Genomic DNA, 57,394 nt, shown 5'->3' on the forward strand with positions numbered 1-57,394 from the left:
ACTGCGTCAGCGGCGAGACGGTCGGCACGCTCCTCGACCAGCGCGCGGAAGTGCGGGGACCCGGACTCCTCCTCGCCCTCGATCAGCAGCTTCAGATGCACCGCGGGGGCGGTGCGGCCGGTGGCGGCGAGGTGGGCGCGGACGCCGAGGGTGTGGAAGAAGACCTGGCCCTTGTCGTCGGCCGCCCCGCGCGCGTGGAGGCGGTTGTCGCGGACGACCGGCTCGAAGGGGTCGCTGTCCCAGCCGTCCTCGCGGGCGGCGGGCTGTACGTCGTGGTGGCCGTAGACGAGGACCGTGGGTGCGGCGGGGTCCTCGGCGGGCCAGTCGGCGAAGACGGCGGGCGCGCCCGGGGTCTCCCAGACCTCGGTCGTGGGGAAGCCGGTCTCCTGGAGCTTGGCGGCGAGCCAGTCGGCGCTGCGGCGTACATCGGGTCCGTGGTCGGGCTGGGCCGAGACGGACGGGATGCGCAGCCATTCGGCGAGGTCGTCGAGGAAGGCGGCGCGGTGCTGCTCGATGTACGTACGGACGGCGCTGTCCGGGGTCTGGCTCATGGTCATGAGCCTATCGGCCCGCACCGACATCCTCGGTGGGCGGTTCCTCACAGTCCGCTTGCGCGGAACCGTTCGAATGTCCTCCCCCTTCCTGGGTCAGCAGCCGTTCCAGGGCGGCCCGGTCCGGCAGGTTCCTGGGGCGCACGACGTCTCCGGTGCGGACGTACAGGAACGCCGCCGTGACCGATTCCACAGGCACGCCCTGCCGCTCGGCCCAGGCCAGCCGGTACATGGCGAGCTGGAGGGGGTCGGCGGTGCGGGTGCGGCTGGTCTTCCAGTCGACGATCTCGTACGTCGTGGTGTCCCCGTCGCTCTGCCGGTACACGGCGTCGATACGGCCCCGGATCACGCGGCCCGCGATGGCGAGCTGGAACGGCGTCTCGAGGCGGTAGGGGGTGCGGTGGGCGTACTCGGTGCGTTCGAAGGCGTCCTTGAGGGCTTCGAGGTCGCGCTCGTCGGCGATCTCGGCGTCGCTGCCGGGCAGGTCGTCCGGCTCCAGCATGGGCAGGGTCAGGGCTTCGAAGCGGGCCTCGACCCAGGCGTGGAAACGGGTGCCCTGACGTGCGGCGGGTTGCGGGGGGCGCGGCATGGGGCGCGCGAGCTCCTGCGCGAGCCCGTCGGGGTCCGCGGCCAGGCGGAGCACCTGGGTCGCGGTGAGCGAGGCGGGCAGGGGTACGTCGGTGACGGCCTGCCGCGCGCGCAGGAGTTCGCCGGTGAGGGCGTCGAGGTCGCGGTCCCAGGAGGCGATGGCGCGGGCTTCCTCGGGGGTGAGGGGTTCTGGTTCCGGGGGGTGGGGGCGTGCCTGTGCGGTGGACGTCTCCGGGGCCGTGGCCTGGTGCGGGACTGCCGGACGGTCTGCCGTGAACTCGTCCCAGTCGTCGGAGACGTCTGCCCCGGCGGTCTCGTCGTCGAAGGGGGGCTCTTCGTCGTACGGCGGTTCTTCGTCGTACGGCGGTTCTTCGTCGTCTTCGTCGTCCGGCGGAGGGGGCCAGTCCGGGTCGTCGTAGGTGTCCGGGTCGTGTACGGCCGCGGGGTGGGTGTCCGTGTGGGCGGCGAGGTTTTCCAGGTGGTCCAGGACCGTCCGGGCGGCGGCCCGGCGTCGGGCGAGCGCCCTGTCGTCCAGGGGCAGGGGCCAGACCTGGTCCTCGGTCCGGCTGTTCAGTGCGGGGTTCTCCTCGTCCTCGGCGGGCTCGTCGGCCCAGGCCTCGATCTCACCGTGACCGGCCGCGCAGTGGTCGTGCAGGGCCTGGAGGAAGTCGGACGGTCCCCGGGGCTTCTTCTGTGTGGGCCCCCACCAGTGGCCGGAGCCGAGGAGGAGGGAGCGGGGGCGGGTGAAGGTGACGTAGCCGAGGCGGAGTTCCTCGGTGTGCTGGTGGTCCTTCATGGCCTCGTGGAAGGCCTTCATGCCGCGCGCGTCCCAGGAGGTGATGTCGGGGAGGGTGTCGGTGTCGCCGCGCAGCGCGTGCGGCAGCACCTTGCTCTGGGCGGTCCACTTCTCGCGGCCCTGGCTGCTCGGGAACGTCCCGGTGACCAGGCCGGGGACGGCGACGACGTCCCACTCCAGGCCCTTGGACTTGTGCGCGGTGAGCACCTTGACGGTGTTCTCGCCGCCCGGGAGGGCGTTGTCGAGGCCCTTCTCGTACTGGGCGGCGGTGCGCAGGAAGCCGAGGAAGGCGAGGAGGCTCGCCTCGTTGTCCCCGGCCGCGAACGATGCGGCGATGTCGAGGAAGTTGGACAGGGTCTCGCGGCGGCGGGCGGCCAGCGCGTGCGGGGACGCCGAGAGTTCGACCTCCAGGCCGGTGACGGCGAGGACGCGGTGCAGGACGTCCATCAGGGGGTCGGCGAGCGAGCGGCGCAGGTCGCGCAGTTCGGCGGCCAGGCGCGCGAACCGCACGCGGGCGTCCGGTGAGAAGGGCAGCCCGTCGTCGTCCTCGTCGTCGCTGTAGAGGGGCGTCTCCAGGAAGGTCTCCAGGGCGTCGGCGAGCGATATCACCTCGGCCGGGTCGACCCCCTCGACGGCCTCGGCGAGCCGGCGGTCGGGGTCGTCGTCGCCGCCCACGCGCGCGTGGGACACCAGACGCCGGGCGCGCCTTCCGAGGAGGGCGAGGTCGCGGGGGCCGATGCGCCAGCGCGGGCCGGTCAGCAGGCGGACCAGGGAGGCGTTGGCGCCGGGGTCCTGGAGGACCTCGCAGACCGAGACCAGGTCGGCGACCTCCGGCAGGTGCAGCAGGCCCGAGAGGCCGACCACCTCCACCGGGATGTCCCGTGCGACGAGGGCGCCCTGGATCTCGGCGAAGTCGGTGGCGGTGCGGCACAGGACGGCGATCTCACCGGGCTCCTTCCCGGTCCGTACGAGGTGGGCGATGGAGTCCGCGAGCCAGTCGATCTCCTCGGCGTGGGTGGGCAGGAGGGCGCAGCGCACCATGCCGTCGCGTTCTGCGCCGGGAGCCGGGCGGAGGGCCTCCACGCCCGCGTGCATGGCGCGCAGGGGTTCGGCGAGGCCGTTGGCGAGGTCGAGGAGGCGGCCGCCGCTGCGGCGGTTCTCGCTGAGGGACTGGCGGGTGGCGGGACGGCCGTCGGGGTGGGCGAAGTGCTCGGGGAAGTCGTCGAGGTTGGCGACGGAGGCGCCGCGCCAGCCGTAGATGGCCTGGCAGGGGTCGCCGACGGCGGTGACCGGATGGCCGGTGCCGTCGCCGAACAGGCCTGCCAGCAGGACGCGCTGGGCGACCGAGGTGTCCTGGTACTCGTCGAGCAGCACCACCCGGAACTCGTCGCGCAGGACACGGCCTACCTCCGGGATATCCGCGAGGCGTGCGGACAGGGCGATCTGGTCGCCGAAGTCGAGCAGGTCGCGTTCGCGTTTGGCGGCACGGTAGCGGACGACCAGGTCGGCGAGTTCGCGGCGGGCCGCGGCCGCCTCGGGGACCTTGCGCAGGGCGTCGTTGGTGAGTTTGGCGCCCTGGAGCGTCAGCAGCAGCTCGGCGTCGTGGGCCCGCACCTGTTCGGGGCGGACCAGGTGCTCGGCGAGTTCGGCGTCGAGGGTGAGGAGATCGCTGACCAGGTCGGCGAAGGAGCGGGTCAGGGCCGGGTAGGGGCCCGGGGCCTCGCGCAGCACGCGCGCGGCGAGCTGGAAGCGGGTGGCGTCGGCGAGCAGCCTGGAGGTCGGCTCCAGGCCGATGCGCAGGCCGTGGTCGGTCAGCAGGCGGCCCGCGAAGGCGTGATAGGTGGAGATCACGGGCTCGCCCGGCGGGTTGTCCGGGTCGATGACGTCGGGGTCGGTGACGCCCGCCTTGATGAGTGCTTTGCGGACACGCTCGGCGAGTTCTCCGGCGGCCTTGTTGGTGAAGGTGAGGCCGAGCACCTGTTCGGGGGCGACCTGGCCGGTGCCGACCAGCCAGACCACGCGGGCCGCCATCACCGTCGTCTTGCCCGAGCCGGCGCCGGCCACGATCACCTGCGGGGCGGGCGGCGCGGTGATGCAGGCCGTCTGCTCCGGGGTGAACGGGATGCCGAGGAGCTCCTTGAGCTGATCGGGATCGGTGATACAGGCGGGCATGTCGCAGAGGCTAGCGGCGCGCACTGACAACCGAGGACGGATCGCCCCTCGGGCTGGAAGAAGCGCAGGTCAGCACGCGTGGTGCGACTGATCACACCGGCATGCTTCACACCATGTGCTGCCCTCACTCCACGACGTGCCGTCCCTCCGGCTGGACGCTGCACGAGGCCCGGAAGGCGCAGTGCGAGCAGTGCTGACCGGCGTTCGGCGTGAACCGTTCGTCGAGGACCTTGCCGGCCGCCGTGGCTAGCAGGTCGCCGACCCACTCCCCCTCCAGTGGCTCCTGCGCCTGCACCTTGGGGAGGGTCTCGCCGCCGTCCCGCTTGGGGGCGCCCTGGCGCAGCTGGACGAGTTCGGCGCCGCCGGGCTCGGGCCGTACGCCGTCGAAGGCATCGTCGACGGCGCCCTCTCGGACGGCGAGCTGGTAGACGGCGAGCTGGGGGTGGCGTTCCACTTCGGCGGAACTCACGGGCTGTTTGCCGGTCTTGAAGTCGACCACGTACGCGCGTCCCTCGCCGTCGGCCTCCACGCGATCCATCTGGCCGCGGATGCGTACCTCGACCTCGCCCGCTTCGAGGGTGACGTCGAAGTCGTGCTCGCTGGCCACCGGGGTGCGGCCGGTGCGGTCCATGACATGCCACTTCAGGAAGCGTTCGAGCGCCACGCGCGCGTTCTCCTTCTCCTGCGCCGACTTCCAGGGCGCGTCGAAGGCGAGCGCGTTCCACACGGAGTCGAGACGCTCCATGAGGACGTCGAGGTCGGCCGGGGTGTGCCCGGAGGCGACCTCGTCGGCGAGGACGTGCACGACGTTGCCGAAGCCCTGGGCGACGGTCGCGGGCGCGTCGGCCTTCACCTCGCGGCCCAGGAACCACTGGAGGGCGCAGGTGTTGGCGAGCTGGTCGAGGGCACTGCCGGAGAGCACGACGGGCTGGTCGCGGTTGCGCAACGGCACCTTGGACTCGGTCGGCTCGAACATGCCCCACCAGCGGTAGGGGTGGGCCGAGGGCACGAGCGGGCGGCCGTCCTCGTCGGCGAGGGCGGCGAGCCGGGCGAGGCGGCGGGCGGCGGCCTCCCTGAGGGTGTCGGAGACGCGCGGGTCGACGGTGGTGGCGCGGAGCTCCGCGACCAGGGCGGCGACCGACAGGGGCCGGCGGGGGCGGCCGGTGACGTCCTTGGGCTCGACGCCGAGTTCGGTCAGGAAGCGGGAGGGCTGGTCCCCGTCGTCGGCCGGTGCCTTCACCGCCGTGACGACGAGTCGCTCACGCGCACGCGTGGCGGCCACGTAGAACAGGCGGCGCTCCTCGGCGAGCAGGGCGCCCGGGGTGAGCGGTTCGGCCAGTCCATCGCGGCCGATGCGGTCGGCCTCCAGCAGGGAGCCGCGGCGGCGCAGGTCGGGCCACAGGCCCTCCTGGACGCCGGCGACGACGACCAGGCGCCACTCCAGGCCTTTGGAGCGGTGCGCGGTCATGAGGCGGACGGCTTCGGGGCGTACGACGCGCCGGGTGAGGGTGTCGGCGGCGATGTCCTCGGCGTCGATCTCCTCCAGGAAGTTCAGGGCGCCGCGGCCTCCGGTGCGCTCCTCCGCGCGCGCGGCGGTCGCGAACAGCGCGCACACGGCGTCGAGGTCACGGTCCGCGTTGCGTCCCGCCGCGCCGCCGCGCCGGGCGGCCCGCTCCAGACGCCCGGGCCACGGCGTGCCCTCCCACAGGTCCCACAGCGCCTCCTCGGCACTGCCGCCGTTCGCGAGGCGCTGCCGGGCCTTGCCGAGCAGCGCGCCGAGCCGCTGGGCTCCGCGCGCGTACGCGGGGTCGTGCACGGCCAGGCGTTCGGGCTCGGCGAGGGCCCGCGCGAGCAGCACGTCGGAGGGGGGCGGCAGGGCGTTTCCCGCGGCCCGCTCCTCGTCCCGCAGGGCGCGTCCCAGGCGGCGAAGGTCCGCGGCGTCCATGCCGGCGAGGGGGGAGGTGAGGAGGGTGAGGGCGGTCTCGGTGTCGAGCCAGGAGGTGTCCGACGGCGGTTCCCCGGGGGCGGGTTGTGGCTCGCCGTCGGCATCTGGCTGGGGCTCGTCGGCCACGTCCGGCCGCGGCTCGCCGTCCACGTCCGGCCGCGGCTCGCCGTCCGAGTCCGGCCGCGTCTCGTCGGCCACGTCCAGCTGCGTCTCTCCGTCCAAGTCCTGCGGCTCGTCGGCCACCGGCTGCGGCTCACCGCCAGAGACCCGCCGCGGCCCCTCGCCAAAGACCTGCCGCGACCCGTCGTCGTCCAAGTCCGGCCGCGCCTCGTCGGCCACCGACTGCGGCTCACCGCCAAGGACCTGCCGCGCCTCCTCGCCGGACACCTGCTGCGATCCGCCGCCAGAGACCTGCTGCGCCTCCTCACCGGACACCCGCTGAGGCCCGTCCGAAACGGCGCCCTCCGCGAGCGGTACGACGCCCTCCGCCGCCTCCGCCGTCGCCACCGCCCGCAGCGCCGTCAGGAGTGGCGCCACCGCCGGTTCGTGTCGCAGCGCCAGGTCGTCGCCGTCGATCTCCAGGGGGACCCCGGCCGCCGTGAGAGCGCGCCGGACCGTCGGGATCGTGCGGGACCCCGCGCGCACCAGGACCGCCATCTCACCCCAGGGGACGCCGTCCTCCAGGTGTGCCCGGCGCAGGATGTCCGCGATGTTGTCCAGTTCGGTGCCGGACGTCGGGTACGTGTACACCTCCACGCGCCCCCCGTCCCGGACCGGGGCGAGTTCGCGGTGGGCGCGGACCTTCTCCGCCGGCAGCCGGGTCAGGGGCATGCGCTGGGTCACCAGGCGGGTCGCGGACAGCAGGGCGGCGCCGGAGCGGCGGGAGGTGCGCAGGACCTCGACGGGGGCCGTCCGGCCGTCCGCGCGCGGGAAGTCGTGGGGGAAGTCGAGGATGCCGTTCACGTCCGCGCCCCGGAACGCGTAGATCGACTGGTCGGGGTCGCCGAAGGCGACGAGGGTGCGGCCGCCGCCGGCGAGGGCGTGCAGCAGCCGTACCTGGGCGGGGTCGGTGTCCTGGTACTCGTCGACGAACACGGCGTCGTACTGGGCGGCGAGCCGTTCGGCGACCTCGGGGCGGCGGGCCAGGAGCACCGCGCGGTGGACGAGTTCGGCGTAGTCGAGCACGCCTTGGAGGTCGAGGACGTCCAGGTACTCGGCGAGGAAGGCGGCCGCGGCCCGCCAGTCGGGGCGGCCGATACGGCGGGCGAAGGCGTCCAGGGCGCCCGGACCGAGGCCCAGCTCGCGGCTGCGGGCGAGGACCGCGCGGACCTCGTCGGCGAAGCCGCGGGTGGTCAGACAGGAGCGCAGTTCGTCCGGCCAGCGCACGTGCGAGAGGCCGAGCCGCTCCAGGTCGGGCTGGCCGGCGAGCAGTTCGCGGACGGTCACGTCCTGCTCGGGTCCCGACAGCAGCCGCAGGGGTTCCACGAACAGGTCGCTGTCCTGGTGGGCGCGGACCAGGGCGTAGCAGAACGAGTGGAAGGTGGTCGCCTGCGGGGCGCGCGCCGCTCCTATGCGCAGCGCCATGCGGTCGCGCAGCTCGACGGCGGCCTTGCGGCTGAACGTCAGCACGAGCACGCGCGCGGGGTCCCCTCCACGGGCGATTCGCGAGGCCACCGACTCGACGAGCGTGGTGGTCTTCCCGGTGCCCGGACCTGCGAGAACGAGCAAAGGACCGCTGCCGTGCTCAACCACGGCACGCTGTGCGGCGTCCAGACGAGGGGGATCCACGCGGGCCGGTGGGGTACGCACCAGTCGGTAAGCGCCACGGCTCCCCTGTCGCACCTGGGAGTGCGACAGACGCCTGGTGGAGGAAGAGGAGCTCACGTGGTTCGCCGGTCCTGGTGGGTGTGCTGTTGGGCGGCCCGCCGCGCGTGGAGGGCGGTGGACGGGGGGTGAGGGGGACGCGTGCCGCCGACGCTACGCCGACGAGTGGAGCGGAAGCAGGGCTTCCCCTTCTTCCCTCGCACCACTCACGGCACCGCCGACCCGTACGTCCCTCACCTCACGAACGTACGCCATGCCTCGGACGTCCCCCGGTTCGCCTGTTTCCCCCGTACGGGTCTCAGGGGGCCCCAAGGCCCGCACGATGGCGGAAGCTGTCAGGTGTGACCCTCCGCGCGTCCGTCGCCGTCCCAGCGCGCCCGTTTCATGTCAAGGCGCGGCAGATGGCCCTCCGCGGCTCTGCTCGCTCCCTTCAGAGGCGTGCCCTCCGCGCGGTAGTGGCCGAGTGCCTCGAGCTCGTGGCCGGGCAGCAGGACCCCGTCCGCCCGCACGACACGCCACCACGGCACGGGCGAGCCGTACAGGGCCATGACCCGGCCCACCTGGCGGGGGCCGCCCTCCTCCAGCCACTCGGCGACGTCGCCGTACGTCATGACGCGCCCGGGCGGAATGCGTTCGGCGACGTCGAGGACCCGCTCGGCGTACTCCGGCAGCGCGTCCGCGTACTCCAGGTGGGCGTCCGGAGGAAGGCTCTGCTCGCTCATCCGCCCCATCCTGCCCCACCCCACCGACAATGTGACGGGCTCGCGACCGTGCGTATCCCTCGCCCAGGGACGGCGCTTCGGGCAGACTGTGCGCCCCCGCATATGCACCCTGACACCCCCGTGTGTCGGTGGGGCATGCCACCATCGTGCGGGCGGTGACTGGTGATACGAGATCAAGAAGAGACGATGAAGCCACAGGGTGTGCACCCGGAGGACGCCGAGAGCACCTCTGACGCTTCGTCGCGCCCGGACACCGCCGACACCGAAGAGGTGCACGCCGACGCGGTCGAGAGCGACGAACCGCTGCTTCCCGCGCGCGTGCACCGGCCCTCCGACCTGATGCGGCTGCTGGTCGGCGTGCTGGCCGTCGTGGTGCTGCTGGCGATCGCCGCGTTCGCGCACGGCACCACCTCGGGGCTCGAACAGGACATCAACAAGGGCACCGGACAGGCGCCCGACCTGCTCATCAAGATCGCCGGCCTGGCCTCCAGCATCGCGATCCTCCTGGTCCCGGTCGCGTTCGCGATCGAACGGCTGATCAAGCGCGACGGACTGCGGATCGCCGACGGCGTGCTCGCCGCTGTCCTCGCCCACGGTGTGACGCTGGCCACCGACCTGTGGGTCGCCAAGACCGCCCCGGGCTCGATCCAGGAGGCGCTCACCCAGCCCTCCCCCGGCGACATCCACGCCCTCACCGACCCGGTGCACGGCTACCTCGCGCCCGTCATCGCCTATATGACGGCCGTCGGCATGTCCCGCAGACCGCGCTGGCGGGCGGTGCTGTGGATGGTGCTGATGCTCGACGCGTTCTCGATGCTCGTCACCGGCTACACCACACCGTTCTCGATCATCCTGACGGTGCTGATCGGCTGGACGGTCGCCTACGGCACGCTGTACGCCGTCGGCTCGCCCAACGTCCGGCCCACCGGGCAGACGCTGATCGCGGGCCTGAGGACCGTCGGCTTCCACCCGGTCAGCGCGGCCCGCGAGGAGGTCTCGGAGACCGCGGAGAACAGCGACCGCGGCCGGCGCTACTTCGTCACCCTGGAGGACGGCCCGCCCCTGGACGTGACGGTCGTCGACCGGGAGCAGCAGGCGCAGGGCTTCTTCTACCGCGTGTGGCGCAACCTCACCCTGCGCGGCTTCGCCACCCGCAGCAGCCTCCAGTCGCTGAGACAGGCGCTGGAACAGGAGGCGCTGCTCGCCTACGCGGCGATCGCGGCCGGTGCCAACGCTCCCAAGCTGATCGCCACCTCCGAGCTCGGCCCCGACGCCGTGATGCTCGTCTACGAGCACACCGGCGGGCGCACGCTGGAGTCGCTGGCCGAGGACGAGATCACGGACGAGCTGCTGCGCAACACCTGGCGTCAGGTGCAGGCGCTGCAGTCGCGGCGCATCGCGCACCGCAGGCTCGCGGGTGACGCGATCCTGGTGGATCGTTCCGGCGCGGTGATCCTCACCGATCTGCGCGGCGGCGAGATCGCGGCCAGCACCCTGCTGCTGCGCATGGACGTCGCCCAGCTGGTGACGACCCTGGGGCTGCTGGCGGGCGCGGAACGCGCGGTGGCGTCGGCGGTCAGCATCCTCGGCCCCGACGCCGTGGCCGACTGTCTGCCGATGCTCCAGCCCATCGCGTTGACGCGTTCCACGCGCGCGACGCTGCGCCGGCTGGCCCGGGAGCGGGCCCAGCGTGAGCGCGACGCAGTCCTGGAGGCGTCCCAGCAGGCCAAGCAGGCCCGTCTGGAGGAGGCGCCGGACGAGGCCAGGCCCGTACTCGAGAAGCCCGACAAGAAGGCCGTCAAGGCGGAGGCACGGGCCGAGAAGCGGGCCATCGACGAGGCCATCGAGGAGGCGCGTGAGGAGGACCTGCTGACGCAGATCCGCCACCAGGTGCTCCTGATCCGGCCGCAGGCGCCGGTCGAACCGGCCCGCCTGGAGCGAGTGAAACCGCGCACGCTGATCAGCTTCATCGCGGGTGCCATCGGCGCGTACTTCCTGCTGACGCAGCTCACCCACATCGAGTTCGGGCCGCTCATCGAGAACGCCGAGTGGGGCTGGGTCGCGGCGGCCGTGCTGTTCTCGGCGTGCAGCTACTTCGCCGCCGCCATGGCCCTGCTGGGCTTCGTGCCCGAGCGGGTGGGGTTCCTGCGGACGGTCGCGGCCCAGGTCGCCGGTTCGTTCGTGAAGATCGTCGCGCCGGCCGCGGTGGGCGGTGTGGCGCTCAACACGCGCTTCCTGCAACGCCAGGGGGTGCGGCCAGGGCTCGCGGTGGCGAGTGTCGGTGCCTCTCAGCTGTTCGGGCTCGGCTGCCACATCCTGATGCTGCTGTCCTTCGGCTATCTGACCGGTACCGAGAAGACGCCGTCGCTGTCGCCGTCCCGGACCGTCATCGCCGGTCTGCTGACGGTGGCGGTGCTCGTGCTCGTGGTCACCTCGGTGCCGTTCCTCAGGAAGTTCGTCGTCACGCGCGTGAGGTCGCTGTTCGCGGGTGTCGTGCCGCGCATGCTGGACGTGCTCCAGCGGCCGCAGAAGCTGATCACCGGCATCGGCGGCATGCTGCTGCTGACGGCCTGCTTCGTGATGTGCCTGGACGCCTCCATCCGCGCCTTCGGCAGCGAGGGCACCTCGCTCAGCATCGCCAGCGTCGCCGTCGTCTTCCTCGCCGGCAACGCGCTCGGTTCGGCGGCCCCGACACCGGGCGGTGTGGGCGCCGTGGAGGCCACCCTGACGGTCGGTCTGATCGCCGTGGGGCTGCCCAAGGAGGTCGCCGCTCCGGCTGTTCTGCTGTTCCGTCTGCTGACGCTCTGGCTGCCGGTGCTGCCGGGCTGGCTGGCCTTCAACCAGCTGTCCCGCAAGGGCGCGCTGTAGCCCGTTCCGCCCCGGCCGGAACAGGTACCCCTTACGGCTCGCGTCCCGCGCGTCACCGCGCGCGCGAGCGCAGGATGGGGTCATGCCGAAACCCCCTCGCCCGCGCGTCGCCGCCCTGACCGCCACCGCCCTTCTGCTGGCCACCGCGCTGACGGGCTGTGGCGACGGCTCCCACGACGAGGACCTGTCGGCCCAGAAGCTGAGCTGGAAGGACTGCCCGGCACCCTCCCGGGCGGAGGGCGGCGGCGACTCCCCCTCACCGCTGCCGGGTGGCGCCGCATGGCAGTGCGCCACCCTCAAGGCCCCTCTCGACTGGGCCCAGCCCAAGGGCGACACGATCGGCCTCGCGCTGATCCGGGCCAAGGCCAGCGGTCCCGCGAACAAGCGCATCGGCTCGCTCGTCTTCAACTTCGGCGGCCCCGGCGGCTCGGGCGTCACCACGCTGCCCGCCTTCGGCCCGGACTACGCGAAACTGCGCACCCGCTACGACCTGGTGAGCTTCGACCCGCGCGGGGTCGGCCGCAGCGCGCCGGTGGAATGCCTCAACGACCTCCAGCTCGACGTGTACTTCGAGCAGGACGGGACGCCGGACGACGCGGCCGAACGCGCCAAGCTGCTGGACAACACCAAGGAGTTCAACGCGGCATGCGAGGAGAACTCCAAGAAGATCCTGGCGCATGTGCGCACGACCGACGCGGCCCGCGACATGGACCTGATGCGCCAGGTCCTCGGCGACGGCAAACTGCACTACTTCGGCATCTCGTACGGCACCGAACTCGGCGGCGTCTACGCCCACCTGTTCCCGAAGCACGTGGGGCGCGCGGTGTTCGACGCGGTCGTCGACCCCACGCAGACCAGCGAGCAGGGTTCGCTCGGTCAGGCCGAGGGTTTCCAGCTCGCGCTCGACAACTTCGCCGAGTACTGCACCTCGCAGCCCACGGACTGCCCCGTCGGCGACACCGCCCAGGACGTCAGGAACCGCATCGCGAAACTGCTGGCGGACCTGGACAGGAAGCCGATCCCGGGCATCGGGCAGCGGCTGCTGACCCAGACCGCCGCGACCAACGGCATCGCGCAGGCCCTGTACTCGAAGGACTTCTGGGAGTACCTCACCGAGGGCCTGGAGCAGGCGTACGACGGTGACGGCAGGGTCCTGATGCTGCTGTCCGACTCGATGAACGGGCGCAGCGAGAACGGCGAGTACAGCAACATCGCCGCGGCCAACATCTCCATCAACTGCGCCGACGACAAGTCCCGGTACACCCCCGCCGAGGTCGAGCGGAAGCTGCCCGAGTTCCGTGCGGCGTCCCCGCTGTTCGGCGACTTTCTGGCCTGGTCGATGGTGACCTGCACCGACTGGGCCGTGGCGGGGGCCGCCGACCATCCCGACGTGCACGCCACGGGCTCGGCACCGATCCTGGTCGTGGGCAACACCGGGGACCCGGCGACCCCGTACGAGGGCGCCCGGAAGATGGTGGAGGCCCTCGGAAAGGGCGTCGGGGTCGAGCTGACGTACAAGGGACAGGGGCACGGGGCCTACGACAGCAGGAACAAGTGCGTCCAGGACGCGGTGAACGGCTACCTCCTCAGCGGGAAGGTACCGGCGGCGGGGACCGTCTGCTCGTAGGCCGCGACCCTCTGCTCGTAGGCCGGGACCGTCCGCACGTGACGCACGCCCCTCCCGACAGGCCCCGCCCAACCTTCCTCAAACCTGCTGGTCAGAGGGTTATCCACAGGCCCGGACGGGCTTCACGGGATCGGCCTACCATGGCCGGACCGACGTTCGTGGCTCGACGCGGACGGCTTGGGAGGGGGACTGGAATGGGGCGTTTCGTACGGTGGGCGGCTGTGACCGCGGCGGCGGCGCTGCTGGCGGCCGGCTGCAGCGGGGGCTCGTCGAAAGGCGGCGCGTCCGGGGGCGACGGGGGCGAGCGGTCGGGCGGCGCGAGGCCCACCGCGACGGGAGCGAAAGCCCTGCCCTCCACGCTGACCTCGCAGAAGCCCGGCTGGGAGCGCTGCAAGGCCACCGCGGACTCCTCCGCGCCCGGCCGGGACTGGCAGTGCGCGACGCTGAAGGTGCCGCTCGACTGGTCGAGGCCGGACGGCGAGACGATCGACCTCGCGCTGATCCGCTCCAGGGCCCGCGGCGGTGAGCGCATCGGCTCGCTCCTGTTCAACTTCGGCGGGCCCGGCGCGTCGGGGGTCGCCGGACTGCCCGGGTACGCGGCCACCGTCTCCCTGCTGCGCGAGCGCTACGACCTGGTGAGCTGGGACCCGCGCGGGGTCGGAGCCAGCGAGGGCGTCCGCTGCCGCAGCGACAAGCAGACCCAGGCCGCCGAGGCGGTGGACCCCACCCCGGACACACCGGCCGAGGAACAGGCGTTTCTGCGGGACGCCACCGACTTCGCCCGGGGGTGCGAGAAGGACAAGGGAAAGCTGCTGGCCCATGTCTCGACCACCGACACCGCGCGGGACATGGACCTGATGCGCCAGGTCCTCGGCGACGACAAACTGCACTACTTCGGCATCTCGTACGGCACCGAACTCGGCGGCGTCTACGCCCACCTGTTCCCGGAGCACGTCGGGCGGCTGGTACTGGACGCGGTCGTCGACCCCGGCGCCGACATGGTGGCCCACCGGAAGAACCAGGCCCGGGGCTTCCAGCGCGCCCTCGACAACTACCTCACGTCCACCGGCCAGGACCCCGGACGGGGCACCCGGAAGATCGCGGACCTGCTGGACCGGATCGACACGGATCCGCTGGACACGTACTCCGGGCGGAAGCTGACCCAGCTGCTCGCGTTCACCGGCATCGTGTGGCCGTTGTACCGCCAGGACAGCTGGCCCTCGCTGACCAGCGCTCTGGACACCGCCGAGCGGGGGGACGGCTCCGAACTGCTGGCGCTCGCCGACGGCTACAACGAGCGCGACTCCTCGGGGCACTACGGCATGGTCCCGCAGTCGCAACGGGTCATATCGTGCTTGGACGACAAGCAGCGGCCCACGCTCGCACAGGCGAAGAAGCTGCTGCCGGAGTTCGAGAGGATCTCGCCCGTGTTCGGCCCCTTCCTCGGCTGGGACGCGGCCGGCTGGTGCCACGACTGGCCGGTGCCCGGGCAGTACGAGACCCCGGAGGTGAGCGCGCCCGGTGCGGCTCCGGTGCTGCTGATCGGCAACACGGGCGACCCGGCGACGCCCTACGAGGGCGCCCGGAGGATGGCGGACGAGCTGGGCGAGGGAGTCGGCGTGGAGCTCACCTGGAAGGGCGAGGGACACGGGGCGTACGGGAACGGGAGCGACTGTGTGGACGCCACGGTGAACGCGTATCTGCTGAAGGGCACGGTGCCGAAGGACGGCAAGGTCTGCGCCGCGCGCGAATGACGGAAAGGGGCCCGGCACCCGTGGTGCCGAGCCCCTCCCGGGAAGGCGCGGGTCTAGTAGACCGGCTTGTGCGGCTCGATCTGGTTGACCCAGCCGATCACGCCGCCGCCGACGTGCACGGCGTCGGAGAAGCCCGCGGACTTCAGGACCGCGAGGACTTCCGCACTGCGGACACCCGTCTTGCAGTGCAGGACGATCTTCTTGTCCTGCGGGAGACCCTCGAGGGCGGTGCCCATCAGGAACTCGTTCTTGGGGATCAGCTTGGCGCCCGGGATGGAGACGATCTCGTACTCGTTGATCTCCCGGACGTCGATGATCTCGATGTTCTCGCCGTCGTCGATCCACTCCTTGAGCTGCTTGGGAGTGATCGTCGCGCCGGCGGCCGCCTCCTGGGCCTCCTCGGAGACGACGCCGCAGAAGGCCTCGTAGTCGATGAGCTCGGTGACGGTCGGGTTCTCGCCGCAGACCGCGCAGTTCGGGTCCTTGCGGACCTTGACCTGGCGATACTGCATCTCCAGGGCGTCGTAGATCATCAGGCGGCCGACGAGAGGCTCGCCGGTGCCGGTGAGGACCTTGATGGCCTCGGTGACCTGGATGGAGCCGATGGACGCGCACAGCACGCCCAGGACACCGCCCTCGGCGCAGGAGGGGACCATGCCGGGCGGCGGGGGCTCCGGGTACAGGCAGCGGTAGCAGGGGCCGTGCTCGGACCAGAACACGGACGCCTGGCCGTCGAAGCGGTAGATCGAGCCCCAGACGTACGGCTTGTTGAGCAGCACGCACGCGTCGTTGACCAGGTAGCGGGTCGCGAAGTTGTCGGTGCCGTCGACGATCAGGTCGTACTGGCTGAAGATGTCCATCACGTTGTCGGCCTCGAGCCGCTCCTCGTGAAGGATCACGTTCACGTACGGGTTGATGCCGAGGACGGAGTCGCGCGCGGACTCGGCCTTCGACCGGCCGATGTCGGCCTGGCTGTGGATGATCTGGCGCTGCAGGTTCGACTCGTCGACCTCGTCGAACTCCACGATGCCGAGCGTGCCGACGCCCGCGGCGGCCAGGTACATCAGCGCCGGCGAGCCGAGGCCGCCGGCGCCCACACAGAGCACCTTGGCGTTCTTCAGCCGCTTCTGCCCGTCCATCCCGACATCGGGGATGATCAGGTGGCGGGAGTACCTGCGGACCTCGTCTACGGTGAGCTCGCCGGCGGGCTCGACCAGGGGTGGCAGCGACACGGGGACTCCGTTGGTCGGTCAATCACTACAGTTATTCTCCCTGTAACACTGCCATGGGCTTCTTCATTCCGAGACACCCGTTCCGATCCGCGAGACGATTTCGTCCCAGTAGCCGGGCATGGCCTCCCAGGGGTCCACGCGGCCGCCGCGGTCCGTGCGATCGGTGAACCAGATCGTGGCGGCGCCCTGCCAGCGGGCGATCCGCAGGGCCTCCTCCAGGTGCGGGCCGGGCACTCCGTGCACGAAGTGGCAGAAGCGGTCGGGCGGGTAGTCGGTGGTCCACTCGGCCACCTGCGACCAGCGGTAGTCGCTCCACCGGCCGGAGAAGGTCACCAGCTGGTCGGCGTTCTCGGCGTAGCCGGGGTGGGGGTGGGTGCCGTGGCCGAGCACGATGTGGGCATCGTCACGGATCGCGCGGAGTGTGGTGACGGTGCGGCGGACCTCGGGCAGGGCGTCGCGTTCGGTCGGGCAGCGGTCCAGGAGGAAGCCGTCGACCTGGTACCAGTCGACGTACCGGTGAGCCCCGGTGACGATCTCGCCGTGGGCGTGGGCCCCGTGCGTGGTGTCGAGGCGGCCCAGGACGCGGACGCCGGCGTTGCGCAGCCGGCCGGCCGTTTCCAGGCAGTGCGGGTCGGGGCGGGTGCCGGGGCCGTCGGCGACGTCGAGGACGGCCCAGTGCAGCGGGGTTCCGGGCCGGGTGAGCTCGGCCCATTCGGCGGCGGCGACCAACGGGTGGGCGAGGCCGGGGACGCCGAGGCCGGTGCGCAGTTCGGTGCTCGACGTGCCCGTCTTCGTGCTGGTCAGATGCGGCATGCCGCCTCCATCCAGATGTCGGCGAGGGACTCTTCGAGGTTGATGCGGGGGCGCCAGCCGAGGCGGTCGCGCGCGGTGCGCACGTCGGCCTGCTGCCAGCTGCCGCAGCCGTCGGGGTACGGGTACGCGACCGGCGCCGCGTGGTCGGACTCCGAGCGTGGGTGGCCGATGGACGCCCTCAGCGGGCCGGGAGGTCCGTCGAGTTCGTGGAGGGCGCCGCCGTATCCGGCGACCCGGGCCAGGACGGCGGCGGCGTCGCGGAGGCGGACGGCACGGCCCGAGCCGATGTTGATGACGCCCTGGGCGGCGGAGAGCGAGGCCGCGTGGACGGCGCGGGCCACGTCCCGGACGTCGACGAAGTCGCGCTGGGCGCCGAGGCCACCGAGTTTGAGTTCGCCGTCGCCGGACTGCATGGCGCGGCGCATGGCCTCGGCGAGACGGCCGAGCGGGGAGCCCGCGGGGGTGCCGGGTCCTGCCGGTGAGAAGACGCGCAGGACGACCGCGTCCAGACCGGAGCCGAGGACCAGTTCGGTGGCGGCGAGTTTGCTGACGCCGTACGGGCCGCCGGGGCGGGGGACGGCGTCCTCGGCCGTGGAGGAGCCGGGCTGGCTGGGGCCGTACTCGGCACCGCAGCCGATCTGCACCAGACGGGCCCCGCAGCCGCTGCGCCGCAGGGCCTCGCAGACGGTGGCGACGGCGACCGTGTTGTGGCGGGTGAGTTCGCGGGCACCGCCGCGGGTGGCACCGGCGCAGTTGACGACGACGCCAGGGTGGACCGCGTCGAGGAAGCGGGTGAGGGCGCCGGGGCTGCCCGACGCGAGGTCGAAGCGGACGTCGGCGTCGTCGCCGCGGCCGAGGGCGGTGAGCTGGACGGCGGGGTCGGCGAGCAGACGGTCGGCGACGAAGCGGCCGAGGTAGCCGTTGGCTCCGATCAGCAGGACTCTCATCGGGCTGCTCCCGGGGCCTTGGCGGGTCGGGAGGTGGTCATTGCGGGTTCTCCTTCGGGAGGGGCTGGGCTGGTGAGTCGGCTCCGGCGGTGGGGCCGGGGAGCCTGCGGCGGTGTGTGCCGGGCGGCAGCGGGGCGGGGTCGCCCACGGCGGGCGAGTGGACCTGCCCGTGATGGGCGGACGGTCGAGCCCACGGCGGGCGGGTGGACCTGCCCGTGGTGGGCGGACGGTCGCGCCCACGGCGAGTGGACAGTCGCGCGCCCACGGGGACGGCCGCGCCCGCACGGCGGTGGGCGGTCACGGCTGGTGCGCGGCCGCGCCTACGGCGGGTGTGTGGCTCGGGACCGGGTCAGCACGGGGTCTCCGTCCGGGCGTGGGCCGACGCCCTCGTCAGCTTGCGGGTTCCGTGGATCAGCAGGGCCAGGGCGCCGAGCCCGCAGGAGAGGGTCTGGATGCCGCCCGGGCCCCAGAGGTCCACGAGTGCTTCCACCGGTGCGGCCAGGAGGCCGCAGCCCGGCAGGCGGGCGCCGAAGGCCGTGGCCAGGGCCGCCGCCTGGGCTGCCGTGGCGGCGGTGAGGACCACCGTGGGGGCGTGGGTGAAGCCGTGGACGGTGAGGAGACGGGCGAGGAAGAGGAGGGCGCCGAGGGCGATGACCTGCGGGTGGGCGACGGGCTCGCCCAGGGCGGTGCCGGACAGGGCCGTGAGAGCGGTCAGGGCGCACAGGTACAGGGCGAACGTGCCGAGCAGCAGGGGCCGTACGGAGGCCGCGAAGTCCTCCAGGCCCCGGCTGACGGTCAGTTTGCGGCGGGCGCGGGCCGCGAAGAGGTGGGCGGACCAGGCCGCCGGGACGCAGGACAGGGTCAGGGCGAGGACGGGGGCCGCGGCCATGGGCCAGGGGGCGTCTGCGGCGCCGGTGGGCAGGGCGTGGGGGCCGCCGGTCACGGCCGCCGCGAGCAGGCCGTCGCCGAGGGCGGCGTAGGCGAGGAGCCAGTACGTCCAGGTGGAGGTGGCGGTGGTGGGCGCGCGGTGCGGGGTGCCGAGGGGGCCGCGGGACAGGGCCGCGCGCACGGCCAGGGAGACGGCCAGGAAGCCCACGAGGGCGGCGACCAGGCGGGACTGGCCCTCGGTGAGGCGGATGCCGACCACTGTGGCCGCGCAGAGGGCGCCGGGGAGGAGGGTGAGCAGGGCCCAGTCGGCGCGGGCTCGGGGTGTCTGTCCCGCGGTGGCGGGCGGGGGTGTCTCGCCGTCCCTGGGGACGCGGGCGTACATCTCCTCGGCGAGGGAGAACACGTCCCGGTGCCGGAAGCGGACCGCGGTGCGGTCGGTGACGCCGTGGGCCTCCAGCCCCGCCGCGATCTCCAGGGGGTCGACGGCCCGTTCGCACAACTCGCGGTGACGGTGCATCAGGGCTTTCACCGGGTCGGCGGCGGAACGGCGGGCGGGGGCGGAGGTGAGGCCGGCGCGGGTGGGCGCCGACGCGGTGTACGGATCCGCGTCCTCGGTGGCCTCGGCCGTGTGCGGGTCGGCAACGTCCGGCTCGGCCCCCTCGGACCCCGCGGACCCCTCGCGCGCCTCGGGCCTCTCGGCCACCTCGGACTCGCTGTCCGCGCCCCGCTCGCCCACCTCGGACTCGCTGTCCGCACCCCGCTCGCCCACCTCGCCGATCTCGCCCACCCTGCGCTCCTCGCCCACAGCGGTCTCCCCGGTCGCGGCCGTCTCTCCGGTCGCGGCCGGTTCCCCCGTCAGCCACTCGACGTCGCTCATCCGCTCGCCCCTTCCGTGGCGGCGCAGGGGGGCGTCGCGCGGACCGGGGGCCCCGCGGCCCAGCCGGGGCCACCTCGGGCCACGAGGCGGGTGCTGGGCTCGGCCCAGCGGCCGGGCACGTGCGCCTCGGCCGGGGCGGCGAAGGGCAGGGGCTCGCCGGTGCCGTCCAGGACGACCCGGCGGACCGGGGTGCGCGAGACGATCTCCAGGTAAATGCCGTGAAATGCCGCGATGTTCTGTTCCACGGTGAACAGTTCGAGTGCGCGGGCGCGGGCGGCGGCGCCCAGGCGCGCACGGCGCTCGGGGTCGCGCAGCAGCGTCACGCACGCTTCCGCGAGCGCCTTCGGGTTGCGCGGCGGAACGACGAGCCCCGTGCCGCCGATGACCTCGACGACCGCGCCGACGTCGGTGGACACGGTGGCCCGGCCGCAGAACATGGCCTCGACGAGGCTGATCGGGAAGCCCTCGACGACGCTGGACAGGACGACGACCGCACCCGAGGCGTACGCGTCGGCGAGCGTCGGCACCTCGGGTCCGCCGATCTCCTCGAAGGAGACGGGGTTGTCGCCGACGGCGTGCAGCCCCTCCGCCTCGTCCGGGAAGAGCTGGGCGGCCAGCGCCTTGCAGTGCCCGAGATAGGCCGCGCCCTCGGCTCCGGTGGGCGCGCCGACGATTCTCAGCCGTGTCTTGGGCTCCTCCCTGCGGATCTCCGCGAAGGCGTGGAGCAGGGAGATCAGGTCCTTGGCGGGTTCGACCCGGCCGACCCAGACCAGCGCGTCCGGGTCCACGCACTCCGAGGACTCGCCCACCTCCGCGAAGCGGGCGGCGTCCATGCCGGGGTGGACCGTGCGGATCTTCTCGCGGTCGGCACCGCAGCGCTCCTGCCAGCGGCGGGCGTGGGCGTTGCCGGGCGTGACGACCGCGGCCCGCCGGTAGGTCTCGATGGCGAGCCGGCCGTGGAAGGCGGCGAGCAGGCTCCGTACGGCGGCCGGGGCCCCGGTGTCGGCCAGGTAGTGCGTGCGCAGCCGTACGCCGTACTCGGTCACCAGCAGCGGGACGGCGCAGAAGTGGTGCGCGAGGAGTCCGGGCAGGGCGGCCGGGCCGCCGGATGCCGCGTGGCACAGGTCGACAGCGCCGAGGCCGTCGTCCTCGTACCAGTCGAGCGACAGGGGGCGCAGGGCGCGCTCCAGGTGTGCGGCCACGGCGAGCAGATCGGGTACCCGCGCCGCGCGCGCCGTCTGCCGGGCGCCGGGCGCGCGACAGGCGCGCTCCAGGGCGCGTACGGCGGTCTCGGAGCGGAGCGCTCCCACCAGTCCGCCCTCGTCGCGGGCGAGTTCGGCGAGCCCGTACAGGGCGCTGGCGAAACGGTCCGCCTCAGGTGCCGACGACTCCCCCGAGGCGTCGCCGACTCCCCCCTCGCACAGTGCCGCCGCCAACTCGCCGTAGGACTCGGTGAAGCGACGGCGTGCGCGCCGCCCGTACACCACCCCGTCGTCCTCGGCGGTCCACAGCGGGGCCGTGATGACCCGGCCGACCTGCGGCGGCAACGGGACCCAGCCCTCGTCCTCCTGACGCTCGCTGCGGCTGAGCGCGTAGATGTCGAACTCGTGCTGCTCGAGCCCGCGCACGAGCCGGTCGCACCAGAGCCTGGCGTCACCGTTCACATACGGATAGCCACCCTCCGTAAGCAGTCCTATGCGCACGAGTGCACCCCCGATCTCCCGTATGGGGAGCCGCCGTTGGTCCGGCGGCTCGCAGCGGGACGAACGTATGCGGACAAGGCGGTGGCGCGACGGACGGTTGTCCATCGCGCCACCAAAAGGGGTGAACGCTCGTAACTTTCCCGTGCGGGTCGCGTTCGGTCGCGCTAAGAGATCATCCGGACACGGAACGTCAGGTTGCGGCCACTTCCCCGCGCTCCGCCCTGCGCCGGGCCGCGATGCGCGGATCGAGCGCCGGTACGGCGGCCAGGAGCTGCCTGGTGTACGGGTCCCGCGGGCTGTCGTACACCTCGTCGGCGGGCCCGGACTCGACGATCCGGCCGCGCCGCATCACGGCCACGCGGTCGCTGACCTGGCGTACGACGGCGAGGTCGTGCGCGACGAAGACCAGCGCGAGTCCGAGTTCCCGCTGCAACGCGCCGAGCAGGGCGACCACCTGGGCCTGCGTGGTGACGTCGAGCGCGGAGACCGGCTCGTCGCAGACGATGACGCGCGGGTCGGCCGCGAGCGCCCGCGCGATGCCCACGCGCTGGCGCTGGCCGCCGCTGAACTCGTGCGGGTACCGGTCGTAGTGCGCCCCTTCGAGCCCCACGCGCTCCAGGAGTTCCGTCACCCGCCCCCTGATCCGCTCCTCGTCCCTCTCGCCCCGCGCACGGAGCGGGTCCGCGATCGACTCGCCCACACTGCGGCGGGGGTTGAGGGAGGAGACGGGGTCCTGGAAGACCATCTGCACGGCCGGGTTCACACCCACGCGCGTGTGGCCGTCGTGGCGGACCTCGCCCGCCGTCGGCTCCAGGAGCCCGACCAGCATCCGTCCCAGCGTCGTCTTGCCGCTGCCGCTCTCGCCGACCACGCCGAGGGTCTCGCCCCGGCGGACGGTCAGCGAGACGTCGTCGACGGCCGTGAGGGCGTTCTTGCCGCGCCCGAACTCGCGCCGCAGGCCCTTCGCTTCGAGGACCACCTCGCCGGGTGCCCGGGAGGCTGTCCGGGGCGCGTCCACGCGCGGGACCGCGGCGAGCAGTTCGCGCGTGTAGGCCTCCCCAGGGGCCCCGAGCACCGCTGCGACCGGGCCCTGCTCGACTGCGCGGCCGTGCCGCATGACCAGCACGTCGTCCACGCTCTCGGCGGCGACGCCGACGTCGTGCGTGACGAGCAGCAGGCCCATGCCGGTCTCCTGGCGCAGGGTGTGCAGCAGGTCGAGGATCTGGGCCTGGACGGTCACGTCGAGCGCGGTGGTCGGCTCGTCGGCGATCAGCAGGTCGGGCTCGCAGGCCAGCGCCATCGCGATGAGGGCACGCTGGCGCATGCCGCCGCTGAACTCGTGCGGCCGGGACCGGGATCGCCGTACGGCGTCCGGGATGCCGACCCGGTCCAGTACGTCCACGGCACGCGCGCGTGCCGCTCGTCGCGGCACACGCGTGTGCACGCGGTACACCTCGGCGATCTGGTCGCCGATCGCGTAGTACGGGTCCAGGGAGGACAGCGGGTCCTGGAAGACCATCGCGGCCTTCGCGCCCCGCAGCCGCCGCAGTTCCTCGTCCGACGCCCGCTGTACGTCGACGCCGGCGACCTCGACCGAGCCGCCCACGCGCGCGCCCGTGCCGCGGTGCAGCCCGAGCAGGGCCGAGGCGACGGTGGACTTGCCGGAGCCGGACTCGCCGACCAGGGCGAGGGCAGCGCCCTGCTCCAGGCGGAAGGAGAGGCCGTCGACGGCGCGCAGATCGCCGAACCCGACGGTGAGGTCCGTGACATGGACGAGGCTCATGCGAGCACCACCCGTCGGTCGGCCACCGCGTACAGGACGTCCGCGACGGCGTTGGCGAGCACCACGAAGAAGCCGATGACCAGCACCATGCCGACGACGACCGGGAGGTCGACGACGGTGACGGCGTGGACCAGTTCCTGGCCGATGCCGGGCAGACCGAACAGCGACTCGACGAGGACCGCCCCGCCGACCGCGCTGCCGAAGTCGTTGGCGTTCAGGGCGATGATCGGTGCCAGGGCGCCGCGCAGAGCGTGCCGGCCGACGATCGACCGCTCGCCGACGCCGTAGGCGCGGAAGGTGCGGATGTGGTCCTCGGCGAGCGTCTCGAGCATCGACGCCCGGGTCAGGCGGGCGAAGTAGGCCGCCTCGGCGAGGGCGAGCGTGACCCAGGGCAGCAGCAGGCCCCACATCCACTGTTCGGGGTCGTCGGAGAAGGAGACGTACTCCGGGAAGGGCAGGATCTCCAGCTGCCCGCAGACCACGATCATCAGGACGAGGCCGATGACGAAGACGGGCGTGGCGATTCCCGCGAGCGTCAGACCGGTCAGCGCGCGCTCGGTGAACCGGCCGCGCCGCCAGGCGGAGAGCACTCCGGTGCCGACGCCCAGCAGCAGCCAGAGCACCATCGCGCCGACCACCAGCGACAGGCTGACGGGCAGCTTGTTCAGGATGATCCGCGTGACCTGCTGGTCGCTCTGGTACGACAGCCCGAGGCAGGGTGCCGGGCAGTGTTCGACGGAGGTGCCGGTGGAGTAGTCGTGGCCCGCCACGATGCCCTGGAGGAAGTGCCAGTAGCGCAGGTAGAGCGGGTCGTCGAGCCTGAGCTGCTGGGCGACCTGGTGCACCTGTTCCGGCGAGCAGCGCGGGCCGCAGGTGATCTGGGCGACGTTGCCGGGGGTGGCGTAGAAGACGACGTAGATGATGACCGAGAGGGCGAGCAGGGTGAGGACGGCGCTCGCGGTCCGGCGCAGGGCGAATCCGGTGAAGCCGCTCACGCGGTGTCCTCCTTGCCGGCCTCGGGCTTGCCGGCCTCAGGCTTGACGGCCTCAGGCTTGACGGCCTCAGGCTTGCCAGCCTGGGACGGGACGGCCTGGGACGTGACGGCCTTGGACTCCTGCCTGCGGCCCGTGCCGACGCGCAGGCGGGAGGCCGCGCGCGGGTCCAGGGCGGTGCGGACGCCGTCGCCGAGGACGGTGAGCGCGAGGACGGTGGTGAACAGCGCGGCGGCGGGCAGCAGCAGGTACTGCGGGGCCGCCTGGTACCAGACGTCGGCCGTGGAGAGCATCTGTCCCCAGGACGGGGTGGGGGGCTTCACGCCGACGCCGAGGAAGGACAGCGACGCCTCGATGGCGATGTTCGCCGGAACCATCAGCGCCGCGTAGGTGATGACGGGCGCGGCGAGACCGGGGAGCAGTTCCCGGCGGGCGATCCGCAGGGTGCCCCAGCCGCTGAGCCGGGCGGCGGCCACGTAGTCGAGTTCCTTGAGGGTGAGGGTCTGGGCGCGCGCGATCTTGCCGATCGTGCCCCAGGCGACGAAGCCGATGATGAGGGCGACCAGGACGGGCCGGGGGAAGTTGCTCGGCACGACGGCGAGCAGTGCCAACGCCATGATCATCAACGGCATGGCCACGATGATGTCGGTGATCCGGCTCAACAGTTGATCAACCCATCGGTTGCCGAGCGCGGCCGCGACTCCCACCACGACACCGAGGAAGACCTGTACGGCGGTCGCGGCCAGCGCGACGCCCAGGGAGACCCGGGCCCCGTACACCAGCCGGGCGAACAGGTCGCGTCCGGTCTGCGGCTCGACGCCGAGCCAGTGGTCCGCGCCGATGCCTCCGAAGGACCCGATGGGCACGCCTCCGCGCGCGGAGTCGACCAGGGAGGGGTGGTAGGTGGTCGGGTCCTGGCCCTCCAGCGCGGTGAGCAGGGGCGCCGCGAGGGCGACCAGGACGAGCAGTGCGACGACGGCCGCCGCGACCATGGCGGCGCGCTGCGCCCGCAGCCGCCGCCAGAACTGACGGGCCACCGAGGCCCCCGAGGCGGCTGCCCCGGGGACCTCGGTGGCGACAAGTGCCTCGCTCATCGGGTTACTTGACCGCGACCTGCGAGATGTCAAGGACGCCGGTCCAGTCGCTGATCACGACGTTCTTGATGTCCTTGCCGTACAGGCGCTTGTAGACCGGGTGGAACAGCGGCACGGTCAGCGCCTGCTCGCCGATCTTCTTGTCCAGTGCACCCCATCGCTTGGCGGCAGCGTCAAGATCGGTCAACTTGTTGATCGCGTCAATCTCGTCATTGACCGACTTGTCGTTGAGCAGGCCCGTGTTGAAGTTCGCGCCGTCCTTGACGATCTGGCGGCCGTCGAAGATCGGGGCGAGGAAGGGACCGCCGGAGGGCCAGTCGGCACCCCAGTGGGCGAGGAAGAAGCCGGGCTCGGTCTTCACGTTGTGGACGGTGTCCGAGTAGTCGTTCTCCTCCAGGCCCTGGAGCTTGACCGTGATGTCGGCCTTCTTGAGAGCGTCCTGGATCGCGGTCGCGATCTCGGGGCTGGTCTCGAAGTCCTTGGCGTTGGAGTGGGTCAGGGTCACCGTGAGCCCGTTCGGGTGGCCGGCCTCCTTCAGGAGTTCCTTGGCCTTCGCCGCGTTGCCGGTCGCGCCGGCCGGGAAGAGGTCGTACGGCTCGTAGCCGAAGGACTTCTGGTTCGGCAGGAAGGTGGTGGCGGACTCGGCGAGCGCGCTGCCGCCGGCCGCGTTGACCACGGAGGAGCGGTCGACGGCGTACGAGATCGCCTGCCGGACCCTGACGTCGTCGAACGGCTTGACCTTCGGGTTGAACGCTATGTAGTTGGTGTAGCCGAAGTGCCCGGTGCCGACGCGGGAGGCGAGGTCCTTGTCGCCCGTCACCTTGGCGAGTTCGGCCGGCCCGAGATTGGTGTCCGTGGTGACCGCGGCCGCGTCCGCACCCTGGGACGCCGACAGCCGCTGGTTGATCACCGACGAGTCGAGCCCGGACTTGACGTCGATCCGGTCCGGGTACGCCTTGCGCTCGGGGTCCAGCGCCGTCGACCAGTACGTGTTGCGCTCCAGGACGAGGTGCTCACCGTCGTTCTGGTTCGTGACGACCTTGTACGGGCCGGACGAGACGGGGTGCTCCTCGTACTTCGTACCGGTGTCCTTGGCCTTCGGGACGGGCGTGAACTGCGTCTGCGTGGCCAGGTACGGGAACTCGCCCTCGGGCTTGTTCAGGTGGAAGACGATGGTGCGCTCGTCCGGCGTCTCGATCGCCGCGAGGCCCTTCTTGTCCTTGTACGGCCCCTGGTAGTCGGCCGCGCCGACCAGCCAGTCCCGCAGATAGGGCGCGCCGCCGGAGAGTTCGGGCGCGAAGGAGCGCTCGATGCCGTACTTGATGTCGGCCGAGGTGATCGCGGTGCCGTCCTCGTACTTGAGGCCCTTCCTCAAGGTGTACGTCCACACGGTCGCGTCCTTGTTGGGGCGCCCGGTGTCGGTGGCGAGGTCGGGAACCACCTTGGCCCCGGCGGCGCCGTTCTCGCGGTTGCGGGTGGTGAGGGTGCGGAAGACGAGGGAGGGCACGTTGCCGCCGCCGGAGGTGTACAGGCGGGCCGGGTCGAAGTCCTGCTGCGGGTTGGCGTTCAGGACCGTCAGAGTGCCGCCCTTGTGGGGCGTGGAGTCGCCGCCGGAGCTCTTGGCATCGTTGTCCTCCGGGCCGCAGGCGGCGGCGCCCGCTGCCAGAACCAGGCTTACGGATACCGCGGCCACGCGGCGCGCTGTGAGGGACGGTTGACGCATCGGAGACGACCTCTCGAATGATGTGTCTCGAATGGCGAGACTGATTGACGAAGAGTGAGACGAACGTGGACGGACGTCTGCCCTGGCGTCAGGTCGTCGAAAAAGCCGTGACTCGGTCACGGAGAAAGGAAGGATTCGCGACGCGCGCCTGAGGGCGGGCGTCAGCGACAGAGAATGTCGGCCACGCAGAGCGGGGTCACACCGATGAGCGCCAGCTGGATGGCGGCGCTGCGCTCGACGACATGACTAGACCACATGCGCAGCAATATGTACGACCGATCAACACATGTCAATGTGACATGTGCGTCCGCCGTCAACTGCCGGGATAGGGCCAGGGATTGGCCCGGCAGTGGATCCCGTCGTGGTCGAGGAACTTGGTCTGCTGCTGCATCACCGGCGCGAGCTCGCCGTTCTTGTCACACGTCACATGGGAGTAGCCGAGGCGATGGCCGACCTCATGATTGATCAACATTTGCCGGTACGCATGGATCCGATCACCGTATGTGGTTGATCCCTGCGCCCATCGGTACGCATTGATCATCACGCGCTCGGTGGCGGCCGAGTCGCACGAGACGTTGTCCTCGGTGGTGTCGAGGCCGGACTTGGCGCACCAGTCGGCCGTGGTGCCGGGGCTGGCGAGCGTGATCACGAAGTCGGGCTTGCCGGAGTAGACGCGCTCGAAGGTCCGGGCGCCGGCGTGGGCCCAGCTGCGGTCGTCGTTGAGCGTCTTCTGCACGGCCTCGGCGAAGAGCCGGCCGTCCAGTCCGAGCCCCTGCTCCACGTCCACGCGGTAGGTGTACTTCTGTCCCTTGCCGGGTGCCTTGTCGACCCCCTGGATCGCGTCGAACTTCCCCGAGCCGTCGAGCTTGGCGCTGAGCGGGTACTTGGTGCCCATCTTCTGGTCGTACGTCAGCGGCGCCACGACGGCCGAGGACGACGGCGACGGCTGCCCGGCCACTCCGGGGGCCGCGTCCCGCGCGTCCCGCGCCTGGTCGGTCGCGGACTGCGCGCCGGCGGCGGTGCCGCGCCCGTCGGTGACCTGCCCGGCCACGACGACGGCGAGCACGGTGACGACGGCGGCGGCCGCGACGCCGGTGAAGGCCCGGCCCTTGCCGCCCTTGCCCGCCTGGAGCGGGCCGGTCGGCGGCGTGTCAGCGGAGTCGGGGTGGTACGGGTCGGAGGGGTGCGCGGTGGAGGGGTGCGCGGTGGTCACGGCCCCGGCCGCGCTGTCCGGACCGTTCGCGGGAACAGAGCCGCGAGACCTGCCGGGGCCACGAGAACCGCCGGGGACGAAGACATCGACCTCCTCGGTGAACGCGTCGACGTAGTCCTGCCGAGGCCCCGACCGCTGCCCCGGCGGGCCCTGCCGCTGCCTCGGAAGCGCGACTCCCGGCCCGGCGGCGGTGGGCCCGCCCGGCCCCTGACCGCTCGACTCCCCCCAGCCACCCCCGGATTCACGCTGCTCGGGATGCCCGCCACGGACCCGGGGCAGGCCGTGGACGGGGGTGCCGTCGGACAGCCGCGGGAAGCCACGCGCGGGCGTGCCGTCGGACAGCCGCGGAAATCCGTGCGCGGGCGTCCCCTCCGGAAGCCGAGGAACACCACGCGCGGGCGTGCCCTCCGGCAGCCTCGGGCCACCGCCCTGCGCGGACACCCGGCGCCCGGCAGCACCTCTCCCCGATCCGACGGCACCACCCCCCGATCCGGCAGCACCACCCTCTGACCCGCCGCTGTCCGACGGCACCCCGTACCCGGGACCCCGGCCCCCCGGATCCCCCCGCCGAGCGGCCCACGGCGCCGGAGCGGGGGACGCCTGCGTACGTGCACGGTCGTCCGTCGTCGCCTCCGCGTCGAGGCGCCCCGCGCCCCTGGCCCCCTCCGCGCCCGCCTGGCCCGTACCGCCCTCGCCGGGCGAACTGCCTTTGTCGGGCCCCTTCTTGGGAACGGGCCCGCGTCGACTGTGGCGTCCCACGCCGCGCCTCAGCTCCCCACGATGCTGGTGTCGGCTCCGTCACCGGAAGCCGTTGCGGCGTCTCGCTCTGCGCCCGAGGTCCCCTCACCGGAGGTGCCCACGGAGCCGTGACGCCTGTCAGAGCCTCCCACGGAACCGCCGAAAGCCCCCCTGTGCGCGGCCAAAACCCTGGCGTCCGCCGCGAGTTCACGGAACGCCCCCGCCACCGTCTCCGGGTACTCCATCATCGCCACGTGCCCCGCCTCGGGCAGGGTCAGCAGGCGGGAGTCACGGAAGGCGCGGGCCGCCTTCTGGGCCATGCGGAAGCCGACGAGCTGGTCGCGACCGCCGTAGACGAGCAGTGTGGGGGCGAGCACGCGCTCGGCCTGGCGCCACAGCGCGTGCTGGCCGCCCAGCGTGTACGCGTTCACCAGCCCGCGCGCGGAACGCGTCAGCGCGTCCCAGAAGTACGGCAGTTGCAGCCGCCGTTCCATCTCCTCGACCGCGTACCGGAAGCCCTCGGGAGAGACCCGCCCGGGATCGCCGTAGCAGAGAGCCGTGACCCCGCGCACGCGCTGCTCGGCCGTCCAGTCCTTGCTGAAGCGGGTGAAGAGGCCGGCCACACCCGGCAGCGCCAGCAGCGCCGTGGGCACGGCGCTGCGCTGGACGCGGATCTCCGGAAGGGCCGGGGAGACGAGGGTGAGGGTGCGCACCAGGTCGGGCCGCACCGCCGCGACGCGTGTGGACACCGCGCCACCGAGGGAGTTGCCGAAAAGGTGGACGGGTCCGCGGCCGGACGCGTCGAGAAAGCGGATCACCGCACGCGCGTGTGCGGTGATCGAGTAGTTGCCGTCGTCCGGCGGCGGGGAGTCGCCGAAGCCCGGCAGGTCGACCGCCTCGCCGTCGACGTCCCCCTCCAGCTGCTCCATCAGCGCCGACCAGTTCTGCGAGGAACCGCCGAGGCCATGGACGTACAACGCGGGCGGCAGCCCCTCGCGCGCGGGCGGCCGCGAACGCACCGCCAGAGTCATCCCCGGCAGCCCCACCGACCTGAGCCGCTCACCCTCGCCGACCCTGACGGGTGCCACTTTGGGAAGGACGGTGGCGGGCGGCACGAAGGGCGGCTCGGTCGAAGACATGCGGCAATGTTACGAGACGATCACGCAGTGGTTCACGTGTTCGCCGTCACAGAGCACGTGTACGAAGTGCGCGCGGTGGGACACGAACATCGCATGGCGTCCAGATCGTGTGTCTCCTAGGCTCGTACGCAGGGCACCCGAATGTGGCCCCCTGTGTACCTCAGGGACGTTCTAGGAAGGGAGCCCACCATGACCTACGACCCCACCGACCCCGAGGCGTTCACCGAGCCCGACGCCTTCGAGGAGGAGGACGACGCCGCCGAGATCGGTGTCGAGGCCCCCGAGGGCGACGCGGCCGAGCAGCGCACCGACGTCGCGCCCGACCGCGACGACCCGCTGACCGGCGTCGAGCCCGACCGGGCCAACGAGGCCGACCTCGTCGAACAGGCCCGGATCGTCTCGCTCGACGAGGACGACTACCGGTGACGCCGGCCCGACGCGGAGCGGCCGACAAAGCACTCATCAGGGCATTCCTGAGCAGGAACGGGACGGCCGCTGCCCGCTAGATGCCCGTTTGAAACCTTTGCGCGGCTTTCGTCACCGTCCGGTCCGTGAAATTCTGCGCTCGCACCGCGCACAGCACGGTTACCGAAAAGTACGATGGCGGCGCGGCGCACACCGCACGTGGACGACATTGGGAGGCGGCGTGACAGCCATCGAGCAGACAGAGGCGGCACGCCCGCGGGGGACGCGCCTGCCGCGCCGTGCCCGACGGAACCAGCTGCTGGGCGCCGCGCAGGAAGTCTTCGTGGCACAGGGCTACCACGCGGCCGCGATGGACGACATCGCCGAGCGGGCCGGCGTCAGCAAGCCGGTGCTCTACCAGCACTTCCCGGGCAAGCTCGACCTCTATCTCGCGCTGCTGGACCAGCACTGCGAGTCCCTGATCCAGGCGGTGCGCACCGCGCTCGCGTCGACGAGCGACAACAAGCAGCGCGTGCGGGCGACCATGGACGCCTATTTCGCGTACGTCGAGGACGACGGCGGCGCCTTCCGCCTGGTCTTCGAGTCGGACCTGACGAACGAGCCCGCGGTGCGCGAGCGCGTCGACAAGGTCACCGTCGAGTGCGCGGAGGCGATCTCCGAGGTCATCGCGGAGGACACCGGCCTCTCGCGCGCGGAGTCGATGCTGCTCGCGTCGGGCCTCGGCGGTCTCGCCCAGGTGGTGGCCCGGTCCTGGCTGCACAGCGACCGCAGCGTCCCGCGCGACCAGGCGGTCCAGCTGCTGACGTCGCTGGCGTGGCGGGGCATCGCCGGATTCCCGCTGCACGGCACGGAGCACCACTGACGGCACCAGGCAGGGAACGAGATCGCGAACGACCCGCACGCACGCGTGCGGGTCGTTTGTTCCCGCCCGGTGTTCGCTGTTGGCGTTCTTGCGCGGAGCGTGTACGTCCCCTCACCGGGCTAATGTGTGCTGGGTACGGCGCGGAAGGTCGCGCACTTCACTGACCGTCGGAGGGACATAGCCGTGGAGGTCAAGATCGGCGTGCAGCACGCGCCCCGCGAGATCGTTCTGGAGAGCGGTCAGAGCGCCGAGGAGGTCGAGCGGGCGGTGGCCGAGGCGCTGGCCGGCAAGTCTCAGCTGCTGAGCCTGGTGGACGAGCACGGCCGCAAGGTCCTCGTCCCCGCCGACCGTCTCGCGTACGTCGAGCTCGGTGAGCCGGCTCCGCGCAAGGTGGGCTTCGGCGCGCTGTAGGCAGACAGACGAAGAGGGGCCCGGCGACCGGAAGTCGCCGGGCCCCTCTTCGTGCGGTGGGCGCGTTCTCCTCCTCCACGGATGGAGCACGGGGAACACCCGGAGGAGGATTGCATTCCGCAGGTCACGGGTATGACGGGCTACGACCGTAACGCGCAGTGTGGCCGTGTGGGAGGGACCCCATGATGTTGATCGAAGCGCTCGGCTCAGCTCTGCTCGGTCTCGTACTGGCGGGGGTCGCGGCACACCGCCTCGCCCACCGCCTGCCGAACCGCTCCCTGGTCCTCGCGACGGGCACCGCGGGCGCCCTGTTCGGCGCCTTCGTGACCCACACCGCGCTGGAGCCCGGCAACATCCTGCTGATCCTCCTGGGGGCCGCGGTGGTCTCCGTGGCGTCGCTCTCCCTGCTCCTGCGCCCGACCGGCAGGCTGCGCCGATCAGCACCGGCGTGAGCGAAGCCCGGCCGGCCGCCTGGGGCGGCAGCCGTCCTCCGGGGCCGGCAGCCGCTAGGCCGCAAGCCCCAGCGCGGCCATCCGCTTCGTGTGCGCCTCGGTGATCCGCGAGAACATCCGACCCACCTCGGCGAGATCGAACCCGTCCGCGACACCGCCGACGAGCATCGTCGACAACGCGTCCCGGTCCGCGACGACCCGCTGCGACTGCGACAGCGCCTCCCCCATCAACCGCCGCGCCCACAGGGCGAGTCGGCCGCCCACACGCGGGTCCGCGTCGATCGCCGCGCGCACCTTCTCGACGGCGAACCCGGCGTGCCCGGTGTCGTCGAGCACGGCCAGCACCAGCTCGCGCGAGTCGGTGTCGAGCCGGGCCGCGACCTCCCGGTAGAAGTCACTGGCGATCGAGTCACCGACGTACGCCTTGACGAGCCCCTCCAGCCAGTCCGAGGGCGCCGTCTGCCGGTGGAAGCCGTCCAGGGCCGCGACGAACGGCTCCATCGCGAGCGTCGGCTCCTCGCCGATCTCCGTCAGCCGGTCGCGCAGCTTCTCGTAGTGGTGGAACTCCGCCGACGCCATCTTCGCCAGCTCCGCCTTGTCCGCCAGCGTCGGCGCCAGCTTGGCGTCCTCCGCGAGCCGCTCGAAGGCCGCCAGCTCGCCGTACGCGAGCGCGCCGAGCAGGTCGACGACCGCGGCTCGGTACTGCGGGTCGGCGGCGGCCTTCGTCCAGTCCTGGGCGGCGACACCGGTGTGCTCGACGGTGGGTTCGGCCGAAGTCTCGGGGGCGTTGTCGGGCTTGTCAGAGGTCGTCATGAAGCGCACAATAGCCCGCTCACCGGGCCGTGGAAGGCCCTGGTCAATCAGTGTGACGACGACTACGTGACCAAATCGGCCATCGCATGTGCGCGATTCCGAGGTATGGTGGTAATGCGCCTGCTGGTACGACGGCACTCTTCGAGTGCGCCGCGCCTCGACAGGCCGCACGTATGAGGATGCCCGGTCGGTGGCCCGATCGGCTCCGACCCGACAGCCCTCCCCTCCCGTACGGCACAGTGCGTACGGAGTTCGGAGGGGGACCCTCAGCGGTACGAGCGCTAGAGCGTCGGCAGTGGTCCCGTGCCATTACGGCTTGCCCGTAAGGCAGCCGACGTCCCCAGCACGGTTGAAGACGACCCCCGCGCTCGCCTCGCACCGCGCACACAGAAGAGGCAGCACCCTGACTACGACTTTCCGCGATCTCGGGATTCTCACCGAGACGGCCGAGGCGCTCGAAGCCGTCGGCATCATCAACCCCTTCCCCATCCAGCAGATGACGCTCCCGGTGGCCCTCTCCGGCTCCGACGTCATCGGCCAGGCCAAGACCGGCACCGGCAAGACGCTGGGCTTCGGCCTCCCGCTCCTCGAGCGCGTCACCGTCCCCGCCGACGTCGAGGCCGGCCGCGCCAAGCCCGAGGCCCTCACCGACGCCCCGCAGGCGCTCGTCGTCGTCCCCACGCGCGAGCTGTGCACCCAGGTCACCAACGACCTGCAGACCGCGGGCAAGGTACGCAACGTCCGCGTCCTCGCCATCTACGGCGGCCGCGCCTACGAGCCCCAGGTCGAGGCCCTCAAGAAGGGCGTCGACGTCGTCGTCGGCACCCCGGGCCGGCTCCTGGACCTCGCGGGCCAGAAGAAGCTCAACCTCGGCCACATCAAGGCGCTCGTCCTCGACGAGGCCGACGAGATGCTCGACCTGGGCTTCCTGCCCGACGTCGAGAAGATCATCAACATGCTGCCGGCCCGCCGCCAGACGATGCTGTTCTCGGCCACCATGCCGGGCGCGGTCATCGGTCTCGCCCGCCGCTACATGTCGCAGCCCACGCACATCAACGCCACCTCGCCCGACGACGCGGGCAGGACGGTCGCGAACACCAAGCAGCACGTGTACCGCGCGCACAACATGGACAAGCCCGAGATGGTCGCGCGCATCCTGCAGGCCGAAGGCCGGGGACTGGTGATGGTCTTCTGCCGCACCAAGCGCACCGCGGCCGACCTCGCCGACCAGCTCCAGCAGCGCGGTTTCGCCGCCGGCGCGGTCCACGGCGACCTCGGCCAGGGCGCCCGCGAGCAGGCGCTGCGCGCCTTCCGCAACGGCAAGGTGGACGTGCTCGTCTGCACCGACGTCGCCGCCCGCGGCATCGACGTCGAGGGCGTCACGCACGTCATCAACTACCAGTCGCCCGAAGAGGAGAAGACGTACCTGCACCGCATCGGCCGCACCGGCCGCGCGGGCGCCAAGGGCATCGCGATCACCCTCGTCGACTGGGACGACATCCCGCGCTGGCAGCTGATCAACAAGGCGCTGGAGCTCGACTTCAACGACCCGCCGGAGACGTACTCCACCTCCCCGCACTTCTACGAGGAGCTGAACATCCCCGCGGGCACCAAGGGTGTCCTGCCGCGAGCCGAGCGCACGCGCGCGGGGCTCGACGCGGAGGAGCTCGAGGACCTGGGCGAGCCGGGCGGACGCGGTGCACGCGGCCGGGGCGACCGCGACCGCGGTGACCGGGGTCGCGGGCGCGGTGGCCGGGACGAGTCCCGCTCCGCCGACCGCGAGCGTCCGGACCGTACGCCGCGCCGTCGTCGCCGTACCCGCGGCGGGACCCCGCTGGACGCGAACGCCCCCGTCGAGGCGGTCGCCCCGTCGGAGACCGCCGAGACCACCGCGGCCGAGGACACCACCTCGACCCGCACCCCGCGCCGCCGTCGCCGCACCCGCGGCGGAGCGTCCGACTCGGCGCCGGTCACGGCTATCACGGCAGCGACGGCGGTCGAGCCGACCGTGTCCGAGACCGCGGAGTCCGCCGTCACGACGGCGGAGGGCGCGGCCCTCGACACCGAGACCCCGGCCAAGCCGCGCCGCCGCCGGACCCGCAAGTCCGCGGAGACGCCGGCCGCGGTGGAGACGGTCGTCGAGACCGCGCCGGTCACGGAGACCGCCGCCGTCGCGGAGGCCGCTCCGGTCGCCGAGGCCACCCCGGAGGCTCCGGCCACCAAGCCGCGCCGCACGCGCAAGACGGCTGCTGCGGCCCCTGCCGCCGAGGCCGCCGTGGACACGGCGGAGGCCGTGGAGACCAAGCCCCGCCGCACCCGCAAGACCACGGCCACGGCCACGACCGCCGCGGAAGCCGCCGTGGACACCGCGGAGGGCACGGCCACCAAGCCGCGCCGCACCCGCAAGACCGCGGCCGCGACGACGGAGGCGGCCACCGACACGACGGAAGCCGTGGAGGCCAAGCCCCGCCGCACCCGTAAGACGGCTGCCGCGCCCGCGACTGCCGCCGAGACCGCGGTGGACACGGCCGAGGCCACCGAGGCCAAGCCGCGCCGTACCCGCAAGACCGCGGCCACCGCCGAGGTCACCACGGACCCGGCCGAGGCCAAGCCGCGCCGTCGTACCCGCAAGGCCGCCGAGCCCGCCGTGACCGCCGAGATCCCGGTCCAGACGGTCCAGGAGCCGGAGGCGGCCGAGGTGACCAAGCCCCGGCGTACCCGGAAGACCGCGGCCACCGCCGCGGAAGCCGCCGTGGACACCGCGGAGGGCACGGCCACCAAGCCGCGCCGCACCCGCAAGACGGCTGCTGCGGCTCCGGCCGCCGAGACCGCGGCCGACACGGCGGAAGCCACGGAGACCAAGCCCCGGCGCACCCGCAAGACCGCGGCCACCGCCGAGGTCACCACGGACCCGGCCGAGGCCAAGCCGCGCCGTCGTACCACCCGCAAGGCCGCCGAGCCCGCCGTGACCGCCGACATCCCGGCCCAGGCGGACCAGGAGCCGAAGGCCGCCGCACCGCGCCGCCGGACCCGCAAGACGGCCGCCTCGGCCGCCGCGGAGCCCGCGGACAGCTGATGCCCCACCCGACGGCCCGGCCCTTCACAGGGGCCGGGCCGTCGGCGTTCCCGCTACCGGCCACACCCGCCACAGAGGCGCGGCACCTGTGCGGCGCCCCCAGGACAGGCGCCCCCTAGGAGACCGCCCCGCCACCCCCGCCCGATAACCTCACCCCGTGAGCACCCGAGCCGTCTTCGCCCCGCCGCCAGGCGCCCGCGTCTACCCCCTGCGCACCGCTCGCGGTGAGTTCGCGGCCGTGGATTCGGCCGTGCCCTCCGGTGTCGCCCCCAAGGGCACCGCGCTGCTGCTGCCCGGGTTCACGGGCAGCAAGGAGGACTTCACGCTGCTCCACGAGCCGCTCACCGCGCGCGGGTACCGGGTCGTGGCCGTGGACGGGCGGGGGCAGTTCGAGTCGGACGGGCCGGAGACCGACGAATCCGCTTACGCACGGGGCGAGTTGGCGCGGGACGTGCTCGCCCAGGCCGCCGCCCTCGACACGCCGGTGCACCTGGTCGGGCATTCCCTGGGCGGTCAGATCGCGCGCGCCGCCGTACTGCTCGACCACTCCCCCTTCCTGTCCTTCACCCTCGTCTCCTCAGGACCCGCGCAGATCTCGGACTCCCAGCAGCAGCGTGTGAAGCTGCTGCGGGACGCGCTCGGTGTGATGACGATGGCCGAGGTGTGGGACGCGATCCTGGCCATGGGTCCCCCTGAGGAGGTCGGCGGCCCCGCCAAGGGCATCGGGGACATCGCCCAGCTGCGCCGCCGCTGGCTCGGCAACAAGCCCGCCCAACTCCTCGCGACCGGCCACCAGTTGTGCACGGAGCCGGACCTGGTGGGCGAACTCGCCGCCGTCCCGCTGCCGTTCCACGTGCTGTCCGGTGCGCAGGACGACACCTGGCCGGTTCCTCTCCTCGACGACATGGCCGTACGACTGCGCGCCCGCCGCACGGTGATCCCGGGGGCCGACCACTCCCCCAACGCCGACCAGCCCCTCCCCACGGCCCACGCCCTCGCCGACTTCTGGGACACCCTCGACCGCTAGGGCCTGTCGGTCAGTACTGCCCCTGCAAGTGCTCCCAGAACCCGTCCCGCAGCGCACGGCGCAGATCGGCCTGCCCCCGCAGGGAGTACTGGAGCAGCCCCTCCGCCTCCACCAGCAGGTCCTGGTCCACCGAGCCGGGCAGGTACGGATGCCCGGGCAGCAGGTCCTGGAGCGCCGCCCGCCCCCGCTCCGCGAGCCACTTCGCGGCGATCTGCGCGCCCACGAAACGGACGGCCTCACGGGCGGGCCGGGCGGCCGTCGCCTCGTAGGGGACGGCGGCCCGCCGCGCGACGTACGGCTTGAAGAAGTCGAGGTCGAGGGTGCGCTGGCTGTCGACCTCCCACAGGAGCGGTTCCGCCTGGTTGCGGCCCTCGGGTGCCTCGATGCCCCACAGGTGGACGCGGGCGCCGTAGCCCTGGGCCGCCTCGACCGCCGAGACCAGGTCCTCGTCCCCGCCCAGGAGCGCCGCGTCGCTGATCGCGCGGTGGCGGGCCAGGGACTCCAGGTCGGAGCGGATCAGGGAGTCGACGCCCTTCTGCTGGTTGTTGGCGTTGAGGTTGCCCAGCCGGACCTTCACGTCCGGGAGCTCGGCGATGGACTGCTGCTCCGCGGTGTGGATACGGCGTCTCGCGCCGTCGTACCAGTAGACCCTCAGCAGTCTGCTGTCCGCGAAGATGCTGCGGGCCCGGTCGATGAGGGCCTCGATCAGGCCCTCGGCGTCGAGGTCGAAGGCGCGACGGTCCTCGGTGCCGGCGACGAGTCGTCCCGCTGCCGCGTAGAGATAGCCCGCGTCGACGAAGATCGCATGCGTCGAGGGCGTCTTCGCCACCTCGGCGAGCATGCGCGTGAGCAGCTCGTTGGTGCGGTCGATGCGGGCGCTCAGGGGCGCCAGGTCGTCGTTCATCGCCTCCATTGTCCCGGCGGTCACGCTGCGAACACAACCGGTCCCAAGGAGTCTCCGCAGACTCACTTACCGGTCAGTAGTTAGCTGTTCGAAAAATTTCTTTAGCGTAGGGAATGTTTGTAACACGCACCCCGTTGACTACCTGTGTACGCAGTAATTCTCCGCAGGAGGATGACCAGACGAAGGGAGAAGCCATGCGCTTCGAAATCATGCGACTCGACGACGTCGACGGCACGCCCGTGGACACCACTGTCGTGGACGCCGCCTCCGTCAATCGGATCGTCCAGCAGGCCGCCGCCATAGGACAGCGACTCTGGATCCGTCCGGCCGACACCTCGGCCTCATAACCCCCTACAGTACAGACGCGGATCACCGCTGAAGCTTCAGAGCCCCCGCCAGGCATCGACGCCGGGCGGGGGCTCTGCGCATGTGCGGGAGCGCGTCCACCCGGGGCGCTCAGCTCGCCCGGATCACCTGGGTGATCCCGTTGATGATCTGCTGCACGGCGATCGCGGAGAGCATCATGCCCGCGAGCCGCGTCACCAGCACGACCCCGCCGTCCTTGATGACCCGGATGATCAGCAGGGAGTACCGCATCACCAGCCACAGCACGACATGGATGGCCAGGATCGCCGTCCACACCGAGACCTGCGTGGCGACGCTGTGGGCCTTCTGCACGGCGAGGATGACGGAGACGATCGCCCCCGGACCCGCGAGCAGCGGCATGCCCAGGGGTACGAGCGCCACGTTGACGTCCTTGGTCTGCTTCGGCTCGTCGGTCTTGCCGGTGAGCAGGTCGAGCGCGATCAGCAGGAGCAGCAGCCCGCCCGCGATCATCAGCGCGGGCACGGAGACGTGCAGGTAGTTCAGGATCTGGTGGCCCAGGACCCCGAAGACGGCGATGACACCGCCCGCCACGCAGACGGCCTGGAAGGCCATCCGCTTCTGCACCTTGCCGGGCCGGCCGGCGGTCAGGGCGAGGAAGATCGGGGTGATCCCGGGGGGATCCATGATCACGAACAGGGTGAGGAAGAGCGAGCCGAAGACGGCGACGTCGAACATGACGGAACTGGCCTTACAGAAGTGGTGGTACACGGCGCGGGGCACGCTTACGGCCCGTACGCCGGTGAGGGGAAGCGGTGTCGGGCGTCAGATTCCGCCGGTGCCCGGGACGGGGAACGCACCCGTCGCCCGGCGCGTGATCTCCCCGTACACCTCGGGGTCCGTCGTGTACTCGCCGAGGGCGACCGTCTTGCGGCTGCCGTGGTAGTCGCTGGAGCCGGTGACGAGCAGTCCCAGGTCGGCGGCGAGTCCGCGCAGTCGTACGCGGGTGTCCTCGTCGTGGTCCATGTGGTCGACCTCGATGCCGTCGAGCCCGGCTGCGGCCATCTCGGCGATCGCGGACTCCGGGACGGTGTGACCGCGCTTGCTCGCGCCCGGGTGGGCGAACACGGTGACTCCGCCGGCGCCCTTGACCAGGCGGATGGCCTCGAAGGGGTCGGTCTCGTGCTTCGCCACGTGGGCGCGGCCGCCGTCGGCCAGCCAGTCGGTCGTGAAGGCGTCGTCCACGCTCGCCACGACCCCGAGCTCGACGAGCGCGGTGGCGACGTGCGGCCGCCCGACGGACCCGTCCCCGGCGATCCGCGCCACCTGCTCCCAGGTGACCGGCACACCCAGCTCCTGAAGCCTGGCCACCATCGCCCGGGCCCGGGGCACCCGGTCGTCCCGCACCAGTTCCCGCTCGGCGAGCAGCTCCGGCTCCTCGGGGTCGAACAGGTAGGCCAGCATGTGCATGGACACCCCGTCGATCCGGCAGGACAGCTCGGCTCCGGTGACGAGGGTCAGTCCGGCGGGCAGCGCGGCCAGGGCCTCGGCGTACCCGCGGGTGGTGTCGTGATCGGTGAGGGCGACGACGTCCAGCCCGGCAGCGGCGGCGTTGCGCACCAGCTCAGCGGGGGTGTCGGTGCCGTCTGACGCCGTGGAGTGACAGTGCAGATCGACACGCACGACACGGACTCCAGACGCCGACGGAACAGATGAGGACGCTCAAGGATAACCGGATTTTCCGGCTCCCCTGTCACACCCGCAGCGGGGGTACAACCCCTACAGTCAGGGCTTCAGCAGTCGCGGCGACAACGCCCCGCAGGGCACCAGTTCCACTTCCGCCCCCGCGTCCCGCAGATCCGTCAGCACCAGCTCGTCGTACATCAGCAGCCCGGACTGCTCGGGCCAAACGACCGCCCACAGCCACAGCCCCAGCGCCTCTCCGGCGAACACCGCGCGGTCCTCCGGCGCCCCGGCGACATGCCACAGCGGCGTCGGCCGGCCGGCGGCGAGCACCTTGGCCTGCGCCGGCTTCTCCACGCTCATGTAAGGCCCCGGATCCGGCCCGTCGATGCCCGCGTAGCGCGCCCCGAGCCCGACACCGAGCTCCTCGGCCACCAGGATCAGCTCGCCGACACCCCCGAGCGGCCCGGGTCCGGTGCACGCCACAGCCGTGGCGCGACCGCCGCTGCGGTCGTCACCCGCGCAGGCCACACCCGTGAACAGCCAGCCGACCGGCAGCGGCCACGGCATCCACACCGGCACCTGCGTGCGGTGCACCACGACATCGAGGGCCTCGACGCTGGGCGGGATCACGGGCTGCAGCGGATGCACCGTCCCGTGCACATCGCACTGCCAGGTATCGGCGAAGAGTCCGGGAGCCCTGACCCGGCCACCACACTTCGGGCAACTGGGTTCGCCCCTCATAGGGCCCCACGGTCCTACCCTCGCCCCCTCACGTCAAGGACGATCACCCGTCCGGGCGGAAGCGGTTCACGCCGGCCCACCGGGCAGAACTAGATGTAGCTTGCATTAATTAGCCGACCTAACGTACTGTGTGCATATACCAACTATCTCGACCAGTGGAGGAAAGACCATGGACGCCTTCGATGCGGGAGCCGGCGGCCTCCTGCGCCAGCCGAAGGCCGTGTGGGCGACGGCGGGCGCGTCCGTCGTCGCCTTCATGGGCATCGGACTCGTGGACCCGATCCTGCCGTCGATCGCGAAGGGCCTGGACGCCACGGCGAGCCAGGTCTCCCTCCTGTTCACCTCGTACTTCCTGATCACCGCGATCGCGATGCTGTTCACCGGCTTCGTCTCCAGCCGCATCGGCGGCAGGAAGACCCTGCTGCTCGGCCTCGCCCTCGTCGTGGTCTTCGCGGGGCTCGCGGGCACCTCGGGCTCGGTCGGGGAACTGGTCGGCTTCCGGGCCGGCTGGGGCCTGGGCAACGCCCTGTTCGTCTCCACGGCCCTCGCCGTCATCGTCGGCGCGGCGGCGGGCGGCAGCGCGGCGGCGATCCTGCTGTACGAGTCCGCCCTCGGCCTCGGCATGGCGTGCGGCCCGCTGCTCGGCGCCCTGCTCGGTGACGCCAGCTGGCGCTACCCGTTCTTCGGCACGGCCTTCCTGATGGCCGTCGGCTTCCTGTGCATCACGGTGTTCCTCAAGGAGCAGCCGAAGCCGGCCCGCAAGACGTCCCTGCTGGACCCGATCAAGGCGCTCGGCCACGGCGGGCTCGCCTCGGCCGCGGTGTCGTCCTTCTTCTACAACTACACGTTCTTCACCGTGCTGGCCTTCACGCCGTTCGTGCTGGACATGACCCCGTACAAGTCGGGTGCCGTGTTCTTCGCCTGGGGTGTGCTGCTCGCCGTCTTCTCGGTGTTCGCCGCGCCGCGCCTCCAGGAGCGGTTCGGCTCCCTGAAGGTGCTCGGCGGCTCGCTCGTCCTGCTCGCGCTCGACGTGCTGGTCCTCGGCTACGGCAACCACACCGCGGCCATCGTCTGCACGATCCTGTCCGGCGCCTTCATCGGCGTGAACAACACCGTCTACACGGAACTGGCGCTCGGCGTGTCGGACGCCCCGCGCCCCGTAGCGAGCGCGGGCTACAACTTCGTGCGCTGGTTCGCGGCGGCCGCGGCGCCCTACTTCGCGCCGAAGATCGAGGAGTGGACGAACATCCACATCCCGTTCGTGGTGGCGGCGGTGACCGCGGTGCTGGGCGCGCTCGTGGTCGTCGTACGGCGCAAGGCGCTCACCCACGAGGCGGAGGAACTGGAGCCGAAGCACGCGGTCGAGGACAGTGTCACCGTGTTCGCCAACTGACGGCTTCCGGCCACCACTTGGTGACCTTGCTCACGCGAGGGTCACTCCAGCGGGACGGACTTGCGGGACGGATCCCTCAGGTCCGTCCCGTGCGTCAGCCAGCGCTCCTGGAGGGCCTGGGCGCCGTGCACACGCTTCCAGGCGGCCTCGTTCGGCGTCATGGGGAGCAACGGCAGGAAGTGGACCGGGTCGAGGGGCTCGTCGAGTTCGAGGTCCTCGACCAGTCCGCCCGGCTCGGCGACCAGGACCGAGGTGAACGGGGCGCCGGGCCACAGGGGTTCACCCACGTCCAGCGAGGCGCCCGGAGCCACGACCACGCCCTCCACCTGCGGGGACGCGGCGAGCACGGCGAGCGGGCGGAGCACCTTGTCGGTGTCGGCGAGTCCCGCGCGTACCGAGATCAGCAGTTCGGCGCGCGGGCCCTTGACCGGGTCGGCGAGCATCGCGGTGGGGTCGCCCATCGGCTGGGCGGACATGCCGAGGGTGGCGTAGCGGACGACGTCCCCGTCGGTGAAGCGGAGCACCTCGATGCGGTCCGTACCGAGGAAGGTGACCGCCGCGCGCGCGTCCGGCTCGCCCAGCGCGCTGCGCAACCGGGCCTCGACCAGAGGAAGAACATCTGCCATGCCGCGAGCATAGAACTCGTCAGCACCAGGCAAAGCAGCGCCTTGACACTTCGGCCTGCTGATACTCTGGCCCGGTCGTCGGGGCAGCACGCAGAAGCGTCGCGATCGAGCCCCGACGCTTTGTGAGACTCCCTTACGGGAATGGATCGTCCCTTACGAGGGACCGGCCGGAGGAGGTGGGGCTGTCATGGATCGAAGTCGACCTGGTAGTACCACTCGTTCTTCCGGCCGCTGATGCAGCTCTGTGACTTTCGGCAACCGCCGCCTTTCACGTTCGCGTCTTCGTGCGGAAGAGCACTTCGTCGTTTTGCCTGATCTGTCCGATCTGTAGCAGTAGCTGAATCAGTACTCCAGCAACGAAGTCCGCCACCGCGATGGTGCGGTGCTCCCCGCTTTGTGGACGTGCCAAACACCCTTCCCCTGCCTCAAGGGCGGGGATACCCCTTGCAGGACGTCCTCATTCCGGGTAGTTCCACCCGTCGCCGGGGCCCTTTGTTGCCCGTCACGAAGGAGCCTGCCATGTCGATGATCCGTGACCTGCGTGCCGCCGTACGCCCGTCGCGTCCCTCGCTGCGCAAGGACACCGGCGCGTACGACGCGACGCGCGACCCCTCGACGCCCTCCGCCGTCGTCGACTGCGCCGTCTACCGCGACGGCCGGCGCATGGAGACCGACGCCCAGCTGAGCCCGCACGAGGCGATGCGCCAGGTCCGTCGTGACGGCGGGTTCGTGTGGATCGGCCTGCACGAGCCGAGCGAGGCCGAATTCTCCGGTATCGCAAGCGAGTTCGGTCTGCACCCGCTCGCCGTCGAGGACGCCGTCCAGGCCCACCAGCGGCCCAAGCTGGAGCGCTACGACGACTCCCTGTTCACCGTGTTCAAGACGATCCACTACGTCGAGCACGACGAACTCACCGCCAACAGCGAGATCGTCGAGACCGGCGAGGTCATGTGCTTCACCGGCCGGGACTTCTTCATCACGGTCCGGCACGGCGGCCAGGGCTCGCTCAGGGCGCTGCGCCACCGCCTCCAGGACGACCCCGAGCTGCTGGCCAAGGGCCCCTCGGCGGTGCTGCACTCGATCGCCGACCATGTCGTGGACGGCTATGTGGCGGTCGCCGACGCGGTGCAGGACGACATCGACGAGGTGGAGACCGAGGTGTTCACCCCGGGACGCGGCGGCAAGGTCTCCCGCGGTGTCGACTCGGCCCGGATCTACCAGCTCAAGCGTGAGGTGCTGGAGTTCAAGCGCGCGGTGGCCCCGCTGCTGCGGCCCATGCAGCTGCTCAGCGAGCGGCCGATGCGGCTGGTGGACCCCGACATCCAGAAGTACTTCCGGGACGTCGCCGACCACCTCGCGCGCGTCCAGGAGCAGGTCCTCGGCTTCGACGAGCTGCTCAACTCGATCCTCCAGGCCAACCTCGCGCAGGCGTCCGTCGCGCAGAACGAGGACATGCGGAAGATCACGTCCTGGGCCGCGATCATCGCCGTACCGACGATGGTGTGCGGGGTCTACGGCATGAACTTCGACTACATGCCGGAGACGCACTGGCGGTTCGGCTACCCCGTGATCATGGCGATCACCGGTGTCATCTGCTTGGGCATCCACCGCACCCTCAAGCGCAACGGCTGGCTCTAGAGTGGCCGGCATGACCAGCGAGCTGCTCGACCGCGCCCTTGTGGAAGAGGCCACCAAGAAGTCCGGCCTCATCTGGGTCAAGGGGTCCGAAGGCCCGGCGCGCGCCCTGTGGCATGTGTGGCACGAGGGTGCGGCCTGCCTGGTCGGCGACGGGCCCGGTGAACAGCCGTTGCCGGGGCTGACCGACGGGGGCGCCGCCGAGGTGACCGTCCGCAGCAAGGACAAGGGGGGCCGGCTGGTCTCCTGGGCGGCGCGGGTCGTGGAACTGGCGCCCGGGTCCGAGGCATGGGACGCGGCGGTCGCCGAGCTGAAGGGCAAGCGGCTCAACGCCCCCGACGGCGAGGCGATGACGGACCGCTGGTCCCGCGAGTGCCGGGTGCTGCGGCTGGAGCCGACCGGGAGCACGGCACCGCTCCCCGACGGCGACCTCGCCGAACCGCCGCTGCCGACACCGGCGACCACGCGCGAGCCGATCCCCGCGGGGCTGCCGCGGCTGCTGATGAAGCGGCGCAAACGCTAGGGCGCGGGCAGCCGCCAGGGCGCCGACAGCCGCGCTAGGACGCCGGCAGTTGCTTGCCGTAGTCCACCGTCTCGTCCTTCTTCGGCTCGGTCAGCGGGAAGTCCTTGCCCCAGGCCGAGAAAGTGAGGGTGCCGGCGCCGCCCGCCCGGGCCAGGCGCAGCGGGTACGGCTGCCCCTCCAGGGAGACGTCCAGCGTGCCGCCGTCGCCCTTGTCACCCGTGATGCGGATCGTGCGGGTACCCGCCTGCTCGTGGTGGCCGTCGGTGTCCAGGCTGCCGTGGAGCGTCAGAAGCCCGTCGAGGAGAACGTCCTTGTCCGTGAAACCGCTGAACTTCTTGTACGCCGGGTCGCCCGGCGGCACCTTCACGTACTTGCCGTCGAGCTTGTCGGCGGCCGCGTCCGAGTCGTCGCCCTTGCCGTCGGCCTGGGCCCAGAAGCCCGCGCCGGCCTTCAGGTACAGCTCCTCGCCGATCCGCAGCAGCTGGAAGGTGGTCCCCTGCGCGGTGACCGATCCGGAGCCGCCGTCGGACTTCAGGCGCATGTCGAGTTTGTATGTGCGCCCGCTGGTGACCACGTTCCCCGACAGGCGCAGCGCGTCGGCGGACTCGGCGGCCGCCCGCGTCTTGGACTGGATCTGGTCGGCGGGCAGTCTGCCGACCCCGTTGGTGCCCGCGTCGGGGTCCTCGCTGCAGCCCGTCAGGCCCGTTCCCGTCACGACCAGGGCGCACATCGCGCCCACCACAACGGTCCTGCGGGCACGGCCCTGGGGAATCGCGGTCACAGGTGGGGCTGCCTTTCCGACAAGGGTCCTTCAGCGGCGTACGGCAGCGTACCGGGGCTCCGGGCCCCGGGCGGAGCCAGACCGTCCGGACGCCTCACCAGGGCGTATCCGATCGGTACGGGCTAGCCTTAAGCCCTCCCGAGCGGGCAATCCGGACAACGAACGACGAACGAAACACCCCGTACGCAAAGGAAGCAGAGCCATGGCAGCGGGAGCCCCCCGGATCTTCGTCTCGCACCTCGCCGGTGTCGCCGTCTTCGATCCCAACGGCGACCAGGTGGGACGCGTGCGCGATCTGGTCGTCGTCCTGCGCGTCGGGCGCCGGCCGCCGCGGGTGCTCGGGCTCGTCGTCGAACTGTCCACCCGGCGCCGCATCTTCCTGCCCATGACCCGGGTGACGAGCATCGAGTCCGGACAGGTCATCACCACCGGCGTGCTCAACGTCCGCCGCTTCGAGCAACGGCCCACCGAGCGCCTGGTCTTCGGCGAACTCCTCGACCGGCGCGTCACCCTCGTGGAGACCGACGAACAAGTCACCGTCCTCGACGCCTCGGTGCACCACCTGCCGGCCCGCCGGGACTGGGAGATCGACCGCGTCTTCGTCCGCAAGGGCGGCAAGGGCGGGGCGTTCCGGCGCAAGGGCGAGGCGCTGACCGTCGAGTGGTCCGCGGTCACCGGCTTCACGCTGGAGGAGCACGGACAGGGCGCCGAGAGCCTCCTGGCCACCTTCGAGCAGCTGCGCGCCGCCGACCTCGCCAACGTCCTGCACCACCTCTCCCCCAAGCGGCGCGCCGAGGTGGCCGCGGCTCTCGACGACGACCGCCTGGCCGACGTACTGGAGGAGCTCCCCGAGGACGACCAGATCGAGATCCTCGGCAAGCTGAAGGAGGAGCGGGCCGCCGACGTCCTGGAGGCCATGGACCCCGACGACGCGGCCGACCTGCTCGCCGAGCTCCCCACCGAGGAGCAGGAGCGGCTGCTGAGCCTGATGCAGCCCGGCGACGCGGCCGACATGCGGCGCCTGATGGCGTACGAGGAGCACACGGCCGGCGGTCTGATGACGACGGAACCGATCGTCCTGCGGCCGGACGCGACCGTCGCCGACGCGCTCGCCCGGGTCCGCAACCCCGACCTCTCCCCCGCCCTCGCCGCCCAGGTCTACGTGTGCCGCGCGCCCGACGAGACCCCGACCGGCAAGTACCTCGGCACGGTCCACTTCCAGCGACTGCTGCGCGACCCCCCGTACACCCTGGTCAGCTCGCTCGTCGACGACGACCTCCAGGCCCTCGACCCGGACGCGACGCTGCCGGTGATCGCCGGGTTCTTCGCGACGTACGACATGGTCGCGGCGCCCGTGGTCGACGACTCGGGCTCGCTGCTCGGCGCGGTGACCGTGGACGACGTGCTCGACCACATGCTGCCCGAGGACTGGCGGGAGACGGAGTTCGACGCGGAGGGGGCGGAGGGGGTGGCCCACCATGACGCCTGAGCGCGAGACCCCGAACCGCGAGCGCGCCACTTCCGGCATCCGCGAGCGCACCCCTTCCGGCGCCACCGCGACCGGCCGTCCCCGCACCCGCCTCGACCAGCCGCGCTCACCGCGCCGCAGGCTGCTCCCCGAATGGGACCCGGAGGCCTTCGGACGGCTCTCCGAACGGATCGCCCGCTTCCTGGGCACCGGACGGTTCATCGTCTGGATGACGGTCGTCATCATCGCGTGGGTGCTGTGGAACATCTTCGCGCCTGTCGACCTGCGCTTCGACAACTACCCGTTCATCTTCCTCACCCTGATGCTGTCCCTCCAGGCCTCCTACGCCGCCCCGCTGATCCTGCTCGCGCAGAACCGGCAGGACGACCGGGACCGGGTCAACCTCGAACAGGACCGCAAGCAGAACGAGCGGTCGATCGCGGACACCGAGTACCTGACCCGCGAGATCGCCTCGCTCAGGATCGGCCTCGGGGAGGTGGCGACCCGCGACTGGATCCGCTCGGAGCTCCAGGACCTGATGAAGGAGCTGGAGGCCCGGCACCGGGACGGGCATGTCGTATTCCCGGCAGAACGGCCGCACGGGCGTGACGTAGACGACCACTGACGGGGGTGCGGGGGGCGACCGTGACCGCCGTACCATCGTCTGTATGGCTAGCGAAGACGCGGTGCGCGAGGCACTGGCGACGGTGAACGACCCCGAGATCAACCGGCCCATCACGGAACTCGGGATGGTCAAGTCGGTCGACATCGGCGCGGACGGGGCGGTCGCGGTCACCGTGTACCTGACGGTCTCCGGCTGTCCGATGCGCGAGACGATCACGCAGCGCGTGACGGACGCGGTCGCGGCCGTCGAGGGCGTCACCCGTGTCGACGTCACGCTCGACGTGATGAGCGACGAGCAGCGCAAGGAGCTGGCGACGGCCCTGCGAGGCGGCCAGACCGAGCGCGAGGTCCCCTTCGCCAAGCCCGGCTCCCTGACCCGCGTCTACGCGGTCGCCTCCGGCAAGGGCGGCGTCGGCAAGTCGTCCGTCACGGTCAACCTGGCGGCGGCGATGGCGGCCGACGGTCTCAAGGTGGGCGTGGTCGACGCCGACATCTACGGCCACTCGGTGCCGCGCATGCTGGGCGCCGACGGCCGTCCGACCCAGGTCGAGAACATGATCATGCCGCCGTCCGCGAACGGCGTGAAGGTCATCTCGATCGGCATGTTCACGCCGGGCAACGCCCCTGTGGTGTGGCGGGGCCCCATGCTCCACCGGGCCCTCCAGCAGTTCCTCGCGGACGTGTACTGGGGCGACCTGGACGTCCTGCTCCTGGACCTCCCCCCGGGCACGGGCGACATCGCGATCTCGGTGGCCCAGCTGGTCCCGAACGCGGAGATCCTCGTGGTCACCACGCCTCAGCAGGCAGCAGCCGAGGTCGCCGAGCGGGCCGGCTCCATCGCGGTCCAGACCCACCAGAAGATCGTCGGCGTGGTCGAGAACATGTCCGGCCTCCCCTGCCCGCACTGCGGCGAGATGGTCGACGTCTTCGGCACGGGCGGCGGCCAGACGGTCGCCGACGGCCTGACCCGCACCACGGGTGCGACGGTCCCGGTCCTCGGCTCCATCCCGATCGACGTCCGCCTGCGCGAGGGCGGCGACGAGGGCAAGCCGGTGGTGCTGACCGACCCGGACTCTCCGGCGGGTGCGGCGCTGCGCGGGATCGCCGGGAAGCTGGGGGGACGGCAGCGGGGGCTTTCGGGGCTTTCGCTGGGGATCACGCCCAAGAACAAGTTCTGAGACGTACGTGACTGAAGGCGCTCCACGGGCCCGGTAGGGTCCGTGGAATGCCGAGAGTCAAAGTCAGCGTCGTCGTCCCCGTCTACAACACCGGGAAGTACGTCGACGAGTGCGCGCCGTCGCTGCTCGGGCAGAGTCTGCCCGCCGACGAGTACGAGGTCATCTACGTCGACGACGGCTCGACGGACGACACGCTGACCCGGCTGGAGAAGATCGCCGCCGCGCATCCGAACGTCCAGGTGCACACGCAGCCGAACTCCGGCTGGCCGGGAGCGCCGCGCAACCTCGGCATGCGGCACGCCAAGGGCGAGTACATCCAGTTCGTCGACCATGACGACATGCTCGGGCCCGAGGCCCTGGAGCAGCTGTACGAGCACGCCAGGCGGAACGACGCCGACGTGGTCCTCGGCAAGATGTCCAGCACGATGGTGCGGCCCCGGCGGCTGTTCCGGCACACGGTGGACGCCTGCACGATCGAGAACGACGAGCTCATGCAGAGCATGTCCCCGCACAAGATGTTCCGGCGCGCCTTCGTCGAGGAGCACGGTCTGCGCTTCCCCGAGGGGCCCTGGATCCTGGAGGACCTGGCCTTCGTCAGCGCCGCCTACCTGAAGGCCGAGCGGATCTCGGTCCTCGCCGACTACCCCTGCTACTACTGGATGAAGCGGGACGACGGCGGCAACAACACCCAGCACCGCTTCAACCCGCGCCACGGCTTCTGGTCCAACTGCCGCACCATCGTGCGCCGGATCAAGGACGGCACGACCCCGTCCGACGACATCGACGCGCTGCAGAACCGCCTCCTGCACAGGCTCTACCACGTGGAGATCCTCTCCCGCACCCGCGAACCCGAGATCCTCCGCGAGGACCCCGCCCAGCAGCGGGAGCGGTTCGAGGCGGCCCGGAAGCTGGCCGTCGAGGAGTTCCCGGCGGCCGTACGCGAAGGGCTGCCCGCCGTGTCCCGCCTCCGTGCCGAACTCCTCGAACGCGGCGACTTCGACGCGGCCGTGGCCCTCGCCGAGCGCGTCCGCCAGGTCAAGGCCCGCAGCGCGGTCGAGGGGCTGCGGTGGGAGGACGGCCGGCTGGTCGCCGACGTCACGCTGGACCTGCTGCGCGGGGACGGCGAGCCGCTGGTGCTGATCGAGCGGGACGGGAAGCGGTGGCTGGACCCGGAGCTGCTCGCCGGGGTGCCGGGGACCGAGGACGGCTGGGAGGTCCGCGATCCGTTCCGGCTGGCGTACGCCGAACTGGTCGTCAAGGACCGTGACCGCGAGGACTGGTGGTACCCGGAGGGCGACTTGGAGGTGCGCCTGGAGCCCTGCGGGGAGGGGCGGACACGCGTCGTCGCCTCCGGACAGTTGCGCCTCGACCCTGAACTGCTCGCGGGCGGGCGGCCGTTGGAGCGTGGGGTGCACGACGTGTGGGCGTTCGTCCAGCTGCTGGGCGTCGACCGGATGGTCCGGCTCAGCGGTGACGGCGTCCCCGGCACTCCGGCCGCGGGCCCGGCGCTGAGCGGTGGGCGGCTCGCGCTGCCGTACTGGACGGGCAGCGGTCAGCTCGCCCTCGACGTGGACCAGCGCCAGCGCAGGTTCGGCTCCGACAGCGCAGGTGCGGCCGCGGCGAACACCGCGCGGGGCGAGCGGTCGCTGCCGCTGCCGTATGTGGCGGCGCGCCCGGACAGCGCCGCGGCTCGTCTCAAGGTCACCGTGTCCGCCCTGACAGTGGACGCCGAGCTGCTGCCCGGGGAGGACGGCGGGACGACGGCCGTGCTGCGGCTGCCCGCCCGTCTGAAGCTTCCGGCCGGGCGCCACCCGGTCAGCCTCCCGAAGACGGACGCCCCCCTCGCGTACGCCGTCGTCCGCGACGGCACCCTGCTGCGCCTGGAGGGCCCGGCCCACGAGGCCGGCACCGGACGCAAGCTGCTCGACGCGGTCGCCGGCAACCGCCAGGTCCGGCGGGTACGGCGACGGTTCGGCCGGTAGGAGGGATGCCGGGGCACCGCAGGGACCGTCGCTGCCCCGCCGGGCGCTAGGCGTACGCCGAGATGTCCTTGATCATCGCGAACCCGAGCCCGTACGCGCTCATGCCTCTCCCGTACGCCCCCACGTGCACCCCCTCCTGGGTGGAGCCCGCGAGGACCCAGCCGAACTCCGACTCCCGGTAGTGGAACGGCGTGGGCACGCCGTCCACCGGGAGGGACAGGGTGGACCAGTCGGGCCCTTCGAGGTCGTCCGCCAGGACCCAGGCCGTCTCGGTCTGCTGGTCCAGCCAGTCGTCGCGCAGGGAGTGGTCCATCTGGCCGGGCCAGGTGAAGGACAGCAGTCCCACCCCGGCCAGCCAGGCGGCGGAGGAGACCGAGGTGGCCTCCAGCAGGCCGGTGCCGTCCGCGCTCCTGCGGGAGGGGTTCGCGGCGACGGTCACCACGACCGCGAACTTCTCCTTCGGCTCCCCCGTGGAGCCCGCCTCGTTCTTCACCGAGGGCTCGTCACCGTGGCCGATCGACCCGTGCTCGACGGCCCCGTCGGCCGAGGTGCCGACCTGCATCAGCCAGCGCGGCCCCGTGAAGGCCTCGTCGAGCCCGTACCAGGGGAAGGGCGCCTGAAGGTAGCCGTCGACCGTGCGCCGGGCGGAGGGAACCTGCTGGCCACCCTCCGCGGCCGGCGCCTGCGCGACTGCCCCACTCGTCGTCTCCATGTGCCGGACGCCTCCTACTAGCTCTCGTCGGACCGGACCGGCCCCGCCCCCCTTCGGGCGGCGTCGCTGGTTCGCGTACGGCCCGCACAACAACTCGGCAGCATAGCCACACCGCTGCGAGCTGCGCGGAAACCGCCCGGCGCGCGGGGCACACGGAGGGTGGCTTCCGGCCGTACGAGGGCCGTGGGAGGTGAGAGCGGGGTATGAAACGCGTCACGTACGACGAGGAAAAGGCGCCCGCGAGCTGAACTGCTCGGCAGGCGCCTTCCGGTGGGGCGTACGGCTCAGGTGGCGTCCGCGTCGAAGGGCGGGCGGTCGTCCTTGCCCAGCTCCTCGGGCTTCTTGGTCATGTCGATCCGGCCACCCGAGGAAGACGAGGACGGCGAGGTGTCCGTGCTGTGCACGGCGTCGGTGACCTCGGCCATCTCCTTCTTCAGGTCGAAGCCGTTGCGGATCTCCTTGAGCCCCAGCTCGTCGTTGTCCAGCTGCTTGCGGATGAACGTCTTGGGGTTGAGGTCCTCGAACTCGAAGTCCTTGAACTCCGGGCCGAGCTCCGAGCGGATGTCCTGCTTGGCGCTCTCCGAGAACTCGCGGATCTTGCGCACGGTCCGCATGACGTCCTGGATGACCTTCGGGAGCTTGTCCGGACCGAAGACGAGCACGGCGAGGACAACGAGCGTGATCAGCTCGAGCGGTCCTATGTCATTGAACACCTGAAGCTCCTTGCGATGTCCTCGGTCCTCGGCCCTCGGTGGTCTGTGCGGTCTTCCGTGGTCCGGGCCGGGTCCACGGTACCTGGGGTTCCCGTACGACCGGTACTGTCCCGGGGGCTCCGAGTGCGGGCGGGTGGGCGGTTTTCCGGGTTGTTTGCCTTGTGGAGCGGGATTCGGGGACGTGGTTCTCTTTCGATTTTCTTAGCCGCCGTCCGAGGATCCGAGGACCAGCGAGACGTTCTTTTCCCTGCCGTCGCGCTTCACGGTCAGCTCCAAGCGGTCGCCGGGGCGGTGGGCGCGGGTCTTCACGATGAGCTCGTCGCCCGAGTGGATACGACGGCCGTCGACCTCGGTGATGACATCGCCCGCCCGGAGCCCGGCCCGGTCGCCAGGGCCGCCCTCGGTCACGGCGGGTCCTCCGTCACCGGCCTTCGCCCCGACGCGGGCGCCGTCGCCGGCGTAGCCCATGTCGAGGGTGACGCCGATGACCGGGTGGGTCGCCCTGCCGGTGTTGATCAGCTCTTCCGCGACCCGCTTGGCCTGGTTGACGGGAATGGCGAAGCCGAGACCTATCGAGCCGGCCTGTCCGCTCCCGGAACCCGCGCCGTCGTCGGCGGAACGGATGGCGGAGTTGATGCCGATGACACGGGCCCGGGAGTCGAGGAGCGGGCCGCCGGAGTTGCCGGGGTTGATGGGGGCGTCGGTCTGCAGGGCGTCGACGTACGACAGGTCGCTGCCGTCCCCGCTCCCGCCTCCGGAGGTGATGGGCCGTTCCTTCGCGCTGATGATGCCGGAGGTGACGGTGCCCTCCAGGTCGAAGGGCGCGCCGATGGCGACGACGGGGTCGCCGACCCGGACGTTGTCGGAGTTGCCGAGGGGCATGGGCCGCAGCCCGCCGACACCGCTCACCTTGACGACGGCGAGGTCGTACCCGCTGTCCCGGCCCACGACGGTGGCCTCGGCGGTGTCCCCGCTCTGAAAGGTCACCGATATCTCACCGTCGGCGCCTGCCGGTTCCACGACGTGGTTGTTGGTGAGGATGTGCCCGCGATCATCCAGCACGAAGCCGGTCCCGGTCCCGGACTCCGCGGCCCCGCTCACATGCAGGGTCACGACGCTGGGCAGGGACCGGGCGGCGATCCCGGCGACACTGTCGGGAGCCCGCCCACTGGGCTCCTCCGCGGCCTGCGGCAACTCCACGACCTCCCCTCCGACGCCCTCGCGCTCGAGATACGCCCCTACGACCCCGCCGACCCCGCCCGCCACGAGCGCGAGCAGGAGAGCACCGAGGAGCAGCGCCCGGCGGGCCCGGCGACGCCGGGCGCCCTGAGTGTCCACGGCGGCACCGGTCTGTTGCAGGGGCGCGGGGACGGGGGCCCAGGGGTCGTAGTTCTGCCAGGGGGTGGGGGCGGGGGGTGGGGTGAGCGAGGTTGTGGGGTGGTCTGTCGGGCGAGGCGGGGGCGCGTTGAGGTGTGAGGCCGGGGCGGAGCCGGGCGGCTGGACCGTCGGCGGCGCGGGTGTCGCCGTGCCCTGGGTCCCGGGCGTCGCGGAACCGGGCAAGCCGTCAGCCGATGGCGCTGAAGCGGGCGGGGCCAGGGGCGCCGCCGGTGCCGGTGACGGTGGCGGTGCCGCTGTGCTGGGTGCGGGTGCGGGTGCGGCCGTCGCCGGGTGCTGGACGGGCGGGGCGGGGGCCCAGGGGCCCGGTACGCCGTAGGGCGGAGTGCTGGACGAGTCGGAGTCGTGCAGCGGCTCGGCATCGGGCTCCGTGACGGACGGGGCCTGCGGGGCCATGAGCTCGTAGTCGCCCTCCGGGCCCACCTCACCGCTCGGGGCCCTCAGCAAGAAGTCACCGTCGGACCCTGCCGTGTCAGTCGTCGGCGCAGCCCCCTCGTCCGGCCCGGAAACCCCCCGCGGCCTGGGTCGGCTCCACCACTTCCCCTTTGTGGGCGTGCCCTCGTCCATGCTCTCCCCGCAGCTGACCGGCCGCGGTGTGCGGCACGTCGACCTGTCTGTGGATTCAACCAGGTTCACGCGCCGCGGAGCAGGGCGCGGGTCAGCGGGTGGTGCCGGAGGGTGGGAGCGCTGACGTGGTGGGGGTGACGGGTGCGGCGAGGGAGCCCGAGGCGGTGAGGTCCGGTGTGGTGGACAGGGACGTCAGGGTGAGCGGCGGGGCGGCACTGAGCGGACGTATGAGAGGGGACATGGCGGCGGCGCCGGCCAGCACGGGCGCCGTGACGGTGTGCAGGGCCGCCTCCTGCACCTGGGCGGGGATGCCCGGCAGCAGTGGCGCGGACGCGGTGGTCGGGGCGATGGGGGTGTCACCGAGCGTCCGCTGGCCCTGTTCCTGCGCGAGCAGCGGGCCCACGCCACGGCGGCGCTGGTTCTCCGGCACCACGGCTCCGGTGCCCGGTGTGCGCGCCGGGGTCACGTTGCTGCCGGCCCCGCGGGCGTCGGTGTCGCCCGGCATGCCGGTGGTGACGCCGCCCAGCGCGATCGCGGCCAGCGACACCGCCCCGGCGGCGACGACCGCGAACCGCATGCCGCGCGAGGCCGAGCGGTCGCTCTCATGGCGGCTGACGTCATGGATGCGGAAGCCCCGGCCCGCGGCGGGCGGAAGCACCCCGGCGTGCGGGCGGGCGGGGACGTAGTCGAACGCGAAGCGCTCGCCACGTCTTACCCCGAAGGCCCCGGTGGCGCCGGGTCGTCCCGACAGTCCTCCGAGTCCTCCCCCGCCGAACGGCGAGCTGTCGCCGTCCTCCGGATCACCTCCGGGCAGCCCCTGGAGACGGGCCAGGAAGCTCTCGGAGGGCGGGGGCGGGGCGGCCTCCGCGAAGACGTTCTTCAGGCGGCGCTGGGCGTCCGCCTCCGCCTTGCACTTCGGGCAGGTGGCGAGATGCGCGAGGACGCGCTCCCGCGTGGCATGACCGAGCTCGCCGTCCACCAGGGCGGCGAGTCGGTCTCCCAGATGCTGTTCCGCGAGGCTCCCCTCGCCGGGTTTGGGCAGTGATCCACTCACGCGGACGCGCCCCCTCCTCCCAGCGCTGGGACCCTGGCCATGAAGGAGCGGCGCTCGGCGCGGGCCTCGGGTGAGCGGTGGGCGAGGGCCTTGCGCAGCTGGGAACGGCCGCGGTGGATCCGCGAGCGCACGGTACCGAGCTTGACGCCCAGGGTCGCGGCGATCTCCTCGTAGGACAGTCCCTCGATGTCGCACAGGACGACCGCGGCGCGGAACTCCGGCGCGAGGGTGTCGAGGGCCTGCTGGACGTCCGCGTCGAAGTGGGCGTCGTTGAAGACCTGCTGGGGTGACGGCTCGCGGCTGGGCAGTCGCTCGGCCGCGTCCTCGCCGAGGGCGTCGAAGCGGATGCGCTGCTTGCGGCGGACCATGTCCAGGAAGAGGTTGGTGGTGATGCGGTGCAGCCAGCCCTCGAAAGTGCCCGGTGTGTATGTGGACAGCGAGCGGAAGACGCGGACGAAGACCTCCTGGGTGAGGTCCTCGGCGTCGTGCTGGTTGCCGGTGAGGCGGTACGCGAGGCGGTAGACGCGGCCGCTGTGCGTGCTGACGATCTCCTCCCAGGTGGGCGGAGTCCACGCCTGCCCGTCCGCGTCGGTGGTGAAGGTCGCGGTCTGGGCGTAGTCGCCGGCGTGACTGTGGTCAGCGGTGTCGTTCACGGATTTCGGCCTGCCCGCCGATCCGAGGAAGCGCCGCAGCACTCCCCCACGATCACCAGGTGCGGCCGCACCTCCCCTGTCGGCTCTGGTTGTCTCCAGTGGAGCCCCTACCATAGCCACCTCGCCCGTTAGCTCCGGATAAGCGGTTTTACGAGAATTTGATCTGGGCTGATACCACTCGGTCCCCTGCGTCAGCAGTTGCTCGAGGGCCCGCTCGGCGTCGTGATCCAACTGTGTCCCCCCGGGTGCGTCTCCACCCCTCTAAACGCCCGGTCCCATCTGCGGGTTCCCGACGCCAACGGATACAGTCACGCCCAGGCAACCACGGGGCAAGGAGAGGGTTATTACCGGCAACCGGCAGACGAGCTGGGCGTTCGCCGACGCCTACGTCGCCGAGGACGAAGTGCTGCTCTGGGCCCGTGACCGGGCCCGTGAGGCGGGGCTGCGCTCGGTGTCGCCCGGCGCGGGCGCGGCGCTGCGGTTGCTGGCGGCCTCGGTGGACGCCAAGGCGGTCGCCGAGATCGGCACAGGTACCGGGGTCTCCGGCATCCATCTGCTGCACGGCATGCGCCCGGACGGGGTGCTGACCACCGTCGACCCCGAGCCGGAGCACCAGCAGTTCGCCCGCCAGGCCTTCCGCGCCTGCGGTTTCGCCAGCAACCGGGCCCGCTTCATCCCGGGCCGCGCCCTGGAGGTCCTACCCCGCCTCGCCGACGCCGGCTACGACCTCGTCTTCTGCGACGGCGACCGGCAGGAGGTCATGGACTACCTCGCTGAATCGTTGCGCCTGCTGCGTCCGGGTGGCCTGGTGGTCTTCGAGGGCGTCTTCGCCAACGGCCGCACCGTGGATTCGGGGCCGCAGCCCACGGAGGTGCTGCGCCTGAGGGAGCTGCTGCGGGCCGTACGCGAGAGCCAGGAGCTGGTGCCGTCGCTGCTGCCGGTGGGCGACGGGCTGCTCTGCGCCGTCAAGCGCTGAGCCGGCGGCCCGGAGCCCCGGCGACCGGGTGGGCGCCGTACGGCCATTCGTGGAAACCGCCGGGCAAAGCGCTGCCCCGGCACCTCAGGAGATGCCGGGGCAGCCGAAAGGGTATGGTCGCTTCCGCGTCAGCCGACGACCTTCTTGAGGGCGTCACCGAGCGCGTCGGCCTCGTCCGGGGTCAGCTCGACGACGAGCCGACCGCCGCCTTCGAGCGGAACGCGCATGACAATGCCCCGCCCCTCCTTGGTCACCTCGAGCGGGCCATCGCCCGTCCGCGGCTTCATGGCCGCCATGCTCGTTCCCCTTCCTGAAACCAGCTCATCGCCAAAGCCGACGGCCCTGGGAGGGCACGCGCGTCAAAGTGGGACCCGCGACACCGGCATCGAACACATTGCTTCCA

At 71.9% G+C, this 57,394-nt stretch carries 47 protein-coding genes (1 of these 47 only partly in view); 18 read left to right on the forward strand and 29 right to left on the reverse strand.

Annotated features, from left to right (window positions below; genetic code table 11):
• The 4 genes from ACFYZ8_RS12220 to ACFYZ8_RS12235 all read right to left on the reverse strand — a co-directional run.
• Positions 1-551, reverse strand: the beginning of a protein-coding gene (locus tag ACFYZ8_RS12220; RefSeq protein ID WP_388534703.1) for a dipeptidase. The gene continues 853 nt to the left of window position 1, outside the view; the window shows 551 of its 1,404 coding nt (coding positions 1-551); it begins with the start codon at positions 549-551; its stop codon lies off the left edge, out of view.
• 10 nt (positions 552-561) lie between these two features.
• On the reverse strand, positions 562-4,107 hold the full coding sequence (locus ACFYZ8_RS12225) for a UvrD-helicase domain-containing protein (protein ID WP_388534706.1): 3,546 nt from the start codon (positions 4,105-4,107) through the stop codon (positions 562-564).
• 124 nt (positions 4,108-4,231) lie between these two features.
• The gene (locus ACFYZ8_RS12230) at positions 4,232-7,936 is read right to left on the reverse strand and encodes a UvrD-helicase domain-containing protein (RefSeq protein ID WP_388534709.1); all 3,705 of its coding nucleotides are present in this window, start codon (positions 7,934-7,936) and stop codon (positions 4,232-4,234) included.
• Between the two features lie 275 nt (positions 7,937-8,211).
• Positions 8,212-8,598 carry an MGMT family protein gene (locus ACFYZ8_RS12235; RefSeq protein ID WP_359030234.1) on the reverse strand — a complete coding sequence of 129 codons (387 nt, stop codon included), beginning with the start codon at positions 8,596-8,598 and terminating at the stop codon, positions 8,212-8,214.
• Positions 8,599-8,784: 186 nt separating this feature from the next.
• Between ACFYZ8_RS12235 and ACFYZ8_RS12240 the strand changes: the two genes are divergently transcribed.
• The 3 genes from ACFYZ8_RS12240 to ACFYZ8_RS12250 all read left to right on the forward strand — a co-directional run bounded on the left by ACFYZ8_RS12240 (position 8,785) and on the right by ACFYZ8_RS12250 (position 14,847).
• A complete protein-coding gene (locus ACFYZ8_RS12240) occupies positions 8,785-11,466 on the forward strand; it encodes a flippase-like domain-containing protein (protein WP_359030233.1) in 2,682 nt (893 codons plus the stop codon).
• A gap of 82 nt (positions 11,467-11,548) precedes the next feature.
• Positions 11,549-13,093, forward strand: a complete 1,545-nt coding sequence (locus ACFYZ8_RS12245; RefSeq protein WP_388534713.1) for an alpha/beta hydrolase — start codon at positions 11,549-11,551, stop codon at positions 13,091-13,093.
• Positions 13,094-13,287: 194 nt separating this feature from the next.
• Positions 13,288-14,847, forward strand: a complete 1,560-nt coding sequence (locus ACFYZ8_RS12250) for an alpha/beta hydrolase (protein ID WP_388534716.1) — start codon at positions 13,288-13,290, stop codon at positions 14,845-14,847.
• Between the two features lie 53 nt (positions 14,848-14,900).
• On the opposite strand, the gene moeZ is transcribed toward ACFYZ8_RS12250, so the two are convergent.
• The 12 genes from moeZ to ACFYZ8_RS12310 form a co-directional block, all read right to left on the reverse strand.
• On the reverse strand, positions 14,901-16,079 hold the full coding sequence (gene moeZ, locus ACFYZ8_RS12255; RefSeq protein ID WP_359030230.1) for an adenylyltransferase/sulfurtransferase MoeZ: 1,179 nt from the start codon (positions 16,077-16,079) through the stop codon (positions 14,901-14,903).
• Positions 16,080-16,142: 63 nt separating this feature from the next.
• Entirely contained in the window at positions 16,143-16,892 is a 750-nt protein-coding gene (locus ACFYZ8_RS12260; RefSeq protein ID WP_388534719.1) for a spherulation-specific family 4 protein, read from the reverse strand.
• Positions 16,880-17,839 carry an NAD(P)-dependent oxidoreductase gene (locus ACFYZ8_RS12265; protein WP_030320602.1) on the reverse strand — a complete coding sequence of 320 codons (960 nt, stop codon included), beginning with the start codon at positions 17,837-17,839 and terminating at the stop codon, positions 16,880-16,882. The genes ACFYZ8_RS12260 and ACFYZ8_RS12265 overlap by 13 nt, the downstream gene beginning before the upstream one ends.
• 349 nt (positions 17,840-18,188) lie before the next feature.
• On the reverse strand, positions 18,189-19,604 hold the full coding sequence (locus tag ACFYZ8_RS12270) for a hypothetical protein (protein ID WP_388534722.1): 1,416 nt from the start codon (positions 19,602-19,604) through the stop codon (positions 18,189-18,191).
• Complete coding sequence (locus tag ACFYZ8_RS12275; protein WP_388534724.1) at positions 19,601-21,307, reverse strand: DUF3492 domain-containing protein; 1,707 nt, start codon at positions 21,305-21,307, stop codon at positions 19,601-19,603. The genes ACFYZ8_RS12270 and ACFYZ8_RS12275 overlap by 4 nt, the downstream gene beginning before the upstream one ends.
• Positions 21,308-21,497: 190 nt before the next feature.
• Complete coding sequence (locus ACFYZ8_RS12280) at positions 21,498-23,090, reverse strand: dipeptide ABC transporter ATP-binding protein (protein ID WP_388534727.1); 1,593 nt, start codon at positions 23,088-23,090, stop codon at positions 21,498-21,500.
• A complete protein-coding gene (locus tag ACFYZ8_RS12285) occupies positions 23,087-24,085 on the reverse strand; it encodes an ABC transporter permease (RefSeq protein WP_388534729.1) in 999 nt (332 codons plus the stop codon). Before ACFYZ8_RS12285 ends, ACFYZ8_RS12280 begins: the two co-directional genes overlap by 4 nt.
• A complete protein-coding gene (locus ACFYZ8_RS12290; protein ID WP_388534732.1) occupies positions 24,082-25,176 on the reverse strand; it encodes an ABC transporter permease in 1,095 nt (364 codons plus the stop codon). The genes ACFYZ8_RS12285 and ACFYZ8_RS12290 overlap by 4 nt, the downstream gene beginning before the upstream one ends.
• Positions 25,177-25,180: 4 nt before the next feature.
• Entirely contained in the window at positions 25,181-26,899 is a 1,719-nt protein-coding gene (locus ACFYZ8_RS12295) for an ABC transporter substrate-binding protein (RefSeq protein ID WP_388534734.1), read from the reverse strand.
• Positions 26,900-27,060: 161 nt separating this feature from the next.
• The gene (locus tag ACFYZ8_RS12300; protein WP_359030222.1) at positions 27,061-27,156 is read right to left on the reverse strand and encodes an Ms4533A family Cys-rich leader peptide; all 96 of its coding nucleotides are present in this window, start codon (positions 27,154-27,156) and stop codon (positions 27,061-27,063) included.
• A 56-nt stretch (positions 27,157-27,212) separates the two neighbouring features.
• Positions 27,213-28,871, reverse strand: coding sequence for a DUF3152 domain-containing protein (locus tag ACFYZ8_RS12305; RefSeq protein ID WP_388534737.1), 1,659 nt, complete (start codon positions 28,869-28,871; stop codon positions 27,213-27,215).
• Between the two features lie 8 nt (positions 28,872-28,879).
• Positions 28,880-29,989, reverse strand: a complete 1,110-nt coding sequence (locus ACFYZ8_RS12310; protein WP_359030220.1) for an alpha/beta hydrolase — start codon at positions 29,987-29,989, stop codon at positions 28,880-28,882.
• 189 nt (positions 29,990-30,178) lie between these two features.
• On the opposite strand from ACFYZ8_RS12310, the gene ACFYZ8_RS12315 reads away from it, so the two are divergent.
• The 4 genes from ACFYZ8_RS12315 to ACFYZ8_RS12330 all read left to right on the forward strand — a co-directional run bounded on the left by ACFYZ8_RS12315 (position 30,179) and on the right by ACFYZ8_RS12330 (position 32,140).
• Positions 30,179-30,415: a hypothetical protein gene (locus ACFYZ8_RS12315; RefSeq protein WP_388534739.1), complete on the forward strand. Its 237-nt coding sequence runs from the start codon at positions 30,179-30,181 to the stop codon at positions 30,413-30,415.
• A 220-nt stretch (positions 30,416-30,635) separates the two neighbouring features.
• Entirely contained in the window at positions 30,636-31,277 is a 642-nt protein-coding gene (locus tag ACFYZ8_RS12320; RefSeq protein ID WP_356098250.1) for a TetR/AcrR family transcriptional regulator, read from the forward strand.
• A gap of 183 nt (positions 31,278-31,460) precedes the next feature.
• Positions 31,461-31,688 carry a DUF3107 domain-containing protein gene (locus ACFYZ8_RS12325; protein ID WP_020119766.1) on the forward strand — a complete coding sequence of 76 codons (228 nt, stop codon included), beginning with the start codon at positions 31,461-31,463 and terminating at the stop codon, positions 31,686-31,688.
• A 185-nt stretch (positions 31,689-31,873) separates the two neighbouring features.
• Positions 31,874-32,140 (forward strand): hypothetical protein, encoded by a 267-nt coding sequence (locus tag ACFYZ8_RS12330; RefSeq protein ID WP_359030335.1) that lies wholly within the window; start codon positions 31,874-31,876, stop codon positions 32,138-32,140.
• A 54-nt stretch (positions 32,141-32,194) separates the two neighbouring features.
• Here the strand turns inward: ACFYZ8_RS12330 and ACFYZ8_RS12335 are convergent, their stop codons facing one another.
• Positions 32,195-32,962, reverse strand: a complete 768-nt coding sequence (locus ACFYZ8_RS12335) for a ferritin-like fold-containing protein (RefSeq protein WP_359030218.1) — start codon at positions 32,960-32,962, stop codon at positions 32,195-32,197.
• 487 nt (positions 32,963-33,449) lie between these two features.
• On the opposite strand from ACFYZ8_RS12335, the gene ACFYZ8_RS12340 reads away from it, so the two are divergent.
• Both ACFYZ8_RS12340 and ACFYZ8_RS12345 read left to right on the forward strand, forming a co-directional pair.
• Positions 33,450-36,029 carry a DEAD/DEAH box helicase gene (locus tag ACFYZ8_RS12340; protein ID WP_388535076.1) on the forward strand — a complete coding sequence of 860 codons (2,580 nt, stop codon included), beginning with the start codon at positions 33,450-33,452 and terminating at the stop codon, positions 36,027-36,029.
• A gap of 157 nt (positions 36,030-36,186) precedes the next feature.
• A complete protein-coding gene (locus ACFYZ8_RS12345) occupies positions 36,187-37,056 on the forward strand; it encodes an alpha/beta fold hydrolase (RefSeq protein WP_388534743.1) in 870 nt (289 codons plus the stop codon).
• Positions 37,057-37,066: 10 nt separating this feature from the next.
• Here the strand turns inward: ACFYZ8_RS12345 and ACFYZ8_RS12350 are convergent, their stop codons facing one another.
• Complete coding sequence (locus tag ACFYZ8_RS12350) at positions 37,067-37,960, reverse strand: NYN domain-containing protein (RefSeq protein WP_359030216.1); 894 nt, start codon at positions 37,958-37,960, stop codon at positions 37,067-37,069.
• A gap of 194 nt (positions 37,961-38,154) precedes the next feature.
• Between ACFYZ8_RS12350 and ACFYZ8_RS12355 the strand changes: the two genes are divergently transcribed.
• Positions 38,155-38,307 (forward strand): hypothetical protein, encoded by a 153-nt coding sequence (locus ACFYZ8_RS12355; protein ID WP_129801357.1) that lies wholly within the window; start codon positions 38,155-38,157, stop codon positions 38,305-38,307.
• A gap of 109 nt (positions 38,308-38,416) precedes the next feature.
• Here the strand turns inward: ACFYZ8_RS12355 and ACFYZ8_RS12360 are convergent, their stop codons facing one another.
• The 3 genes from ACFYZ8_RS12360 to ACFYZ8_RS12370 all read right to left on the reverse strand — a co-directional run bounded on the left by ACFYZ8_RS12360 (position 38,417) and on the right by ACFYZ8_RS12370 (position 40,711).
• Positions 38,417-39,022: a MarC family protein gene (locus ACFYZ8_RS12360; protein WP_359030215.1), complete on the reverse strand. Its 606-nt coding sequence runs from the start codon at positions 39,020-39,022 to the stop codon at positions 38,417-38,419.
• A gap of 87 nt (positions 39,023-39,109) precedes the next feature.
• Entirely contained in the window at positions 39,110-39,967 is an 858-nt protein-coding gene (locus ACFYZ8_RS12365) for a PHP domain-containing protein (protein WP_388534747.1), read from the reverse strand.
• Between the two features lie 102 nt (positions 39,968-40,069).
• Positions 40,070-40,711: a DUF6758 family protein gene (locus tag ACFYZ8_RS12370; RefSeq protein WP_359030213.1), complete on the reverse strand. Its 642-nt coding sequence runs from the start codon at positions 40,709-40,711 to the stop codon at positions 40,070-40,072.
• Between the two features lie 169 nt (positions 40,712-40,880).
• On the opposite strand from ACFYZ8_RS12370, the gene ACFYZ8_RS12375 reads away from it, so the two are divergent.
• Positions 40,881-42,104, forward strand: a complete 1,224-nt coding sequence (locus tag ACFYZ8_RS12375) for an MFS transporter (RefSeq protein ID WP_359030212.1) — start codon at positions 40,881-40,883, stop codon at positions 42,102-42,104.
• A 41-nt stretch (positions 42,105-42,145) separates the two neighbouring features.
• Here ACFYZ8_RS12375 and ACFYZ8_RS12380 read toward each other — a convergent pair whose 3' ends face one another.
• A complete protein-coding gene (locus ACFYZ8_RS12380; protein ID WP_359030211.1) occupies positions 42,146-42,730 on the reverse strand; it encodes a suppressor of fused domain protein in 585 nt (194 codons plus the stop codon).
• 519 nt (positions 42,731-43,249) lie between these two features.
• On the opposite strand from ACFYZ8_RS12380, the gene ACFYZ8_RS12385 reads away from it, so the two are divergent.
• Positions 43,250-44,368: a magnesium and cobalt transport protein CorA gene (locus ACFYZ8_RS12385; protein WP_359030210.1), complete on the forward strand. Its 1,119-nt coding sequence runs from the start codon at positions 43,250-43,252 to the stop codon at positions 44,366-44,368.
• A 10-nt stretch (positions 44,369-44,378) separates the two neighbouring features.
• Entirely contained in the window at positions 44,379-44,888 is a 510-nt protein-coding gene (locus ACFYZ8_RS12390) for a hypothetical protein (protein ID WP_388534751.1), read from the forward strand.
• Positions 44,889-44,922: 34 nt separating this feature from the next.
• On the opposite strand, the gene ACFYZ8_RS12395 is transcribed toward ACFYZ8_RS12390, so the two are convergent.
• Positions 44,923-45,669, reverse strand: a complete 747-nt coding sequence (locus ACFYZ8_RS12395) for a hypothetical protein (RefSeq protein ID WP_388534754.1) — start codon at positions 45,667-45,669, stop codon at positions 44,923-44,925.
• A gap of 202 nt (positions 45,670-45,871) precedes the next feature.
• Between ACFYZ8_RS12395 and ACFYZ8_RS12400 the strand changes: the two genes are divergently transcribed.
• From ACFYZ8_RS12400 to ACFYZ8_RS12415, 4 genes are read left to right on the forward strand one after another with little or no spacing between them, the layout of a single operon-like run.
• Positions 45,872-47,158 carry a magnesium transporter MgtE N-terminal domain-containing protein gene (locus tag ACFYZ8_RS12400; protein ID WP_359030207.1) on the forward strand — a complete coding sequence of 429 codons (1,287 nt, stop codon included), beginning with the start codon at positions 45,872-45,874 and terminating at the stop codon, positions 47,156-47,158.
• The gene (locus ACFYZ8_RS12405; protein WP_388534757.1) at positions 47,148-47,762 is read left to right on the forward strand and encodes a DUF1003 domain-containing protein; all 615 of its coding nucleotides are present in this window, start codon (positions 47,148-47,150) and stop codon (positions 47,760-47,762) included. Before ACFYZ8_RS12400 ends, ACFYZ8_RS12405 begins: the two co-directional genes overlap by 11 nt.
• A 43-nt stretch (positions 47,763-47,805) precedes the next feature.
• On the forward strand, positions 47,806-48,939 hold the full coding sequence (locus ACFYZ8_RS12410; protein WP_280849484.1) for an Mrp/NBP35 family ATP-binding protein: 1,134 nt from the start codon (positions 47,806-47,808) through the stop codon (positions 48,937-48,939).
• A gap of 47 nt (positions 48,940-48,986) precedes the next feature.
• The gene (locus ACFYZ8_RS12415; protein ID WP_388534761.1) at positions 48,987-50,921 is read left to right on the forward strand and encodes a glycosyltransferase family 2 protein; all 1,935 of its coding nucleotides are present in this window, start codon (positions 48,987-48,989) and stop codon (positions 50,919-50,921) included.
• Positions 50,922-50,967: 46 nt separating this feature from the next.
• Here ACFYZ8_RS12415 and ACFYZ8_RS12420 read toward each other — a convergent pair whose 3' ends face one another.
• The 5 genes from ACFYZ8_RS12420 to sigE form a co-directional block, all read right to left on the reverse strand.
• A complete protein-coding gene (locus ACFYZ8_RS12420; RefSeq protein ID WP_037719833.1) occupies positions 50,968-51,633 on the reverse strand; it encodes a hypothetical protein in 666 nt (221 codons plus the stop codon).
• 284 nt (positions 51,634-51,917) lie between these two features.
• Positions 51,918-52,346 carry a sec-independent translocase gene (locus tag ACFYZ8_RS12425; protein ID WP_007384517.1) on the reverse strand — a complete coding sequence of 143 codons (429 nt, stop codon included), beginning with the start codon at positions 52,344-52,346 and terminating at the stop codon, positions 51,918-51,920.
• A 201-nt stretch (positions 52,347-52,547) separates the two neighbouring features.
• A complete protein-coding gene (locus tag ACFYZ8_RS12430; protein ID WP_388534765.1) occupies positions 52,548-54,308 on the reverse strand; it encodes a trypsin-like peptidase domain-containing protein in 1,761 nt (586 codons plus the stop codon).
• Positions 54,309-54,399: 91 nt separating this feature from the next.
• Positions 54,400-55,362 carry an anti-sigma factor family protein gene (locus ACFYZ8_RS12435; protein WP_388534768.1) on the reverse strand — a complete coding sequence of 321 codons (963 nt, stop codon included), beginning with the start codon at positions 55,360-55,362 and terminating at the stop codon, positions 54,400-54,402.
• Positions 55,359-56,057 carry an RNA polymerase sigma factor SigE gene (gene sigE / locus ACFYZ8_RS12440; RefSeq protein WP_359030203.1) on the reverse strand — a complete coding sequence of 233 codons (699 nt, stop codon included), beginning with the start codon at positions 56,055-56,057 and terminating at the stop codon, positions 55,359-55,361. The genes ACFYZ8_RS12435 and sigE overlap by 4 nt, the downstream gene beginning before the upstream one ends.
• 301 nt (positions 56,058-56,358) lie before the next feature.
• On the opposite strand from sigE, the gene ACFYZ8_RS12445 reads away from it, so the two are divergent.
• A complete protein-coding gene (locus ACFYZ8_RS12445; protein WP_359030332.1) occupies positions 56,359-56,991 on the forward strand; it encodes an O-methyltransferase in 633 nt (210 codons plus the stop codon).
• Positions 56,992-57,119: 128 nt separating this feature from the next.
• Here the strand turns inward: ACFYZ8_RS12445 and ACFYZ8_RS12450 are convergent, their stop codons facing one another.
• The gene (locus ACFYZ8_RS12450; RefSeq protein WP_003966491.1) at positions 57,120-57,287 is read right to left on the reverse strand and encodes a DUF3117 domain-containing protein; all 168 of its coding nucleotides are present in this window, start codon (positions 57,285-57,287) and stop codon (positions 57,120-57,122) included.
• Between the last annotated feature and the right edge of the window lie 107 nt (positions 57,288-57,394).

Source organism: Streptomyces sp. NPDC001668 (assembly GCF_042893155.1).
Classification (GTDB): Bacteria; Actinomycetota; Actinomycetes; order Streptomycetales; family Streptomycetaceae; genus Streptomyces.

Excerpts from the sequence above, each read along its gene's own strand:
- ACFYZ8_RS12350 (WP_359030216.1), bottom strand. The coding sequence starts at position 37,960 with ATGAACGACGACCTGGCGCCCCTGAGCGCCCGCATCGACCGCACCAAC.
- ACFYZ8_RS12400 (WP_359030207.1), top strand. The coding sequence starts at position 45,872 with ATGGCAGCGGGAGCCCCCCGGATCTTCGTCTCGCACCTCGCCGGTGTC.
- ACFYZ8_RS12240 (WP_359030233.1), top strand. The coding sequence starts at position 8,785 with ATGAAGCCACAGGGTGTGCACCCGGAGGACGCCGAGAGCACCTCTGAC.
- ACFYZ8_RS12450 (WP_003966491.1), bottom strand. The coding sequence starts at position 57,287 with ATGGCGGCCATGAAGCCGCGGACGGGCGATGGCCCGCTCGAGGTGACC.
- ACFYZ8_RS12300 (WP_359030222.1), bottom strand. The coding sequence starts at position 27,156 with ATGTGGTCTAGTCATGTCGTCGAGCGCAGCGCCGCCATCCAGCTGGCG.
- ACFYZ8_RS12310 (WP_359030220.1), bottom strand. The coding sequence starts at position 29,989 with ATGTCTTCGACCGAGCCGCCCTTCGTGCCGCCCGCCACCGTCCTTCCC.
- ACFYZ8_RS12245 (WP_388534713.1), top strand. The coding sequence starts at position 11,549 with ATGCCGAAACCCCCTCGCCCGCGCGTCGCCGCCCTGACCGCCACCGCC.
- ACFYZ8_RS12385 (WP_359030210.1), top strand. The coding sequence starts at position 43,250 with ATGTCGATGATCCGTGACCTGCGTGCCGCCGTACGCCCGTCGCGTCCC.
- ACFYZ8_RS12280 (WP_388534727.1), bottom strand. The coding sequence starts at position 23,090 with ATGAGCCTCGTCCATGTCACGGACCTCACCGTCGGGTTCGGCGATCTG.
- ACFYZ8_RS12250 (WP_388534716.1), top strand. The coding sequence starts at position 13,288 with ATGGGGCGTTTCGTACGGTGGGCGGCTGTGACCGCGGCGGCGGCGCTG.
- ACFYZ8_RS12260 (WP_388534719.1), bottom strand. The coding sequence starts at position 16,892 with ATGCCGCATCTGACCAGCACGAAGACGGGCACGTCGAGCACCGAACTG.
- ACFYZ8_RS12420 (WP_037719833.1), bottom strand. The coding sequence starts at position 51,633 with ATGGAGACGACGAGTGGGGCAGTCGCGCAGGCGCCGGCCGCGGAGGGT.
- ACFYZ8_RS12410 (WP_280849484.1), top strand. The coding sequence starts at position 47,806 with ATGGCTAGCGAAGACGCGGTGCGCGAGGCACTGGCGACGGTGAACGAC.
- ACFYZ8_RS12340 (WP_388535076.1), top strand. The coding sequence starts at position 33,450 with ATGACGCTCCCGGTGGCCCTCTCCGGCTCCGACGTCATCGGCCAGGCC.
- ACFYZ8_RS12405 (WP_388534757.1), top strand. The coding sequence starts at position 47,148 with ATGACGCCTGAGCGCGAGACCCCGAACCGCGAGCGCGCCACTTCCGGC.
- ACFYZ8_RS12415 (WP_388534761.1), top strand. The coding sequence starts at position 48,987 with ATGCCGAGAGTCAAAGTCAGCGTCGTCGTCCCCGTCTACAACACCGGG.
- ACFYZ8_RS12370 (WP_359030213.1), bottom strand. The coding sequence starts at position 40,711 with ATGAGGGGCGAACCCAGTTGCCCGAAGTGTGGTGGCCGGGTCAGGGCT.
- ACFYZ8_RS12360 (WP_359030215.1), bottom strand. The coding sequence starts at position 39,022 with ATGTTCGACGTCGCCGTCTTCGGCTCGCTCTTCCTCACCCTGTTCGTG.
- ACFYZ8_RS12235 (WP_359030234.1), bottom strand. The coding sequence starts at position 8,598 with ATGAGCGAGCAGAGCCTTCCTCCGGACGCCCACCTGGAGTACGCGGAC.
- ACFYZ8_RS12375 (WP_359030212.1), top strand. The coding sequence starts at position 40,881 with ATGGACGCCTTCGATGCGGGAGCCGGCGGCCTCCTGCGCCAGCCGAAG.
- ACFYZ8_RS12290 (WP_388534732.1), bottom strand. The coding sequence starts at position 25,176 with ATGAGCGAGGCACTTGTCGCCACCGAGGTCCCCGGGGCAGCCGCCTCG.
- ACFYZ8_RS12315 (WP_388534739.1), top strand. The coding sequence starts at position 30,179 with ATGACCTACGACCCCACCGACCCCGAGGCGTTCACCGAGCCCGACGCC.
- ACFYZ8_RS12225 (WP_388534706.1), bottom strand. The coding sequence starts at position 4,107 with ATGCCCGCCTGTATCACCGATCCCGATCAGCTCAAGGAGCTCCTCGGC.
- ACFYZ8_RS12270 (WP_388534722.1), bottom strand. The coding sequence starts at position 19,604 with ATGAGCGACGTCGAGTGGCTGACGGGGGAACCGGCCGCGACCGGAGAG.
- ACFYZ8_RS12330 (WP_359030335.1), top strand. The coding sequence starts at position 31,874 with ATGTTGATCGAAGCGCTCGGCTCAGCTCTGCTCGGTCTCGTACTGGCG.
- ACFYZ8_RS12355 (WP_129801357.1), top strand. The coding sequence starts at position 38,155 with ATGCGCTTCGAAATCATGCGACTCGACGACGTCGACGGCACGCCCGTG.
- ACFYZ8_RS12430 (WP_388534765.1), bottom strand. The coding sequence starts at position 54,308 with ATGGACGAGGGCACGCCCACAAAGGGGAAGTGGTGGAGCCGACCCAGG.
- ACFYZ8_RS12380 (WP_359030211.1), bottom strand. The coding sequence starts at position 42,730 with ATGGCAGATGTTCTTCCTCTGGTCGAGGCCCGGTTGCGCAGCGCGCTG.
- ACFYZ8_RS12390 (WP_388534751.1), top strand. The coding sequence starts at position 44,379 with ATGACCAGCGAGCTGCTCGACCGCGCCCTTGTGGAAGAGGCCACCAAG.
- ACFYZ8_RS12265 (WP_030320602.1), bottom strand. The coding sequence starts at position 17,839 with ATGAGAGTCCTGCTGATCGGAGCCAACGGCTACCTCGGCCGCTTCGTC.
- ACFYZ8_RS12295 (WP_388534734.1), bottom strand. The coding sequence starts at position 26,899 with ATGCGTCAACCGTCCCTCACAGCGCGCCGCGTGGCCGCGGTATCCGTA.